Genomic DNA, 57,671 nt, shown 5'->3' on the forward strand with positions numbered 1-57,671 from the left:
CCTGCGCCCGAGTCCGACGAGTGCTTGCACGTGGCCCATACCGCCTGCGCGATCTGGTCCGGCGGGGTCTGGTCGGCGATGTTGTTGTAGTACGAAACGTAGCTGCCAAGGCCACTATTGTTGAGGTCCGCAATGTGCAGCGCGACGGTGCCGTCCATGCTCTGCGGACCGTAGTAGCCGTGGATGTTGGCCCAGTACTTCCAACTCCGGCGGAAGTCGACCGAGGCTGGCAGCGCGTTGTCCAGCGACTTCATCTTCAGCACTGCCTTCTTCAGGCTGGCCAGACGTGCCGCTCCGCCCGGCCCACTGATGAAAGTCTGCCATTTCATGCGGACCTGTGGGGAAGACTGCGCCTGCGTGGCGACGCCTTCGAACGACAGCGTCAGAAAGACCATGAAAATGCAGTGCAGCAGACGACGGAGAGTGGCGCTCTTCATGGGATTCTCCCGCGACCGCCATCAAATATAGTTTCCGGAATTTTGTCAAGAGCTATATTTGTAGTCGCCGGAATTTAAGTCTGAGCGGCACAGTCGCCTATTGAAAGTGCTTCCGAGCAGACCGCAAGGCAGACGCACTTTCGGCTTGCCCTCGCGTCGCGGTGCGGCCACAACAAACATGAATAAAACCTTTCAATGGATGTCTCTTGAGTAAGCCCAAAGGGTCATGCGCTGTCCCTCACTTAAGGCTCTCCTGAGGAATGCCTTAGCTGGCCAGCCTGACGAGATAGGTGCCCTTAGATCACATGGTAAGGTTTCACGATATGGCTCTCGAATCACATTGGAATAGATCTGGCTGTCGTTCAGGAAGCCACCAATGTTAATGATCTGCCGGCAAGAGCAGAGGCAATCCACTTCTACTAGAAACATGCACAATGCTTCTTTGTCGATCCGATGGATATATCTGCCGGTAGCCTCTTGTTGTTCAAATTGCTTGGGCACAACTCGAAAATCCTCAAAGTGCGCCGTCAAACATTGCTGGACATACTCGGAGTCGGTAGCGATAAATACCGGAACCCGCGATGGGATCATGTAAAGAGCCGCAAGTGTAGCGTCCAACTCGGACTTGATTCGATGGGGTTGACGATGGTCGTTTGCCGCTTCAGTAACTCTGACTCGAATGCCAAGTCGATCGTGAACTCCGATTTGCCTCCCATAGTCATCCGCTTGTGCTTGTAATAAAGGGCAAAGCTTTGCGATGAGTGGGGCGGCCGGTAATGGGATACGCTTACCCAGGGTCTCTGCTATCTCGCAGTCCCAGGCGAAGAAGCGATCGACCGGAGTTTCACGAGGGGCCAACGCGTGCAGCGTCTCCCACTTATGTAGAACCCTGCCGGCTCGTACCTGGCCCGATATGTTTCTTAGCTCTTCCTCAGATATATTCTCTATCTCAACTCCGGGAATGTCTTCGAATAAGTCTTCATGCCGGCAATAAGAGACTCCGGAAGTTACACCCCAAAGCATCCGCATAGAATAGCCTGACAGCTGTGCGAATCCTCTCACTTGCTGTAAAACGCGATAGCGGTGACGGACACCGCTGGTTTGAGAAGTCGCGCATACGATATGCTTTGCTCCGCCCGACATGAGTTCGGTTGCAATCGGCGGCGGATCGCCCTCGTCATATTGCGGATCTAGAGTTACGCGAGTACTTCTGGCAGAGATACTCGTTACCTCTATGTCACATTTCACCGATAACTCGGCACGAACTTTAGTGATCAGGTCGCGCAAATCATCGTCATACATCCTAACTGATCCGTTGGTCGCATAGAGCAGACCGCTCTTTGGCTCCGGCGTTCCACCATGAATCAGGAGCACATGGCGATCGTACTGGGTGGCAAGCATTGCCTGACCGGAAGCGGGTTCAAGCACGATCATGCCGGCACGACCATACTTGCCGGCGTCGAATACACTCCCAAATCCTGTATGGACAATGCCCCGAACTCTATACTCTCCAATGGGCGTGTCACCATAAGGCAATAGAGGCGACCGGAATGGATTCCCGTGTTCGCTTGCAGCGAAATCGTTTGCTCTTCCACATACCGAAAACGGTCCTAGCAGCAAGTTGCCGCTACTTGTTAGGAGCGATAATAGGCCGGTCCGATTGCGATCAGAAGAGAAGGAAATTTTGATTTCAAGCATGATCCTCCGTTATAGCCTCTGTCCTGTGGCTCCCGAAAAGTACAGAGCGCATTAAGAAGCCGACGACGTGCAACAGTGTCGATGCCAGTGAGCATACATGGACTTCACTGACGCCACAGCTGAGCATGTATAAAAGACAATCTTCAAAATCCGGCCACCCGCCCCGGTGCGAGGTGGAAGCATCTACGGCCTTCGACTGGACTTTCGAAGTCCTCTGATCGATAACGTAACCCGGCGAGCGCGAGGGTGTTATTAGCAGAAAAGCATGTAGATAGCAGTCGCGAATTGTCGATCGGGGAAGCTAAATAAGCCCATGGCGATGCGGAAATACAGTTTGTTGATCTTTTCACGGACAACCGGAAAGAAATCATGGCAAGGCTGAAGTGAAAGACCGTCTTTACTTCGCTCGGCGCATCCGGACAAAAGGATCGCCCCGTCAGCAGACTTTCAGTACGATGGCGCAGGCTCCCGCCATTGCAGGGGGTCCGGACCGTGTGGCGGAGAAGGGAATTGTCCCTGCCGTAAGTGTTGTCAAATGAATTGCATGGTCAAAGATGTCATTCCAATGGCCGTTTCGATTCTGCCTCCAGGGTCGCCGCCTACGCGGGTTATGCCGCTTCGACGGAGACCGGAGCTGCGGAGAGCAGCACGATTAACCCTTCCATGAGCGTTGGGTGGGCCAGGACTGCGTCGCGGATCGGGGTATAAGGGAGGTTGCCGATCATCGCGATCTGGATGGCCGACATGATCTCTCCACCGTCGACGCCAAAGACCGTGAAGCCGAGGATGCGATCGTCTGCACCAACCAACGCCTTCATGAATCCGCGTGTCTCTGAGAGCGTCCGTGTGCGTAAGACGGAAGCCATTGGAATCTTGAAGAGGCGGTAGGAGATGCCTTTGGCTTTGGCCTCCCCTTCGGTCAACCCAACGTGTGCCAGCTCGGGGTCTGTAAACATGGAAGACGGAACCAGGCGACCCGTGGTGACGCGGTTGCCGCCACTGAGACTGTCGCGCAGGATGCGGAAGTCGTCGAAGGCGATGTGCGTGAATTGCGGGCTGCCAGCCACTTCGCCGTTGGCCCATACTCCCTTGGCCGAAGTCTTCAGATGTTCATCGACCTTGATATATCCGCTTTCTGTAACGGCTACGCCGGCTAGCTCGAGACCAAGTCCCTGCGTCTTTGGCGTGCGTCCCAAGGCGACGAGCAAGTGGCTTGCCTGGACGGTCTCCTCTTTGCTCTGGTGAAGGTATGTGACCGCTACGGACTGACCCGAAGTACCCATCACGTTCTGTATTGTGGCGTCGAGAATCAGCTCAATGCCTTCATCATGGAAGAGGGTTTCCAATCCGGATGTAACTTCCGAGTCTTCGCGATGAAGCAGCGTTGCGTTGCGATCGAGAATGGAGACCTTACTGCCGAGACGGCGCATCGCTTGTGCGAACTCCAGGCCAATAGAGCCTCCGCCCAGAATCAGAAGATGGGAGGGAATCTCATCCCGTCCCTGTGCTTCGATATGCGTCATCGGTTTTGCGGCTTTAAAGCCTGGAATAGCGTTGCGCGTAGCGTACGTGCCGGTTCTGATGACCACGTTGGTTCCACGCAGGCGGCGTGTGCCGCCTGTTTGCAGATTGACCTCGATGGTCCGCGGGCCGACGAAGTGTCCGTGACCGAGGATGAAGTTCACGCCGCTGGTTTCGAAGTTGTGGACGTGTATGTCGACAAGGCCCTTGACCATGGTTCGCTTGCGGTCGGTCACCTTGCTCATGTTGACGGTGTATCCGGGGGTTGAAATGCTGAACTCTTCGACACGCGCGAAGTAGGAGGCTACCTTCGCGCTGTGAATGAAGTTGTTGCTGGGGAGGCAAGCGATGTTCGGGCAAGAGCCGCCGATCCAACGCTGCTCGATAACAGCGACCCGTTTGCCTTGCCTTGCGAACGTCCAGGCAAGAAACTTCGATCCTTCTCCACTGCCCAGAACGACGAGGTCATACTCTTCGGGTGGTTGATTCGCATCCGCTTCGATCATTGTCATTGGCGGCTCCTGCGGGATTACCATTCGTTCTTCGCTTTGGCTAGGTCCATGTAGAGCCGGGACCACAGTGCGATTTGCAATTGAAGGGAGCGGCACCATGCACGATGCATGGCATCGACTTCGTCCGCGGAAGCTGGACCGTACCCGAGGTAGGGCTTGATCGTGTCGTTCAGCACCGCAACAAATGCAGCGATATCACGGAAGGGAACGTAGGCGGTGGACTCAACGCCATCCGCCTGGTTCTTTTTTAGGCTTGTATGCCTGAGAGCGATCTCCTGCTGATAGTTCAGCCAGTCCTGATCGTAAGGACGCAGACAGGTATCCAAGATCCACTGCTCAAAACGTAGGTTGCTCTGCGCGAGATACTTCGGGATGGGTTCGCCAGCGGGAGTTCGCGAGTGACGTGCGAGGTTCGGGATGCTGGCTATGATGCCACTCCGCCAGTGTTCCACGATTTGCCGGGTCTGGCTTTCGAGCACAGCTCCGGCTTTGCGCAGGTATTGCACGTCCTCTGCGGTGAAGCCTACAGCGACCTTCAGATCCTCGAGCTCCTTAAGGGAGACTGGCGAGGTGCCAACCTCTGCCGAGCCGTATGTGTATGCAAGCGTTCCGGCTATAACCTTGGCCATCGAGGTGCTCCTTTATCTTTATGAAGGTAAAGTCCTTCGCTATTTATGAACTCCAGACGCGAGGTGCAATACGAGCCACCTCCGAAACCATGGAAGTTAGCCTGTACATTTCATCAGGTGAGACATTATGAATTCTTTCAGCCACTGCATTTTAGATCGCTTATGCCCTTGCGCAGGTTTTATTTTGAGGAGCTCTATCCTCCGTGGGTATAAGCGATCTTTAGACGAGCTAACTCAACAGACTAAGAAACAAGTGTTAACCGGTGTTCGTGTTCGTCTTGAAAAAACGGAGCGGCATCGCATTTATCTGCTATGGTACGGGCCAAGGGGCGAAGTGTCCTGCGCCGAGTGTCCGACCGACGCTACGTTCCATCCGGATCTGGCGAAACTTGCTCCCAGCCTTGAGATGAAGACGAAAGGAACGATCATGGAAACAGGGAATAACGGGATCTCGCATATCACCACTGCAAAGTCTGTAAAAGATGTGCTCGCGCATCTCTTATCGCTTCTGCAGATAAAAAGAATTACCGTGTTTGCGGTCGTTGACCACAGTGGAGAAGCGGCCAAGGTGGGCATGGAGATGCACGACACAAAGCTCGTCATCTTTGGCAATCCTCGAGCCGGAACGCCAGCCATGCTCGCTGCACCAGACTGCGCTCTCGATCTCCCGCTCAAGATTCTGATTGCGGAAGGCCCGGATGGCCGCACAAAGATCAGCTACAACTCTCCCGCCTTCTTACAGACGCGGTATGGATTGGAGCCAGACTTTGCGAAACCCCTCGCGGCAATTGAGCAGATAGCTGCGGCTCTCGACAACTGAGATTCGAGCGAGCCGATCGTCGCGCCGAGTCCGTTATTTGAGGGTCGACGTGCCGCGTGGGCCAGCGAAGTCGCGGATATCGAAGGTGTCGAGAATTCCTCCAGGATCTTTCACCTGCAGGACGAGACTTACATACGTTGGTCCCTGGAAATAAGGTAGACGGATCGTATGTCATCCTCCATTGAGCGTCACTGACCCGTTGACAATCCGCAGCGGAAGAGCTGGGTCACAACAAGGACATCGCGCTATACGAGCCAGTCCGTGAGCGTGTCTCGGTTCGAGTTGGTGTTTAGGCCTTTGGCTGGTGTACCGCTGACTGGCGCGTCGCGGTGTGGGCCCGCAGGTGGCCATTGCTGGCATATGTTGCCGCTAGATAGGGATAAGTACCGTCTTGGAGACCAACCCGAAGGGAAAACCGGACAGGTGATTTCATGTATCGCGCCCCTTTTAGGGCTGATACACCGATCACAGCGACTTTTCCGATTATGCCTTGCAAATTGGGTAGCAGAGTGCTAGTTAACCTATTAACCGTAACAAAATGAATCACTTACAAATCTATAGCGGAGAGTGGGATTCTCTTCTGCCATTACGATGAAGATCTTCAGAATGAGCTATATAAAGCGTTTCACCCGCTTCAGACAAGGGTTTCATAGCCGTTGCAGCATGTCAGATCATACGGTGCCATATGGACTTGGGTCGACGGAAAACCGGGAAAAGTGTCACAGGAGTGTCACAAACTTCAGCACGTATCGAGCATAAACCTGGAGCTGATTCGGGCATTCTGATTTGTGCCCTTCACACAATTGGTTGGTTATTATTAGCAACTTCTGAGATCATCCGATCACGCAACGGATGGTCATTCGCCCGCGAGCGCATGCCAATCCAGTCCGGACGGTGAAGAGTCCACGAACCATTTCCTGCCGCCGAACGTAAATAGATATGTGAAATTCCGGAGGATCAAAAACATGCCGGGCACACGACTCGCGGCTCTCATACTTGCCGCATTCTCCATCACCGCCCTGGGCGCGCAGGACACGACCGCAACCGCGAACCAGCCTTCAGGCCGCCCCGCTCATGTTTCCGCAGGGCCGCGGCCACCCCTCGTCTTTCAGACGGAAGAACCCGAGGTTCCCCCGGTGATGCATCTATGCATCGCCCGCTGCTTTCCGATCATGTGGGACAAGGACCACTACATCAATTTCGGGCCGGAAAACACGAGCATTTATACAGTCGAGAGGTTCACCCGCGAATCAATCGTCATGCACCGCACGGATAAGGGGCGCTTTCCACTGACCGCCGACATTACCGGTCAGATATCCGAAGACGGCAACAGCGTCGTGAAGGGGAAGATTGTCTGGACTTCGGGTAACTCCGGCTCAGGCCCCTTTACCGCCACATGGGGCAGCGCGATAGAGGACGACCAGGTACTAGGACAACGGCGCTTGCTCCACATCCCTTGCGATGCCTCCTCCCGCGTCTCCGTCGCGGAAGCCAGTGAACGCGCGGAACAACTGTTGGAAGCCAACGATCTCACCACCGCCATATGCTGGATGCGCATTGGGGCAACACAGGGCGATGCCGGAGCCCAGGGTGCCCTTGCGTCCATTTTCTATCGGGGCGTCGGAGTGCCCGTGAACATTCGCGAGGCCGCACTCTGGGCCGAGAAGGCCTCCGCTCAAGGTAACTATCTCGGCGAACACGTTTTGTCGAACATGTACGCCAAAGGAGACGCCAAGCCTAAAGATGCCGCCAAGGCCGAATACTGGAGAGCCAAGTACGAGAAAGACAAACTTGCGCACGACCGCGCGGAGGAAGAAGCAAAGGAAGCGCAACGCCAGCGCGCCCAGGCACAGGCGCAGCAAAATGAGGAGGCCGAGATCCTGCTACTGCGACTGCTGGTGGGCGCATTCTCCGCGGATTCCGATAGCGGCGGCGGTATGCCCAGAAACAATGGTTATGGGCAATCGGTCACTGCGTGTCACCAGGGATTTGCCCTCGCATGCGGCAGGGTCGGCGAGGCTCCTCCACCCGAATAAACGCGCTAATCATCTGGCTCTAAATCACATTTCAGACGGGGGCTCTCGCTCAGCCGTGCTTCGGATGCGGCCTTTCATCGGCGCTACAGCCGGATAGTCCCCCCCGAGGCCACTCCTCGCTCAAGCCCATCCTCCGCGCTCACCGGCAACCTTCCCTTCGCCGAGTGGACCGAGGTTCTCGGCTCCGAACGCCTCACCGGAGCCCAGCTCGACCGCCTCACCCACCACGTCTACATCCTCGAGATGAACGGCGACAGCTTCCGCCTCAAACAGAGCCGCCGAAAGCGGAACCCCAACGCCTAGCCCCACCCCACCAAACGCGCCTTGGGGGGAAGGCGAAGGCCTCTTCCGCTACGCTCCAGAGGCCCTCGCCCCCGCAATACCCAACACTCTTCTTAGACTCCCAAGTGGCTCCCTTCTTGCTCCGCCACACTGGTCTACTTTTACTCCGTCCTTGACACATGCTCGCAGGAGACATAAAAGTTGTTGCAGGCGATTATCCCGAAGATCGGAAAAGGTTGGCAATCGATCAGCGTGAGACGTTGAATCTCGATCTTCAAAGGAGCGACGATGACGCAGCCGACGCAGCCCATACCCCCGACGTCTGCGGAGCTACCCGTTACGTGAGGCTCAGGCTGTGATCCAGGCCGCGTGTCCATGAACCCCGCATCCTGTCCCAGAGCCATAGACGCGAGGGTGAGAAGAAACGTCAAGCTGATTGCACGTCGCATGTCGGTCGCTCCCATTCGCGAATTCATCTCCTATCCCTTCGCAGGGTGCATATCACAAACGACCGTTTGAGACACGTCTTACAGCAGCTCCGATTCCCGAAGCCAAGAGCGCAACAAACACGTCATGCCTCAACATCATAATCATTCGCCAAGACGAATCGTCTGTCAGATGACCACCTCAATTTACAGGTGTTACCCGTTTGTGACGTGCTGTTCTAGCGATTGTTGGCTCGAGCGTGCGGCTGAATCCACCGAGTCACCGAAGCCTAAATACCGGCCCCCATCACCATCCGGCGACATGCTCTATCAGTGAAAGCGCCGCGCTCAGATACTGTCTAGGCTTTCCCTGGGGTGCCGCATCCAAACGATGGGTGGAAAGCCTTGGTATGGTGCCCGCGACCAAAGGCGAAATCTATAATCCCTCCCATCATCGAAGCGGATACGCGTCTCCACCAACGCTGAAGGACCGGTGTCTGATTCCATGCAGAAAGCCGCCTTAGGAATCTCCTCATAGTAGCCAGCTGCGACCAGGACGATAAGGGTAGGTTGAAGCGTCCTTAGATCCTCACGAAGTCCGTCCTCCGCCTGCGCTCGTTGAAGCTCAGCTTCCTGCCTGCCCGGATTGCCTCGTATAACGCCCTGCTTGAAGATGTTGCACCATGCAAGATTGCAGTAATTTTCGACGTTCGGGTCCGCAAGTCTGCTTATCCTGCGCGCGAAATGCCAAAAAGACGTTTGAAGTCCTTCATGCACTTGCGAGTAAATCATGTCTTGGCAATCCCCGCGCGTGGCTTTTCCGATGTAGAGGATGCGGCGTTTCTGTGCGGAGAAGTTCGCGTGTGCGTACGTTTCAAACTTCTTCGCTAATTGCATGTTGACCCCTCGTTCTCATCCTTTTTCCAAAGGATAATATCGACGGAAAATGGTGTGCTGAAAACTCCGGTGGCGCATGCACCCTTCGGCGCGGACGCCGTCGCGTATCTTCGTCATTTTTTCGCTGACAATCATCGCATGTGCGAGATGAAGAGGGCGGCCGCGCGCGAGGAAGAGCAGCGTATCAAGGACCGGTTTGCTTCGACGATCGTCATCATTGCGGCTGTTCATCTGGCGCGTGACCAGAACATCAGCTGGTCATCGACCCGTCTCGTGTCGGTCCTAGCCGATTGCATCGGCTTGTCTAGGATGATTGTGGAGCGGGTTCTAAGATGATCTATGCGGAGATTTGGCCGGAGGCGAGAGGTGATCGGAGCACGGATCTTGTTCAAGGACCACGACATTTACCAGTTTGTGGAATATCAGAAAGCGCGTTTAGGGCAGGAGTACAACTCAGTCCCGGATGACAAAGCGCTCGACGAATCATTTATTCAGGAACTGAAGCATCGATACATGCTCGACATTCCCACGTTGAAGCCTGATCAGTGGTCCAAGGATGAACGCGAAAACGAGACCATCATCTATGTAGCTTTCGAAGGCGATCCTGCAGCTTTCAGGCTCAAGCCCTCTGCCTTCAATGGGACGATAGCTGTCGGAGACGTCCTCGGCAAGGATCTATTCATCACGGTGTCGAATGCGTCTGCTGGATATGATGTCCTCGGCCACATCAAGCGTGAGAGTGCTAAAGTCGAGTGACACTTCAACAGCCTTCGCGGAACGATGTTGCACATGGATCAACGCCTGGAAATTGGTCTTCGTGAGTCCATGATGGCACGGAGGCGTGCGATCGAGAACAAGAAGGTGCGCCAGGAGTTAGATATCCCGAAGCGCCAGCCGACATCCCCAGCGACTGTCACTACGCCGACTCCGAAGCCGGTCGCACGGATCGAGCAAGAGATCACAAGAAAGCCGCCAGCGTCAGAAATACGCGCACAACAAACCTGGGACATCTTCATGTCGCATGCTTCGCCGGATAAGCGGTGGGTGCGAGGGCTGGTGACGGCCCTGAGGGAAGCAGATGTCACGGTCTGGTTCGACGAAGATTGCCTGGAGTGGGGCGAGGATCTTCAGCGCGGAATAAATCAAGGTCTCAAGAACTGTCGCAAAGTGATCGCCGTCTTGTCAAAACCGTATCTGGCGGAGAGAAAGTGGACGGAAGCAGAGATCAGTGGACTGCTCGCACGTGAGAAGCTTGGCGAAACTCTAATTCTGCCGATCTGGCACCAGATCACCGAGTATGACTTTCAGAAATACAACCTGATTCTCGCTAGCCGAATCGGTAAAGTCAGCGACAGCGATAACTACGATGAGATTGTGCGTGCAGTTCTGAAAGTTTTGGGCCGCCAACCCGACGCTGGCAAGAATGCTGGTTCGAGTGCAGTAGTTCCCAAGGAAGGTACGACCGTTGCCAGTGTTTTTTACTACAGCCCTGATGGCCAGAGACCGCATATGACAGTCAAGAATGCAGCCGATCGTGAAGGTTGGTTCATTCTTCGTCACACGGACGGCAGCGTTGATGAAGGAACACTCTCAGATATAGCCATTACAGAGTTCGAAGTCGCTGACAAATCTGAGGCCCATACTTCCCTCTTCTTGAGGCCAAGGAAATAGATGGTCGCTAACAACCACAGTGTCGAAGAGTGACTCGGCTTTTATCGATAATCGATGCGCGGCGTGGAATCGCCATGTTTCAGAGTGCGAACGCCCGATTGAAGCGGTGACTTACTTGTGCATTTCGTTGGGATGACTCATAGAACCATCGACGCCGACGGGATGAAAACCGCGAAAACTGTACCCGAAGGCTGAGGCTTGGATTTGCTGCGAACTCGTATCGTGCCTCCGTGTTTACGCACGATCCCATGGGATACCCAAAGGCCAAGCCCGATCCCGGTAGCTTCTTTCGTAGAGACGAAAGGCTCGAAGAGGCGCTCCATGACTGCCGGAGAGATTCCGTGTCCGGAGTCGGCGACAACGATCTTTACACCGTCTGGACCTTCCTTCGCCCAGCTCCTGGATCTCTTCACCCTCACGCGAAGAGATCCGCCGTGCGGCATCGCGTCCATTGCGTTGCCGACGATGTTGGCAATGACCTGGCGGATCTCGCCTCCGAGACAGGTTGCAACTGCTCCCCGTTCGCAATCGGCGTTCACGCGGATGCTCTTACTCGCCAGCCGTTGCCCGAAGAGAGCAAGGACCGAGTCGACGATATCGCAGATGTCGGTCGGCGCCGGTGAGGTCGACTGTCTGTGAAATTGGAGAGTCTGTGTGGTGATGTGCGCGACCCGCCGCAGCTCCTCTTCGGCAGTCTGGAGATAGCTCTTTGTGTCCGTCTTGAGCGAGTCGTCCTGCAGCGCGAGATACAGGGAGTTAGTGACGCCTGCCAGAGGATTGTTGATCTCGTGCGCGATGCTGGCGGCGAGCCGGCCGGCCGTCGCCAGCTTTTCCGACTTGCGCAACGCATCCTCGGCCAGCCTCTGCTCATGAGTGTCCGTTAAGCTCCCGATCCACCGCTCTATCTGGCCCCCATCGTTCCTGAAGGGAACTGCCCTCGCGAGGAAGTACCGGAAGAGGCCATCCTTTCGCCGCAGCCGGAATTCGTTTAAATAAGGCTCTCCGGTTTCGACGGAGTGGTTCCAGAGCTTCAGTGTCGGGGCGAGATCCTCCGGGTGCACCAGCTCCAGCCACTGAATGTTTGGCCTCTCGGCCTCCGTCACGCCCAGGTAGTCCAGGTAGCGCTGATTACAGTAGGTGTTCTCGCCCGAATCATCGGTCATCCAGACAAGCTGGGGCAGGCTATCTGCGAGGATACGAAAGCGCTCCTCGCGCTCTCGCAGGCCGCGTTCCGCAAGCTTCTGTTCGTGAATATCCGTACAACTGCCGATCCAGCGCTCTACATCTCCGGCTTCGTTCCGCACGGGAACTGCTCGTGCAAGAAAGTGCCGATATTGGCCGTCATGCCGGCGCAGACGGTACTCGACCTGGTATGGCTCGGATCGTTCTATCGATTTGCGCCAGGCGGCAAAGGTGTCTTCCATGTCCTCGGGATGGAAGCGGTCCCGCCATAAGGGGATCTCCGTCTCGCTCGCTTCGACCCCGAAGTACTCAAAGACGCGTTGATTGCAGTACGTGGTTTCCCCGTTGGAGTTCGCCATCCAGACAAGTTGAGGCAGACTTTCCGCCAGGGCACGAAAACGCTCCTCCCGTTCTCGCAGCCCGCGCTCTGCCTGCTTTTGTTCGCTAAGATCTAGCACGAAACCGACGTACTCATCCTCGGTCTCCTCCAAGAGGGCATAGCCGCACAAGATCGGTACACGACTGCCATCCTTGCGGATGTACTCCTTCTCGTAAGGCGTACAACTTCCTCGCTTGGCGGCCTCCTGGATATGCGCACGGTCCAGATCGGCATACTCAGGAGGCGTCATCGTATCCCATCGCACCAGGCCCGCTTCCTGGTCCTCACGCGTGTAGCCGGTCATTCTAAGGAGTTCATCGTTGCTCTCACGGAAAGCGCCAAACCGGTCCGGGATGGCGACTCCCATCATGTCCGACTCGAAGAGTTTGCGGAAACGCGACTCACTGGCCCGGAGAGCTCGCTCCGTTTCTTTCTTCTCAGTTACATCCCGGAAGTAGATGGAAACGCCATGTTCCGATGGATAGCAGTGACATTCGAACCAGGCGTTCAGCGGCTCCGGATAAAAGTTGTCGAAGTGGCGAGGTCTCCCTGTTTCTATAGCCCGGCGGTATTGCCTGCCAAACTCCGACTCCGCTGCGTGCGGGAAGAGCTCCCACTGCGTCCTGCCAATCATCTCCTCAGGCCGCAAAGCAACGATCCGCGCCGCCTGCTCGTTCACATAGGTATACCGGCCCTGCTTGTCCAAAACCACAAGGCCATCGGTCGTGCTCTCCAGCACATTCTTCAGGTTTGCCGCGATGGTGTCGCGCTCGCGTTCTGCTTTCAGCTTCGCCGTAACATCGTGGGAGACGGCAAGGATGCCTGAAACCGCGCCCGTCGGGTCGCGAACGGGACTATAGCTGTAGGTCCAGTAGAGATCCGTCAGGGCTCCCTGCCGCAAGATCGGAATCAGTTCGTTCTCGAAGTAAAGTTTCGCGCCCTGCTCCAGAACGGACCTCAGCTTTGGTGCCAGAATATGCCACGCTTCTGGCCAACACTCTTGCCCGGTTCGTCCTAAGGCATCAGGATGCTTCTCCCCCTCAAGCGGCATGCACGCATCGTTGTAAAGCACGACCATCTCAGGCCCCCAGATCAGGAGCATGGGGAACTGGCTCTCCAGCATCATATTGACGGCGCAGAGCAGGGTCTCGGACCATTCGGATATCGCGCCGATCGCCGTGGTCTCCCATGGGTGACGGCGTATCCGCTCGGCCATCTCCCCGTCGGCAAAGATCCGTTCGCTGTTCGGTTTCAGCGGATCGTCAACCTGCAGTGTCGAGGCTTGCCCGATAAGCATGACGCCTCCAATCAAACCCATTGTGGATGCAACCAGTAGATTTTACAGAGGAGATGCGGCTGTGGGTCAAGCGATAGATCGACCTGCGGCCGTTAGAGATTCGATCGAACAATGAGAGTCTCAAACGAGTCGGACGCAGAGTAGCGGGAATGAGGTTCTCAGATTGCCCAATTTCCGCCCCTATTCTCCGAAACGCCGGATTCGCTACGACGAGAGTCCGAACCCCTATCTGAGTCGAACGATCGTAATTTCGCCAGCAGGTCAGCCGGGTGAACCGGCTTCGCAAGAATTTCAAAATTATGCCCCTTAGCCCGTGCAGTTTCCAGAAGATCAGAGGTAGCTGCTTGCCCTGAAAACAGCAAGATCTTGCACGTAGGCAAAATCTCGCGTGTGCGGATGGCAACTTCGATGCCGGTCATCCCAGGCATAATCACGTCACTAATGAGCATGTCTGGCTTGAAATAGCTCAGAGCTTCTAGGGCACTCTCACCGCTATAGACGGCCCGCGCGCTAAAACCGGCTTGATTAAGGATGATGGCCAACGTGTTTGCAATGACCTGTTCGTCGTCAGCAGTAATGATCCCCCCTCGCGCATTACACGACTCGTCGATTCGCTCATAGTCTTGTCCCCCGGTGGCAGATAGACAAACTGAAGAACACGCGCCTCAGACTCGCTAGTCCTGCCCATAGATTACCGGTCCATCAGTTCAACCGTCTTTTCAGACCTTCTCCCTATACCGGATATTGAAAATGATTCGAGCAGCACTCGTCGTCTAGTGCGTGATGTCAAAAGTTATATCAGTTAAGCGACAGATTGTTGATTGCGTTCGGACACTTTTTGCGTTCAGTCTTGATCGAGGATGCTGGGGCAGTGGGCCAGCTCCGTCAGTCACTTCTCGCGATGGCAGGGGGCAGGGCCAACGTTCGATAAGACTCTGAAACGATATGACGAAGGAAGACTGTTGCCCGCAGCGACAGCGACGATCTTCTTATCCTTGCCCGGCGCGTTGAGCCGCCCGCAAGGCCCATTTTTTTACGCTCGCGAAGGTGGCACCCGCAAAACGCCTGCCCCTTCAAGCAAACACGTGCGGAGTTCGAAAGGCCACGACGGAAGTCTTTGACTGTCGGGATGGATGTCCTAGCGAAAAGTGATTGCCATCGAACTTGACAAACACGAGAGCGAGGATCAGAACAGCGACAATGGTCACGCAGAATAGAACGAGAACCAGGCGGAAGTTCGGCTTATTTGGTTTTACCTGTTCGATCGGCATACGAAATAGATGCCGACGTGTGAAAAGTCGTTGGCCAAAGTGCCCGCGGATGAGGCACATTCAAAGGACTTCGATTTACCGGCGCTCTGCATTGCTGCCTCCACTCCCAGCTTCGCCGGACCACAAAGACCCGGCTCATGACCCCTCGTGGGTGGTATCGGAGCTCCGATTCTATTTGGCCTCCTCATCAATACCGGCTCTTGCTTCCCCGTAGCCGCGGGCTATGCACTTGGCGCGGCGCTCATGATTGCCGCAGCAATATGCGAGCATTTCATTGGTGTTGAAGCAGCCGGCAAGAGCCTCGAAGCGGTTTCAAAACCGCTTCAAAGCCAATGACGGTTTCAGTCGTGGTAGAGCACACAGGGATACGCTCTAATTCTCCGAGCGTGTGAAGGTCGCGTTCGGCATGAGATTGCCGAAGATAGAGATCAAGCTCCTGATAGCGCACGGTACCCGCTCCGATCATCACATGGGGCAAGTCCTTCTTTAGCTGCCTTATGACATCGATAGCACCGGACACGGTCATCATAATCTCCAGAACCGTTACTCCGCCGGCCGCAATCACCGACGCCAGACCTACTGCTTCCTCAACGCTCTCGGCTCGCAGAACCGGAACCAAACCAACCTCATGCAACTTATGCAGAACCTGCGCTTTCGTCATGGCTTCCTTTTGACTATCGTGACTGGTTGTTGGAGAGAAATATTGCCAGTTGTTCTCAGCTACTTCGGGAGCATCTTCAGTGCGGCCTCGGCATCGCGGTCATTCGGATCGAGTTCGAGGGCCTGCTGTAGCTCCTGCTTTCCTTCCCGCAGGTTGCCATGCTCGCAGAGCGCCAGGCCAAGATTCCGGTGTAGTCCCGCAACCACTGAACATTCGTTGCATTGGGCCAGTGCCTGATGTAGGAGCCGGATGGCCTCCTCCCAGTTTTGCTGCTTCGATGCGGTGTAGGCCTGGTTGCCCAAGGTCTCGATCGCGTCGAGATTTGCCGCGTCGTCGCGTACTTCGACAAAGCGCTTCATCAAGGTACGGGCTTCCGATGGGTCCTGACGCTTGACCTCCATCGCCAGCATGTAGAGAGCATCGCCCGCATGGGGGTTAAGCTCGATAGCGCGTCGAAGCGCGGTGATGGACTCTGCGTGCCTTGATTGCTCGGAGAGGCTGCGCCCCAGAAAGAAGAAGTCGCGGTCGCTGTTGGGCTGTAGCTTGACCAGTGTCTCCAACAGCTCGGTTTCCTTGGCAAGATGGGCCTGTTCGTGCTCGAGCAGCGACCAGTAGTAGAAGGTGTCCGGATTGCCGGGATCCAGCTTGCTCGATAAGGCAAACTCAGACCGTGCCTCCTCGTTGCGATGAAGATCCGCAAGGAGACGCGCGCGATTGAGATGGATGGGGCCGGAACGGGGCGCAAGGGAGATCGCGGCAGAGGTCTCCGCCAATGCCGCGTCGAGTTGCTTGGCATCGGCCAAAGCGATGGCGAGATTGAGATGGTTCTCTGCGACTTTTGGTTTCAGTTGAACGATCCGGCGAAAGAGCGCGGCAGCCTCTTCGGGCTGGCCTAGGCGGCCCTTTACTTTGGCTAGGAGGGTCAGGAGTTCGATGTCGTTCGGGATCACACGTTCGGCCTGAACCAGAGATGTCTCTGCTTCCGCGAGACGGCCCTGCGAGGCCAAATTCTGGCCCTCGCGCATCCATTGACGTGCTCGGGCGATCTCTGTCCGGGCTTGTTGCGGATACGTCTGAGACGAAGAAAAGGCGAGCGGCGAAGAAATTAAGAGAAAGGTGGCGAGAATGAGCCCGATGACTTGTGAGAATTGAGAGGACGAGTTGCATCGAAAGACGTTCATAGCCCGAGCTCAGTATAAACAGGTGGGTTAAATAAATGCCGTCCTGCGCGGAGGATTTGGCCTCCGCGCAGGACGGTTGGGAGCTAGAAGGTTATCTTCGCGCTTAGTTGTACGGCGCGTGTGCCGCTTGCCGTGTATCCGATCTTACCGAAGTTTTGGTCGTTGAGACCGGTATCCGGAATTCCGAAGATGGGATGGTTGAAGACGTTGAAGGCATCGACATCGAACCGCCCATGAAACCGGTCGTAGATCGGGAACTCCTTCAGCAGCGACATGTCCCAGCCCTTGTAGAACTCGGCGCGGAGGGCGTTGCGGCCCATCGTGCCGTAGGTGTACTGCGCTGGAGTTGCGAAGCTGCTCGCGTCTAGCCAGTGCGTATACGTTTGGTTCGAAGGTTTGAGGGGACCGACGACGTTGGGCCGCTCATAGCCGGAGTTGCCGATGTTGGCGATGTCGGAGGCGTAGGTAAGGGTGTAGTTCTGTCCGCTGTTGAGCCGGATGAAGCCGCTGTACTCCCAGCCTCCAACGAGTAGGTCGAGGAAGCGGTTGTCGACGTTCAATATCTTTCCGCGGCCTACGGGCAACTGGTAGTTGTAGGTGGCGGTCAGGTTCTGCGGCACATCGAATGCGGAGACACTGCGGTCCGCGCGGATGTTGTAGATCTGTTGAACGCCGCAGCCTTCCGTGCCGAAGAAGCCGGAGCAGCCTTCGTCGATGGACTTTGACCAGGTGTAGGCGACGGTGGCGGCGAGACCCTTGAAGAGCGAGCGGGTCAGCTGCACCTGAAGCGAGTTGTAGTTGCCGCTGCCGATGCTGCGCGAGTAGAAGGTCGGCTGAATGTAAGGATAGGGACTGCGCAGACGCGGGTCGCCGGGGCCGGGGGTCGTGGAGATGTTGTAGTTGCCGCCCACGCTGAGCCGACGGTTGAGGGAGCCGACGTACGATGCAGCGACGACCGTCGTCTTGTCGAGCTGCCTCTGGACACCAAAGTTGTACTGCAGCGAGTAAGAGTCCTTGGTCTTCGGGTCCACGAACCAGTTGAACTGGTTGAACGGAGTTGCCGAAGGCAGGGTCGTCAGTGCCGGCAAGTTCTGTGTCGTGTATCCGGGGAACGGAGTCGCAGCGGTGGGGGCATTGATGTTGGTCTGGGCCAGTTGCGCGACCGAGGGCCAGTTGCCGCTGACGCCGCGGATGTTCTGGACCAGAGCGGCGTAGTTGTCGAAAGCTAAGCCGATGCCGCCGCGAATGACTGTCGTGGGATCAACACGGTAGGCTGCGCCTAGCCGGGGCTGGAAGTTGTTGTACTGGTTCTGGAAGATCTTGCCGTCCGGGCTGGCGACCACATGGTCGGGCAGGGAGCCGTCAGCCGTTGGGATGCAGGGCGCGGTACCGAGTGAGGCGCAAGAGCCGGGCACCTTGTAGACAATGTAGGTGCCATTGTTGAAGTCGTAGTTGCCGACTGGCTGGTTGCCGTCCTGCGGCCTGCCGAACTTCGGAATAAAGGCGAGGTCGTAGCGGATGCCGGCGTTGAGAGTCAGCTTCTGACTGACCTGGAACTGGTCCTGGGCGTAGAAGCTGAGGACGCCGCCAAAGCTGAGCGACTCAACGACGTTTCGCTTTGTGAAGGCATAGGGAACGCCGATGACGAAGGATGCCGCGCCGTCCCCGGAGCTATCGCCGAGCAGGCTGCTGGTCTCCTTCGGATTCATCTCGAGAGTGGCGTACTGGATGTCCTGCGACTCGCCGATGCCGTTGAACTCAGAACCAACCTTGATGGTGTGCTTGCCGATGACGTGGGTGAAGTCGCCCTTGCCAGACCAGCTATTGGCGGTCGTCTGCGGTACGACCGTCTCGTTGTTCGATCCGAAGTAGCCGTCGACCTGGATGCCGGGGATGATCGAGCCCGCCGTCACATAACCGTCGGTAAGGCCGGACTGGAAGCCAATCTGAGAGTTCAGGTTCGAGGGAACTCCAACGAAACGGGTGCTTTGAAGCCGGTTTTCGTAGGTGCGGCCGCCCTGGACGTGCAGCACCGAGTTCGATCCAAAGGTGTGTACGTAACTGCCAACGTAGGAGTAGCCGTCCGTGGTCTGGTTGAAGGGCAGATTTGCGGGTCCGTTGGTCTGGTTGCCACGGATGGCCATGTAGCGAAAGTAGGCGGAGTTGTGTTCGTTCAGGGTCTCGTCGATGCGGACGTCGAAGGAGTTGTACGACTCCGTGTTGGGGGCATTCTCAAAGGCATTTGCCCCCGGAGAGGGGAGCGTATTGGTGGTGTAGGCGGGAAGTGCGTTTTTGAGGTACGCGAGGTCACCCTGGTTGATACGCGCCGGGTCGATTTTGTTCAGCACACCCTGGTACGAGAACTGACTGCGGCTGCAGTTGCCGGAGGCGTCGCAGACAGTGGTAGCCGGGTCGTAGATCTTGGGAAGTCCGGGGGCCGTGAAGTCACCCGCCAACTGGGCCGGCGTGGGAACCAGATAATAGGAAGTGCCGGGACTCTTGTTGCGGAAGCCCTCATACGCGCCGAAGAAGAAGGTCTTGTCTCTGCCGTGATAGAGGTGCGGGATCACGACCGGTCCGCCGATGGTTCCGCCGAACTGGTTCTGCCTGGTCTGTGAGGCGACTGCGGAAAAGTAAGGGATCGCCTGGAGCTGGGGCGTCTGGTTGTAGTCCCACGCCGAGCCGTGCAGCGTGTTGGTACCGGACTTGGTGGCTACGTTGATGGTGCCGCCGGTGCTGCCGCCAAACTCCGCGGAGTCGTTGTGCGACTGGAGCTTCTGGTCCTGGATGGCGTCGATGATGGGCTGCACAGCGTAAGCGTCGCCGAAGGTCTCGATGTCCAGGATGCCGTCGACCACGAAGAGGTCGCTGCGATTGCCCTGTCCATTGACCGAGGGGATGATGATGGGGCCGATGTTGGTGGTGTAGCTGGCCGACTGGCTGCCCGAGACCACCACCGGCGAGACGCCCGGAGCGGTGGTTAGCAGCGACGTAAAGTTGCGGCTGTTGATCGGGATGTCTTCGATCTGCTTGGATTCGAGCGTGAGTCCGAGTTCTGAAGTCGAAGCCTGTAGCGCCTGGCCGACCGCATCCACCTCGACGACGTCCTTGCTGCCGACCGCAAGCGCGAAGTCGAGTGTGCTGGTCTGGTTTACCTGCAACTGAAACGGCTTAACCTTCTCCGGGCTAAAGCCTGCAAAGGAGGCCTCCAAGGTATACGTCCCCGGGTTGATGTTCACGAAGAGATAGTCGCCGGTACTGTTCGTCACGGTCGTCGCGGCCACGTGTGTCTCGACGTTGACCAGGGTCATCGTTGCTCCGACCACGGACGCATTCGTCTTGTCATGGACATTGCCGTGGACGGATGCCTGGGTCGTCTGGGCAGAGGCCGGGCCAGTCACAAAGACCGACATGAGGAAGAAGATGGCCGCGAACCCTGTAACCGCTTGTTTGCGGAGGCGGGTAAGATCGCGATAGAGAATTGAGTTGAAGCGGTGTTGCATCATCATGGATGGCTCTCCTAAAAACTCTCAACTGCAGCCCTTAGTGGGCTTCTGCGTTGCTTCGCAATCTGTCCTTGGAACAGTCGGGCATCTTATAAACGACCTCTTGTCCTCTGTGAAATCGTTTACAGAGATCGCCCTCTTGCACCTCTCATGACCTGACGCGAAGCAGATATCGCAACAGTCACTCCATGTGGTCTACGACGGCAAACTCCAAGGATTGTTCAGCGGCGAGACTATAGAAATTCAAAAAGCGCCTGTCAAGAAAATTCTTTACTTTAGCGGTTTCGTAGCATTTCCTGCGAGAATCGACGCGTAGGTTGGAGGTACATGTCGAACTCAGTGCCCGGAGAGCGGCGTCCCCGATGCACTGAAAAAAGCTCGACCGTAAGGGGCAAATCGGTCTTACTCGAAGCCCGGCTCGAAGCTCGGGTGGCTGGATACCTATTCCCTGGCGCGACGCCCGCTGGACGGCACCGCTTCTGGGAACGCCCCGCCCCCGGCTGGATGTTCGGAAAATCTACGAAAGCGCTAAAGTATTTGACAAATGAAGCGGAGGCCTCCTATAGTTCCGGTCTAGTGTCGCGGATAGACCAGCGGCCGGAGACCCATCAAACAGGTCTCCCGGGAGGCATTTTGTCAGGGCAATTGACGGAAGATACAAGCGACGAGCGGCGCTTCGAGCTGATTCGGTCCACTCTTTACACGCCGGTCATCGGCGACATCCTGGACACGCTCGGTTTTTATCATCAGTTCCTGCCTCAAGCAGTACAGCCTCTACTGCCAGAGATGCGCATCGTGGGCAGGGCGCTCCCGATCCAGATCGCCGACGCCTGGGGAAAGCAGCAGACGCCGTTCGGCAGGATGACGGAAGCTCTCGATTCGATCAAGCCATTCGATATCTATGTTGCTACCGGCGGTTGCATGAACTGCGCCGCCTGGGGCGAGATCATGACAGCAACAGCCAAGGTGAGGGGCGGCGCGGGCGCGATCATCGACGGATTCCATCGCGATACCCCGCGCGTTCTCGAGCAAAATTGGCCGGTCTTCAGCCGCGGACGGTACGCGCAGGATGCAGGCGTCCGCGCTAAAGTGGCCGACTTCGGCTGCCCCATCGAGATTGGCGGCGTCTCGATCCAGCCCGGCGACCTGATCGTCGGCGACCTCGACGGAGTCATCGTCGTACCGCGCAAAGTCGAGGACGAGGTGATCCGGCTCGCCGTTGAGAAGGCCACGGGCGAGCAGGTGGTGCGCAAGGCCATCGAGGCCGGCATGACGAGCACGGAAGCCTTCCACAAGTTCGGGATTCTATGATGTCTGAAGAAGGTGCCGTCATGAAGCGCTGTTTCCAAGTCGACACTGCGGACAACGTCGCGACCTTGCTGGAGGACGCGGGACCAGAGCGTGTCACAGTGCTTGGCGCCGCACGAAACGCCACAGTGGATCTGCTGGAGCCCATCAGGCTGGGACACAAGGTGTGTACTCGGAAAGCCGCCGAGGGCGACCTAATTGTGAAGTACGGCGTTCCCATCGGCGTGGCGACTGCGGAGATTCCGGTGGGCGCGTGGGTGCATCTGCACAACTGCGCAAGCCGCGTGGACGAGCGCTCGAACCATCTCGATGTCGTCACCGGTGTCGCGAAGGATACGGCTTATGACTGAACGAAGCTGGAGCGGCTATCTCCGCGACGACGGACGCAAGGGCATCCGTAATTTGATCCTCGTGCTCTACACCGTGGAGTGCGCTAGCTTCGTGGCGCATGCTGTCGCCGAGGGCGAATCCGATGTGCACGTCGTCGGGTTTCCCGGCTGCTATGACAATGCCTATGCGATCCGGCTAATGCTTGCGCTGGCGACGCATCCCAATGTGGGTGCCTGCCTTGCCATCGGTCTAGGCTGCGAGTACACGCAGCCCGCACGGCTGGCTGAGGCCGCTTCGAAGTCGGGCCGACCAAGCGACTCGTTCTTTATCCAGGAGCACGGCGGAACGCGCAGCGGCATCGCCAAGGGCAAAGAGGCGCTGAAGTCGCTGCGAGCGCAGATGGATGCAAAGACCGTGCGTGTCCCGATGAGCTGGGCAGACCTGATCGTCGGCGCGGAGTGCGGCGGGTCGGACGGGACTTCAGGGCTTGCGGGCAATCCCGTCGTAGGCCGCTTCTACGATCTGCTGATCGACCGCGGTGGCAGCGCCGTCTTCGAAGAGATCGTCGAGATGATCGGTCTGCGCGATGTGCTGCATTCACGAGCGGCAACTCCGGAGGTCGCGTGGCAGCTAGACCATGCGTACGAGAAGGCAGAGCGGTATTGTAAGGCGGTGCGGCAGTATTCGGTCTCGCCCGGCAACTTCGCTGGCGGTCTTACGACGATCGAAGAGAAGAGCATGGGCGCCTTCGCGAAGTCGGGAAGCAGGCCAATCCAGGGCGTGATCGAGGTATCGCAGCAGGTCCCGCACTCCGGATTGTGGTTGCTGGATTCGGTGCCCGATGCACACTTCATGCAGTTCGGCTATACCAACCCCAACGACACCGAAGGCATCATGGATCTGATCTCGGTTGGCGCGCACATCGTGATGTTCGTGACCGGAAGAGGCAGCGTCATTGGCAGTCCCGTCGCGCCTCTGATCAAGGTAACGGGAAACTCGCGCACCTTCGAGCGCATGAATGAGGACATGGACTTCAACGCGGGAACGATTCTAAGCGGCGAACGGACGCTGGATGAGGCCGCAATGGACTTGATGCAGCTTGCGGGCGATGTCGCTTCCGGCGAGCTGAGCAAGCCGGAGGCCCTGGGCCATCGCGAATACTTTGTGATGTACAAACACCAGGACACGCCGCAGTTGGAAGCGGGTTGCCGTGCCTGATTCTGAGTTCAATGCAATCGAGGAAAAAGAGATCGTGAAGACGTCGCTGTTCGATCTGACGGGACACGTCGCCGTAGTCATCGGTGGAACGACGGGCATTGGCAGGGCGATGGCCCTTGGTTTAGCAGACTCGGGCGCGTCCGTCGTTGCGTCGTCTCGACGACAGGAGCAGGTGGACGAGGTCGCCGAGGAGCTTGAGGCGAAGGGCACGAAGACACTTCGCATCGCTTCGGATGTCTGCGATCGTGACTCGTTGCAGACGTTGTGCGATGGCACCTTAGAGAAGTTCGGCAAGGTCGACATACTGATCAACTGCGCGGGCATGACCAAGCGCGCGCCGACCTTGGACTTTCCCGAAGACACATGGGACACCATCCTCGAGACGAACCTGACAGGGACGCTTCGCGGCTGCCAGATATTCGGGAGGCCTATGCTGGAGCGCGGCTACGGCCGCATCATCAACATCGGCTCCATGACCACCTTTCGCGGCTTCTTTGAGGTTGCTGCGTATGGTGCAAGCAAGGCGGCGGTTGGCTCGCTCACAAAGTCGCTGGCGGTAGAGTGGTCTCGCCATGGTGTCACGGTCAATGCGGTTGCGCCGGGCGTCTTCCGGACCGACATCAACACCCATCTGCTCGATGGCACCGAGCGCGGCCGCGAGTTTCTGACGCGAACCCCGATGGGTCGGTTTGGCGATGTGCAGGAGCTTGTAAGCTCGGCTGTGTTTCTGGCTTCTCCTTCGGCATCGTTTATCACGGGTGAGATCCTCGCTGTAGACGGTGGCTTTCTCGCAAGCGGAGTCAATCACTAGATGCATGAGATGAGATCCATGACTTGGAGAGCTGATCGATGCTAGCCGCACCGCCGACGCAGCGTAGTGGAGAGGGTCAGGCGGGCCACACCTCCATGTTTGCTCACGGAAGCCTCGTACCGTTTGCGCTGGTAACAGCGCTGTTCTTTCTCTGGGGCATTCCGAATAACCTCAATGACATTTTGATCCGGCAGTTCATGAAGTCGTTTGCGATCACGCGCCTTCAGGCTGGCCTGGTGCAGTCAGCGTTCTACATGGGCTATGTACTGCTGGCGTTGCCGTCGGCTCTCTACATGCGGAAGGCGGGTTACAAGGCCGGGTTCATCCTCGGGCTGCTGCTCTTCGGGCTGGGAACGTTCCTCTTCTGGCCGGCAGCACTCGCTGGACGGTACTCGTTCTTTCTTGTAGCGCTCTTCGTCATGGCCAGTGGACTTGCCTTCCTGGAGACGGCGTCGAATACCTTCATCGCGCTTGCCGGGCCGGCAGAGAGCTCGGAACGCCGCCTCAACTTCTCGCAGGCCTTCAATCCCATCGGCTCCATCGTAGGAGCTCTGATCGGAACGCTGGCCATCCTCTCTGGCGTGGAGCTAAGTTCAAAGAAGGTCGCGGAGCTGCAAGGCTTGCATCAGTATGACGCGTACTTACGCTTCGAGACGCTGCGAGTTGTGCGGCCTTACATGATTTTGGGTGCTGTCGCCTTCGCGTTCGCCTTCTTCATATGGCGCACTGCCTTCCCCGTGTTGAAGGATGATGCCGCCGGTGAAGAGACCCACGCGGGCACGATGGGCAGGTTGTTGAGAAATCGCCATCTCCTGTTGAGTATCGGAGCGCAGTTCTTTTATGTCGGTGCGCAGGTCGGGACCTGGAGCTACTTCATTCAATATGTACAGGACTACACGGGCGCAACGGAAAAAGTAGCCGGCTACTTTCTTACCGGGACGCTCGTCATGTTCGGCATCGGCCGGTTTGCATCGGCGTACCTGATGAAGTTTCTCGCGCCAGCAAGGTTAATGGGCAGCTACTGTCTGATCAATATCGTGCTTGTCGCCATTGCCGTGCTGCATCCCGGATGGGCCGGGGTTTGGATGATCTTTCTCACCAGCTTCTTCATGTCGCTGATGTATCCGACGATCTTCGCCCTTGGCCTGCAGGGTCTGGGGCCGGACAGCAAACTCGGCGGCTCCTTGCTGGTTATGGCGATCGCCGGTGGGGCGGTGCTAACTCCGATGATGGGAGTTCTGGCCGACAGAACGAGCGTCGCGCTGGCGTATGGCATTCCGTTGGCCGGATATGTGCTGATCGGTTGTTATTCGTGGCTCGGGCAGACGAAGGTTGGGGCCGCGAGCCAACCAGAGTCATAAAGCCAGCGTTTGTGGCGCAGATGAGTGCCACGGCTAAGGCCTTGGCTTACCCAGAGGCAAAAGCACGTAGCAGCAAAGATAGACAAGCAAAGATCAGAAGGGGAGATGTGATCCATGAAATTAAATCGCAGGAAGTTCGTAGCCTTGGCCGGCGCAGCCAGCATGGCCACTCTCGGCCGCAAGTACGCCAACGCGGCAACGCCCATGTTCACGCCGGACTTCGACTCCCTGGCGAACTACAAAGCTCCGGAGTGGTTTCGCGATGCCAAGCTCGGGATATGGAACTGCTGGGGACCAGAGGCGGTGCCGGAGATGGGAGATTGGTACGCCCGCAATCTGTACGTCGAAGGCCATCCGCAGTACGAAGACCATCTGAAGCGCTACGGGCATCCGTCGAAGTTCGGATACAAAGATATCGTCCCCTTATGGAAGGGGGAGAACTGGGACCCGGACCGCCTGATGGGGATGTACAAGAAGGCGGGCGCGAAATACTTCTGCGCCATAGCCCAGCATCACGACAACATCGACTGCTGGAACTCTAAGTACAACGAGTGGAACTCGGTCAGGATGGGGCCCAAGAAGGACATCATCGGCACCTGGAGAGATGTGGTGCGGAAGCATGGGTTGCGCTTCGGAGTCACCGAACATCTTGGCGCCAGCTACAACTGGTACGGCATCACAAAGAGCGCCGACAAGAAGGGTCCGCTTGCGGGTGTGCCCTATGACGGCGCAAACCCCGCAAACGACTCGATCTATCACAGTGGTAATGCCGGTCGTGACTTCGGTCTGTGGTATCGCGATGTTCCAGAGTCCTTCCAGGTGGAGTGGTTCAACCGCGTGAAAGACCTCGTCGACAGCTACGATCCCGACCTGCTCTACAGCGATGGCAGCCTTCCCTTCGGCCAGCATGGGCGCGACCTGCTCGCGCATTTCTACAACTCCAATGCACAACGGCTCGGCAAACTCGAAGCCGTCTACAACTGCAAGAAGTCGGACGATGGCGGGCAGTTCCGGGACGGCATGTGCGTGCGCGATCTCGAACGCGGTGTGCAGGACGGCATCGCGGCCGACTCCTGGCAGACCGACACCTGCGTTGGCGACTGGTATTACAAGCGGGAGATCGAATACAAGACGCCGTCTAAGGTCGTTCGTATGCTTGTCGATATCGTGAGCAAGAACGGCAACCTGCTTCTGAACTTTCCGCTGCGCGCAGACGGCACGCTCGACTCCCGTGAGGAGAGCATCATCGCAAGCCTGGGGACTTGGATGGCCGCGAATGGCGATGCCATCTACGGATCGCGGCCATGGAAGAAGTTCGGCGAGGGGCCAAACGGCACGACAGGTGCCATGTTCAATGAGGACAAGCTGAACTATACGTCCGAGGACATCCGCTTCACCACGAAGGGTAACTCGCTGTACGCCTTTGCCATGGCGTGGCCGGCATCGGGGAAGCTGCGGATCACGTCACTCGCCTCGGGCACGCCGCATTCGGTGCGGATGGTGGATGGCGGCGATCTGTTGAAATGGACGCGGCAGCCGGACGCCCTCGTCATCGAGTTGCCTAAGACCCAGCGAGGCGACCATGCCTTTGGCGTTCGGATCGAAGGGGCGGTATAACATCGATCAACCAGATTGAATCCGTGGGCAATGGTATAAGGTGGGATGGCTGTTCGGTGGCTTACTCGAAAACTTTGCTTGGAAGTTCATGGGGGATAGATGGCTGTACGGATGAAGGACATCGCGGAAGACCTTGGGTTGTCCGTCGTCACCGTGTCCAAGGTGTTCAACAATCATCTCGATATCGGCGCGGCCACGCGAGAGCGAGTGCTGCGCCGGATGAAGGAGTTGAACTATCAGCCCAGCCTTCACGCGCAGGGCCTGGCCTCTGGCCGCACGATGATGGTCGGCCTCATCGTCCCCGACCTCGTACACGCGTTCTTTTCGGAGGTGGCGCAGAGCATCTCCGATGTGCTGCGGAAGAAGGGATACGGCCTGGTGATCGCTTCCTCGGACGAGGACCCGGAACTTGAGAGGAGCGAGATCGAACAGATGATCCGGCGCCGCGTGGATGTGCTGATTATAGCGTCCTGCCAAAGTGATCCGGCGAGTCTTAAGAAGGTTGTGGAGCAGAAGGTCCCGCTTGTTCTCATCGACCGTAGTTTCAAGGGCTTCGAAGCGAACTTCGTAGGTACCGATGACGTCCATGTTGGCGAGATGGCCACGGAACACCTCATTGGCCTGGGAAGGCGGATCATCGGCCACATCGGCGGTCAGACCGTCAGCACCTCGAATGATCGTTTGGCTGGCTACAAGAAGGCGCTGGCGCACCACAAGATCGCCCTCTCGGAAAAGTACATTGTCAGGCGCACGCTCGGAGATCAGGCGGCCGATACCACGGGCAGGGAGGCGATGGAGAGACTCCTTCTGGTGAGCCCGCGTCCGGACGCGGGCTTCTGTTACAACGATCCCGCGGCGATCGGTGCGATGAATGCTATTCTCGCCGCGGGACTGCGAATTCCTGAGGACATCGCGATCATCGGCGCCGGCAACATACGTTACGCGGAGTCGTTTCGCGTGGCGTTATCTTCCGTCGATATTCCCCGCAAGGCCCTCGGCGAATATGCCGGAGAGATTGCCTTGCAGATGACCGGCAAGAAGAAGCCTGTGAAGACCAGAAAGATTCTTGTCTCGCCGAAGTTAGTCATTCGCGAGTCGAGCCAGGTTTCCAAGGTATCTCTCACGGCTGCACCAAGGCCCAAGAAGCGTCCCTCGAAGGCGGTCGCGCGGCCTAAGACAGAGTGGTAGTTGGCAACGCTCGGCGAGATCACGCTGGCCGAATTAGAACGGCTCATGGCTGGAGTCTCCATGGGAGACTGTCCGGTAGCCCATCCGGTAGCCCATCAACGTTCGAGTCTCTAAGCTGCGCCCGCTAATCCATCTGGATCATGATCTTGGTATAAGCCGCAGGATTGGCCGACCAGTCGGAGAGAATCGAGGGTGCCTCTTCGAGCGATACGATCGCCGAGATGGCCTCCTCCACGGGAAACCTGCCCGCTTCCAGCATCGACATCACATCGAGAAAGTCTTCAGGCAGAGCGTTGCGGGAGCCCAGGATATCCAGCTCCTTCTGCACGAAGAGCCTGGTCTCATAGGCCACTGGCTCCTTCGCATAGCCGATGTAGACGACGCGCCCGGTAAAGGCCACCTCTTCCACAGCCATGCGAAAGGTCTCCGGCAGGCCGATTGCCTCGATCGCCACATCCGGGCCGTTGCCATTGGTCAACTCACTCAAGCGCGCACGGACGTCTTCGCGGCCAGAGTGAATCAGGTCGGTCGCCCCCGCCAGCCGAGCGGTTTCGAGCTTCGCGTCGTCCAGGTCGATTGCGATCGTCCGCGCGCCGCGAAAGGTCGAGCCTGCAATCGCGCCAAGACCAATGCCGCCGCAGCCGAAGACAGCCACGACATCGGTGTTCGTCACGCGACCGCGGGCGCACGCATGAAAGCCCACCGTGAGTGGTTCCACCAGGCATAAGTGCTTCAAGGGCAGCGTGGAAGGAAACACCTTGCTCGCAGGGACCGACAGCCGTTCGGTGATCGCGCCGTCGCGCTGGACGCCAAAGGTCTGGTTGTAGCGGCAGGCGTTCTCGCGTCCACGCAGGCAGGAGGAGCACTGGCCGCAGCTAGTGTACGGCGAGACCGTAACATGCGTGCCCGGTGTCAGTGCAGCGCTACCTCCGACGACGATCGCGGCAATCTCGTGTCCGAGAACGCGCGGATAGCTTACCAGGGGATTGCGTCCGCGGAAGGAGTTGAGGTCACTGCCGCACAGCCCCACCATCTCCACCTTCAGCAGGATGTCTGGTTCCGTGTGGCTGGGCTCAGGGATGTCTGTAATGCGAACGTCGCCTGCATCGAGCAGGGATAGGGCCTTCATGTGTATCTCCTCAGCTTTTGCAGCCGTGCGCAACCGCAATGAGTAGGTCAGCTTGCAATCTTCTGGTTCGCGGTGTCCTGACTTGTTGGTTGATTCTCCGGCAGCCCGGAACTCCACGAGATATTGTGGACTGGCCCGGAGATCTCGAAGATCTCACGCAGTAGTTTCGGCGGCGTCTGGTATTCAAGCGCGAAGAGCGCATCGTCGACCTCCGACATGCTGCGAAAGCCAACCAGCGTCGTCGCCACGAAGGGATGGGTCAGACAATGGCTCAAAGCCACCACTGCGGGCTGGACTTCGTTGGCACGGCATACCTCCACCATTGTAGCGGCGGCATCCTTCACGCGGCGCGGAGCAGGATGCCACTCTGCGATGGGGCCACCGGATAGCAGGCCCATGTGCAGCGGCGAAGCGTTCACCAGTCCGACACCGAGCCGCTCCGCTACGGGCGTAAGATGCATGTCCATATCGTCCGCGAGAAGATTGTTGTGGCAGTAGTTGAGGACGGTATCGACGGGTACCTGTTCCAAGATACGGGCGAGCAGATCGGGCCAATACCCGGTAATCCCAAGGAAGCGAACTTTCCCCTGTTGCTGCAGGCGACGCATCGCCGGCAGAGTCTCCTCAAGGATCTGCTTCATCGATCCAAATTCAACGTCATGCACCTGCAGCAGATCTACGGAGTCGGTCTTCAGCCTTCGCAGAGAGGCCTCAAACTCCCGGGTGATCGTGTCAGCGGAGAAGTCGAAGTGATTGCTGCCATAGCGACCGCACTTGGTTGCCAGCACCACGTCCTTTCGGCGTCCGGCCAGCGCGTCGCCGAGCCGCTGTTCTGCCAGGGTCTCGCCGTAGTACGGAGAGACATCGAAGAAGTTGATGCCGCGATCAATCGCGTACTGCACGGTGCGATGCACTCCGTCGGCCGTCATCGCACCGAAGACATCGCCCAGCGTCGCGGCGCCGAAGCCGATGATGGAGACGTCGATCTTTGTGCTTCCAAGCGGACGATAGAGCAAAAAATATTCCCGACGAAAATTGATTCTTCTTTACTTTAGCGCTTACGATACACGAGTTCGCTGAAGGTGGGCAACGCGTCTTCTGAGAATTGCAATCAGGATGCCGCATTGCGGCTGGCTGGCGGATTCAGGGACAAGTCACGGGATATTTCAAGAGAGAAGGTTCATTGTGAACAGGTTTGGTCGAATCGGTAAAGTCTTGCTTGTACTTGTACTGCTTCGCGTCGCTGGCGAGTTGCCAGCTCAGACGCCCGGAGCGGTCAAGGTGTATCAACCAACGGTTGCGTCGCTCGACAGCCATTCCGTGCCACAATGGTACGAAGACGACAAGCTCGGCGTGATGGTCGTGTGGGGACTCTACTCAGTCCCTGGCTGGGCGCCGCTCACTCATAAAGACCACGACTTCGCCAACTCCGACTTCCTGAAGTACGACCCCTACGCGGAGTGGTACTACAACGCCATGCGCGTTCCCGGCTCTCTGACCGAGGCCTACCATCGCGAGCATTACGGCGCGAACTTCGACTACTACAGCTTCGCCGCTGATTTCGAGCGCGAGAGCAAGAAGTGGAAGCCAGAGGTGATGGCCCAGCAACTCAAGGACGCTGGCGTCAAGTATGTCGTCATCACGACAAAGTTTCACGATGGCTACATGCTGTGGCCGACGAAAGTTCCCAACCCGAACCAGCAGAACATCGTGGCCAGCCGCGACATCATGGGCGAGTTCACCGACGCTGTCCGCAAGGACGGAATGCGCATGGGCATCTATTATTCGGGCGGCTTCGACTGGACCTTCAATCGCGGGCCGGTGCGCATCAACCCGGACTACGAGGCCATTAAGCCGCAGACGCTCGCCTACGGCGAATACGCCGACGCGCAGATGGAGGAATTGATCGCGAAGTATCATCCCGCGTTGCTGTGGAACGACATCGACTGGCCGAAGTCCGGCAACGCGCTCAAGATCATAGCGGACTACTACAACGCCGTTCCCGATGGTGTGGTGGATGATCGCTTCGGCGTCGCGCACTCGGACTTTCAGTCTCCCGAGTATGTGAACATCGGCGAGATTCGCAAGAAGAAGTGGGAGGAGACGCGCGGCCTGGGCGCATCCTTCGGCTACAACCGCAACGAGGGCGAGGCCGAGACGATCGCCCCCGAAGAGCTAGTCCACATGCTGGCGGACATCGTCAGCAAGAACGGCAATCTGATCCTGGGCATAGGCCCCGAGGCCGATGGGTCGATCCCGCCGGTACAGTTGGAGCGGCTACAGGCGCTGGGAACCTGGCTGAAGCAAAACGGCGAGTCAATCTACGGCACACGGCCCTGGACCCGCGCCGAAGGGGACACCGGCGAGGGGATCGGGGTGCGTTTCACACAGAAGCAGGGCAGCCTATATGCCATCCTGCTCGGTGCTCCAAAGTCTCGCGACATGCTTCTCCATACGGTCACGGCTAAGGCTGGCTCGGAGATCACTCTACTCGGGGATGCGAAGCCACTGCGCTGGAAGCAGGAAGGAGCCGACCTAAGGGTGCAGCTTCCTGCCACACTGCCCGGGTCTTATGCGTACGTCCTACGCATTGCTCTGCCGTAGAGCCCGCTGCATCGGTTTAAGTTACCCGTTTGTGGGACGTTGATTTTCCGTGATCGGACGATCAATCTGATGACGTTCGATGAAACGCCAGTCCGCTTCTGCGCGTGCTGGCATTTCCGCGTGACCCGCAGGCCTGCAGTCATTGGTAACCGCGACCTTTGTGCTATCCCAGGAAACATTACGTTAGCGGTAAAGTTTGTAAGATTCTGCTGTTGGGCCATTGGCTTTGGTTCGACCACTCCGGAGATAATCGGGGCGTGAGCGCATTTCGCAGTACGTGATCGAACGAAGCATCACGGAGAAAAGCAAGTGATAACGATATCATGCGGGGTCAATGACCTCGCACCCCTCAAGGCGAACGTAGTTGAAGTCAAGGGCGATCAGGGTTCTGATCTCGTGCGCCAAACTGGTTGCCTCGCATGACGCCCACGTTTGTTATGGCGACCTTTATCGGCATCCTGTTTTGCGGCATTACGCTTGACCTGGGTTTGATCGAATATACCCGTCTCGTCATGCAGCGAGCCGCGGACGCGGCAGCAGTAGGGGCGCAGGTGTCCCACGATCAGGAGGATGCCAACTGGATCACCAACGGTAAGCTCGATGCCGCGCAAAACGGCTTCACCGATGGCGCGACAGACACCACCGTGACCATTGACGAGCAGCCGAACAACGGCAGCTACGCCGGCAGATACGATGCAGTTCAGGCGACGATCACCAAAAAAGTAAAGACCTCATTCATGGGGATCTTCAATGGTGGAACGCAGTCTCTCACGGTGCAGGCGATCGCTCTCATGACACCTTGCGTTTACATCACGAATGCCCGTGGATGGCCGACTGTACCGTATCCTCTGACTCTCATGACCGGTTCTTCCCTTGGGAATTCGGGTGGCTCCACGATGGGCTGCCCTGTCCAGGTTGGAAAAGGAGTCTTTGTTGATCCCATATCGAGTCTGTGGACGAATGCAACCAACATCACCGGCGCGGCCTCATCGTCTGTGCTCGGTGGCGGCATCTTCCATGCACCACGTTTCGGGGCACCAACGCTCGCCGATCCTCTTTCCTATTCCGCTGCATGTACGACGCTCTCATCAAGCTGCATCCACGGGACGTCCAGCGGAGTACAGGCCCCGTCCTTCTCTTCCTGCACCTTTGCGAACAAGACCTGGGCAAGCGACAGTATGGTGCTGTCCCCCGGCACCTACTGCGACAGCTTCAGCTTTAGTAACTCGTTCGTAACCTTATCGCCGGGGCTCTACATCATCACGGACGGCGGTACCTGGACGAACTCTACAGTTACCGGAAGCGGAGTAACGCTTTACTTTACCCAGAAGGGCGATGGCAAGTACGGCACGTTCACTACCTCAAACACGACGATGCATCTCTCCGCGTCGAGCGTATCCAGTAACGAAAGCCTCCCGGCAATTCTGCTGATGAACGATCCCAACTGGGCACCTACGAGCGCCCGAGATTTTAGCTTTCAGAACGGATCGTCAAACGATGGTGATGGCGTTTTTTATACAGTAGCGACCGGCATCTCCATTCAGTCGAGTACCTTGAGTGCCACCCACTACCTTGCATTCGATGTTGACAATCTTCTTGTGAGTTCGAGTGCGATCGCACCGAAGAGCAACTTCACACCCCTCTCTACAGGCAATCCATTCACTCCAATGGGGAGCCTCGTCCAGTGATGCCTGCCGGGATGCACCCTCTCAAACGCTTTAGGAAGGAGGAAGGCGGACAAGCGCTGCTCGAGTTCGCTCTTTTCTCGTCTTTGTTCGTGATGATCCTGATTGGCGTCACCGACCTCTCCCTTTATTTGATCGCCGGAATGGCCGTGCAAGAGGCTGCTACCGAGGGAGCCGCCTACGGAGCCTCGCCAGGCAATCAGAATGACAACTCCGGCATGGTGACGTGGGCGAACCAGGCCGCCTTCGGCGTGGCGCTCGCCTCCACTCCCGTCTCCCAAACCTTCTATACCTGTTCTCCGGGTGGCGCCCAGGTATCTTCCATGACGGTCTGTGCAAATGGTGCAGCTCCCATGGAGTATGTAAAAGTGACGGCCACAGCGAATGTGAACCCCTTGTTCAAGGCCGCCTTTCTGAATAGCGGAACCATCACCAATACCGCCGTCTACAGGGTGGCGTGGAAGACGCAATGATTGCCTCTATCCACGGCACAGAGCACGGCCTGATTTCTCCGGAGGCCCTTCTTCGGAGGCGGCTACGCGGTCTGTCGGGCCAGCGGGGTCAGCATGGTGCCATGGTCCTCGAGACCGCTATCGTGCTTCCGGTCTTCATCATTCTGTTCATGGGGTTCTGCGAGTATTCCCTGGCGCTTGCCAGCTACATGAACGCGACCTATGCCGCTCGCGTAGGCGCCCGGTATGCCTCCTTGCACAGCCTGAGTAGCGATAGTCCAGCGACAGTCGCCCAAATACAGGCGGTGATTCAATCGAATCTCTTCCTTCCGGGTTCATCTAACTCTTCAATTCTGGTGATCTACGGAAACCGTTCCGGCACGACGGCGAACGTAGGGAACTACCAGGGAGACCTCGTAGGCGTAGGCATCGTCTGGAACCAGAGCATCAATGTCCCCTTTCTGCCGAAGAAGACCTACAGCATTGCCGCCGAGGCGTATCGTGTGATTCAGCGCTGAGAGTGGCCTGATACGGGTTCGTGCTGCAACCACTAAGGCGGGCCAGAAACAAAACGGCCTGCAACGCTTTGAGCGGTCGCAGGCCTTTTGTTGCGGTAGCTGTTTGCGCGGCTCTTCTCTCCTTGGAGAGTAGCAGCCGGTGCTTAGCTGACGCGTTTCGCGATGCAGGCTTCGATCACGCCCGTACCGTAGATGACGTTGTACTGGAGCTCGTTGCCATTGCTGCTGATGGAGCCAGTGAAGCCAAAGGGATAGGCTCCGGCAACGGTCAGGCTTCCGCCAAAGGTACCGTCGGAAAGAACGGCATACTGACCGGCAATGGGTTGAATGCCGAACTGCGCTTGATAGATATGATCGACGCCCGTGACGTTGCCGAAGGTTCCGTAGTTGCTTGTGGAGCCATCGATGGTGATGTAGTTCAGGTCAACCTGACCGGGAGATCCCGCTGTGCAGGCTGCTGCCCACGTCCCCTTCAAGGTGGCGTTGTTGTAGGTCGTGACGGGCGCGGAGCTGACGACCTTTGCTGTCTGCGGCTTAAGGTCGATGGTTGCATAGGCTGTGCCGTCGGTCTCGACGCCGATCGCCTCGCCGAAGATGGGGCTGAACCCAATGTCATAGGTCTCAGTACCATTTGGGAGCGCAAGGCTCAGGCTGATCGTGTTGTCGGCGTTCGTGTTGTAGCTGCCGGTTACGCTGATAAAGTTGTTGACCGTGCCGTTCTCGCCGACCGATACAAAGCCGTTGACGCCGCAGGCGCCATCGAAGGTCATCGTGCCGTCGACGTACTTGCCGGCACCGGCCTTGGTGCCGCCTGAGACGAGGACGCCGAAGCGGCCCTTAAGGGTTGATCCGCCGTTGCAGGCCGCGGAGGCGGAAGAGGTTGAGGCCAGACCAAAGGCAGCAATGGCAGCGAAGGTGAGCAGGCGCGTGGCGGACCGGAACTTCCTGGTCGAGCTTGTCTGTATTCCGTTGGCGAGGTTCGCGCGAAGAGTGTTGATCATTTTTTTTGTCCCTGTCTGTAGGTTGAGTGGTTGTGGAATGCGGGTCCTAGAAATGATGGTGGCACGCCAAAGGAGACTTGAGATGAACGGATATTCAAATCGAAAAGTAGTTGGTAACTCGATTGCGCCCCGAAGGAGTTCGGGGTTGGTTACCAGGCTTTGTGAAAGCCTTAACCGGTAAAGTAATCAATTTTTGCGACACCACTGTACCGTGCATTGATGTCATTTTCACCAAGGAATCGGGTTCGCTCTTGTACGCTGAGGTCATTCTCCAGTCGCCCTTCCGAGAGCCAACAATACAAACCAGCCCCTATGGAGTTCTTCCTTGAACGTGCGAGCCCTTGCTCTGTGGTCCTTCTTGCTCTCTTCGATGTTGCCTGGCACCACCTCGGGCGTAGCCCAGGTTCAGAGCTATCTGCGCAACAATAGTTTTGTTAACTTCGAGTCTCCACAGGTGCATCCGCTCGATCTCACTCCAGACGGAAGCAAGCTTCTTGCAGTGAACACAGCGAACAACAGCCTGGAGGTGTACAACACCTCGAACACCGCGTCAGCGCCGGTGTTTGTTCGCAGCATTCCGGTTGGTATCGATCCCGTAACGGTGCGTGCGCGGACGAACTCGGAGGCCTGGGTCGTCAACGTGATCTCCGACAGCGTCAGTATTGTCGACTTGCAGAATGGGATCGTGACGAAGACGCTTCAGACAGGCGATGAGCCCGCTGACGTTGTGTTCGCGGGAGTTTCACAAGGTTCTGCGTTTGTCTCCTGCGCGCAATCGAAGCAGCTCATGGTCTTCAACGCGCTTGGGCCCACGACTCCGATCCAGATCATACCCATCACGGGCGAGCAGCCGAGAGCGCTGGCGACGAGCAGCAATGGGCGCTACGTCTACTTGGCGATCTTTGAATCCGGAAACGGCACAACTCTGATTCCGGGCGGCGTGAACAATGGAAACGAGCACTCAGGCGTCGATGATCCCAGCGGACCCTACAGCGGGGTAAACCCGCCTCCGAACAGCGGCAAGAACTTTGTTCCTGCCGTGAACCCGTCCAATCCGGCCCCCATCCCGGTCGGCCTGATCGTAAAGAAGACCACCGTCAGCGGACTGGCCCGCTACTTCGATGACAACATGGGGGACTGGACCGCGTTTATTACGGGTGCCAGCGCCCGCACCGGTACCCCCGGCGATCGTGTTGCCGGATGGGACATGCCGGATCGCGACGTAGCGATCATCGACACGGGGAACAACTACGCCCTCTCTTATCAGTCGAGCTTGATGAATATGGTGATGTCCATCGGCGTCAATCCAGCCACTGGAAATGTAACGGTTGTCGGCACAGATTCAACCAACCAGATCCGCTATGAGCCAAACTTGCAGGGGACATTCGTTCACGTAGAAGGCGCGTCCTTCGCGCCTGGCGGCACGAACACGATCTTCGACCTCAACCCGCACATCACCTATCAGGCCCGCAATGTGCCCGTTGCGCAGCGACAAATTTCCATCGGCGATCCACGCGGCATCGCATGGAACGCCGCCGGTACGCTCGCCTTCGTCACCGGAATGGGGTCGAACAACGTCATCGTTATGGGACCCACCGGGGCTCGCCAGGGCCTCATCAATGTAGGCCAGGGACCGACGGGCATTGTGCTTGATCAGGCGAACAACCGAGCGTTCGTTTTGAACCGCTTCGACGCGACCATCTCCACGTTGAATACGAACTCTTTGACGCAGACCACAGTGACACCGCTGCACTACGATCCCACGCCCAATGCGATCAAGATTGGCCGGCCGTTCCTCTACGACACCCACCTCAACTCGGGCCTTGGGCAGCTCGCCTGCGCTTCATGCCACGTGGATGGACGCACCGACAGGCTGGCGTGGGACCTAGGCAATCCCGCCGGGAGCGTCGTCACCAATTCGCAAGGCGTCAGCTTCCATCCCATGAAGGGACCTTTGCTCACGATGACCTTTGTCGACATGATGCAGGCACCCTTTCTGCATTGGCGCGGTGACCGACAGTTGACCGACTTCGAGGACGCCTTCCAAACCCTGCAGGGAGCCGATGCGCCGCAGACCGATGCCAACATGGCTCTGTTGCGGGCGTTCCTGGGGACCATCACGCTGCCTCCGAATCCGTACCGCAATCTCGACAACTCCTACTCGACTTCCGTGAATATGCCCGGGCCGAACGGCACGGTTTATACCACGGGCAACGCCGTTCTCGGGGCCCAGGAGTTTGAGAGTAACTGCCGCAGTTGCCACGTAGGCGAGACCAACCGGGGCGCGGCCTTCATCAGCACCAACCTGCCCTTCGGAGTCGGTGTGCGCAATCCTCCCAACTGGGAGAACTTTTACAAGCGCATGGGCCTCTGGTTTGGCGATCCATCGGCAAGCACCGTAGGCTTTGGCTTTCAGCAGACGGGAGAGTTTGATTCGTCGCAGAACCAGTCCCGCGACGCCAACATGTATGCCTTCATGATGTCGATGAACGGCGGGTACCCCTACGAGCCCGCTGGCCTGAATGCGACTAACTGGAGCAACAACGCCCATGCAGCCGTCGGCAAACAAGTAACGCTGTCACCGTCGAATCCAACGGACAGCACAGGCCTACTGTCACAACTGCAAACATTGGCTGGACAGGGAGCGATCGGACTCATCGCCAAGGGCGGCCCTGTCGGCTCGCCGGTTCGCGGCTACATGTACCTCGGCAACAATATGTGGCAGTCGGATGCTTTGGCTGAGGTCGACTCCAGCGCCACTCTCAACTCGGCGATTGCCAGCAACTCTACGATCACCTTCACCGCGGTTCCCGCCGAGAGTGCCGTCCGTATCGGCATCGACATGGACAGCGATGGACTCCTTGACTCAGACGACGCGAATCCTGCCTCGCCTGACGATGTTGTCACCAATCTGGCGTTGGCCGGTACCGCTACCGCATCGCCGGCCTACGACAGCAATCACATGGCAGCCGCAGCCATCGATGGAAGCACGATGGGCTACTACGACCAGAACCAGATGTATGTCTCTCAGGACAATCTGGGGACCAACGACTGGTGGCAGGTCGATCTTGGCACCTCCGCGCAGATCAGCCTCATCCAGCTCTTCAATCGCTGGGACTGCTGTGGCAACCGTCTCACGAACGTCTCTGTCTTCGTCTCGCAGACGCCGTTCGCGAGCACCAGCCTTACAGCCACGAGAAGTCAGCCAGGCGTGCAGGAGTTCTTCATCTCCGGTGCTGCGGGCCTGATCCCGCAGATTCCCATGCAGGCCCAGGGCCGCTACGTTCGCGTTCAACTGAACGATAACGTGAACGCGCTACAGCTTGCGGAAGTACGCGTCCTTGGCTACGCGATCGGCTCGTTCACCAACCCTGGCCCCCAGACCAACGTTGCCGGAACGACGATCAATCTTCCGCTGACCTTTACCAGCACCACAAGCAACACCTATACATTCAGCGCCACGAACCTGCCGCCGGGCCTCAGCATCAACAGCACCACCGGTGTTATCAGTGGGACGTTGACGGCTTCCACGACCACCACCTACAACGTGACGGTGACCGCAAGCGGTCCCGGCAATCCTTCTACCTCCTTCACCTGGAACGTTCCTGCGGCTGCGACATTCGGTGTCACGGCAGGCTCTTCCACAGTAACGCTCGCACAGGGCAACGGAGTGGCTGTACCAGTCAACGTCGTTCCGGGCACTGGGTTTACGGGAACCGTCACTTTGTCGCAGACTGGAATACCCGCAAATGTAAGTGCGAGTTTCTATCCCAACAACCCGACTGCCGGAGCGACGAACCTGGTGGTTTACGTCAACAGCAGTGCAACCCCCGGCACCTATCCGGTCGTCATCACCGGCGTCGGAGGAGCCTCCACTGCCTCTACGAACGTCTCACTCGTGATCACCGGAACGCAGACCATCACGTTCCCGGCGGTGGCTTCGCAGACCACCGGCTCCACGGTCGCTCTGGGTGCCACTGCAAGCTCCGGCCTGCCGGTGAGCTACGCCTCTTCTACACCGACGGTCTGCACGGTCTCCGGCAGCAGCGCCTCCACGCTTGCGGCAGGGACCTGCACCATCGTGGCTTCGCAGGCTGGCAATTCGGTCTACTCTGCAGCGACATCCGTCAGCCAAAGCTTCACGGTGACGGCTACGCAGCAGTCGCAGACGATCACCTTTGGCGCGATCCCGTCCCAGACTGTGGGAAGCAAGATCAGCGTCAACGCAACCGCGAGCTCCGGCCTGCCTGTTGCCTTCACGGTGATCCAGAACGGCAACTGCAGTGTCTCCGGCAACGTGGTGACCATGCTCAACGCCGGTAACTGCGGTGTCGTGGCCAACCAGGCTGGAAACGCCTCGTACACCGCCGCTTCGCCAGTGGGTCAGATCGTAGTGGTTGGAAACGCGGCCTTCACACTCACCCCCGCGTCTCCCACGCTCGCCCTGGCCCGTAGCAACGGGACAACGATGGCAATCACGGTCACCCCGGTCGGCAACTTCAGCGGAACGCTGAACTACACCGTCTCCGGAGGCCCAGTGGGCGCGAGCTATGCGTTTGTTCAAACCTCGAGTGCCGGAACAACGTTCGTCATCTACCTGCAGTCATCCACCGCACCGGGAACCTATAACCTCACCATCACCGGTAGCTCGGGGAGTACCAACGCAAGCACCACCATTGCGTTGACTGTCTCCTAGCGCGCTTCAACAACGTTCACCCGGTCCGCAGACGCTTGCGGACCGGGTGAATCTCCTGCCCCACTGCTCCCTGATTCGCTGAACAATTCACTCCCCACGCACCGGTTCCAGGCCGGAAGAAGGAAACTACACGAAAATGCCGATAGAGCAGAATTATCTTCGTCTAAGAATCACTGAGTTCCTAAAGCCGCAGCGCCTGTTACTTGCCGTTGCCTTCACGGTCGCAATCCTTGCAGGCCGCCCGTCGCTTGCCGCCGCCCAGTCCTTTACCCTCGCACCCGCCTCTCCAACCTTGACGCTTGTGGCGGGGAATGGCGGCACGGACACGATTGCGATCACACCGAATAATGGATTCAGCGGTACGGTCACGCTCTCGGAGACAGGAATTCCCGCAGGAATCAACTACACCTTCCTGTCTTCCAGCTCCACGTCCTCGATTCTTGTCGTCTACGTCCCCTCAGGTGCGACCAGCGGTAGCTACCCGGTGACCATCACCGGCGTCTCCGGAAACCTCTCGGCAACGGCAACGATGACGCTCGTGATACCGCAACAATCGCAGACCATCAGCTTCGGTGCGATTCCCGCCCAGGCCGTTGGCACCACGCTTACCGTCAGCGCCACGGCAACCTCCGGTCTACCAGTAAAGTTCACAGTTGTGCCGAACGGCAACTGCAGCATCTCGGGCACCACAGTCACCTTCCTCAACGTGGGCAACTGTGGTGTCGTCGCGAACCAGGCCGGCAACGCATCCTACACTGCCGCTCCTGCAGTGGGCCAGATCGTCGTGGTGAACGCTGCACCGCCGCCGCCTGCCTCGACTGCTACAGCAGTACACTCCACCGTCTGCCAGGCGAACGGAAGCGCCAGCTATTGCTCCGACCAGACGCCAGCGCCAGCGGATGCGAACGGCTACCATGACCTCACATGGGTCAATTTGAACAAGAGTCTTGCCTCGATCGCTGTAAGCGACGATCAAGTCTGGGGTCTCGACGCCTCTGGCGTTCTCTGGTTCCTGCCCAACTTCAAGTCCGGAACGTCCTGGACGATGGTCGCTTCGGGAGTCACCCAGATCTCGGCAGGGCATAATCTGCTCTGCCAGATCAACAGCAATCAGCATGTCTATTGCAGCGCTTCGCCGAACCCGCTGCTCAGCCAGCCCGACGCAAACGGCTTTCAATCTATCTCGTGGGTTGACACGGGAGCGACCAATCTTCGCCAGATCTCGGTCTCGACAGGCACCCAGTTCTGGGCCATCGACACGAGCGCAAACCTGATCCAGGTCAAGGACTACCGCAACCTGTCGGCAACTTCCACGATGGTCGCCGCCGGCGTCCAGCAGGTCGCTGTCGATGGTCGCGGGGTTGTCTGCCAGGTCAACTCCGATAAGTACGTCTATTGCAGCAACTGGTCCGTACCATCCTCCTCCGCACAGGGAAGTTACTACGGCCTGCCCTGGGTCAAAACCACGGCTCAACTGGCGAACATCGCGGTCGCCGACGGGCAGGTAGTGGGCACAGACTCCAACGGCGACGTCTGGCAGCTTCCCGACTACACCAACTCTTCAACCTGGTATCGCATCGCATACGGCGGCGCAAGCGACAGATTATCGGCCGCATCTGTTCCCTCACAGTTCCTGCCTACGAACTTCGCCACCGGCGAGGTTGCGGTGCTGTTCTTCATGGGACAGAGCAACGCCGTCGGTTATAACACTCTGCCCTCCAGGTTCATCTCGCCGTCGTCTCCGAACGTTTGGGGAGTCACAAATGGGGGCTGGAACTTTCTGCCTGGGAACACCAACGGGACAACTCCCTTCACCGGAGCGATCTCGTCAATCAACTCGGTGCAGTGGTCCAACTACGCGATGACCGCATCCGGCCCCGACATGAATCTCGGCTTCAACAACAACGCCGGCCCGGGAGGTGATGCCGCCAACTTTGCTGCATATCAGTGGCAGGGCCTTATCAATGCGGGCTGGCAGTTGCCCGACCTCTACATCGTGCATATCGCATGGCCCAGCCAGGGTGTGGATGCTGCGGACACCACAACCGCATCAGCCGCGTGGACGACGCACGGCGTCAATCTCTGGCAGCCGGGACTTGCCGCGACCTCGACGCCTTCGTATGCCCTCGCTCCTTTTGCTCGCCAGATCACATGGCTCGCGCTCCAGAAGATCCTTGCAAGCGGCAAGACACCCCGTGTCCTTGGGCTCCAGTGGAACCAGTGGGAGGCAGAAGCAGGGAACTCAAACTCTGTCTCGATCTCGGACGCACCCACGAACTACAGCAATCTGATGGGCGGCTTCTACTCCGCCCTCGGCAGCCACTTCCCAATTCAATTTGCAAAGCCGCTCTCGACCGCCTACGGCTCTTCCGCCCTCACCCAGATGCAGAGCGTCTTCGCAAATCTGGCGTCAGGAGATCCATCGGACTACTCCGTCATCGACGTCTCGCAGACCAGCAGCACCATCTTCAGTGGCGGCGTGCTGGGCGGTGGCGATGGATTGGTCCACTATAACCTCGACACCCAGCAGTGGTTCGCGGCCCAGGCAATCGGTTCGTGTGTGCAACAAGCGAACTGCGGCACACGGATCGCAGCGCTCCCCACCGCCGCTCCGAACTGATGTTGGGCATAGAGCGTAAAGCGGGAAGAACCCGTTGATGTAATTCAGCTCTGCGGAGACCAGACTCTCCTGCGGCTGCACAACACATCGGTGCAGAATGCTACCGCTACATTTCACTTTGCCTTCGGTTCGACTTCCTTCACACTGAAGGCATGTTTCGATCGGCCTTGTCGTTCGCGTCGTCGCTCGTATTGTCTTTCTCTCTCGCGCTGCCCTTCTCTTCCGCCGTGTCTGTCGGTCAGATGGTCTCACCCGAGATAGACCGCGTGGCCCTTTCTCTTACTTCAGCAAGTCCACGGACGAACTAGGCGTGATGAACGCCATTTCGGGCAGCGAGGTGACACCTGAAGGCTTCCTCTATACCGGCTTCGGAGAGTTGATGTTCTTCGTCGGGCCGGACCAGACGCCCGTCGCCGCGCGTGTGCGTACGCTCGAAGAAGGCTGCCTTCCGGTCCTCTCTTACACCGTCTTGCACCTCGGCATCGATTACGCGGTAACGCTCTTCGCCGCCTCCGCTCCGAGTGGTCAGATCATCGACTATGTCCGCGTCACGCTGCGCAACCCTGGGCAGAAGCCCCATGCCGCCTTTCTCACGACCGCCTTCCGCTATTAGGGCGAGCAGACCACCGACCAGCCCACGGGAGACAACCGCTTCACGCTCCCCATTGCCTTCACGAGCGCGGGCCAGTTCCATCAACCCGGCGAGCTCTTCAGCAAAGACTGGACCCACGCCCTCAGCAACGGAAACGCATTGCGTGACGACCGGGTCGTCTATACATTTCCCACCACGCCTGCACCGCAGCTCGCACTCACCCTGCGGAACCATTACAACCGCATCAAGCCCGTCACGGCCACAAGGCTCAAGGTCGAACCTACTACACCTACCGACGCCTTCAGCTATACGCTGCTGCTCCAAGCCGGAGAGGCTCCGGTAATTCGGAACCTCTCACCGGCTTCGCGGCAACGGCGATCGGTGCCTTTGTACCCATGATTCCGTTCTTGTTTATATCTGGAATCTGGGCGATAGCTATCGCTGCCGTCGTTTCTCTTTCCGCTCACTTTGCCATCGGAGCAGCAAGATCGCTCATGACCATCCGCCCATGGTGGAGATCCGGACTCGAAATTGGCCACCTTCGGAGCCCTGGAAGGTATTGCTACGTTCTCGATCGGAATGGTGCTGGGATACATGATTGGCACGCGCTGATACCTCGCAGGAGGTCAGTTTCAAACCCGCGTCAGGGGCCGGCTTCAATCGCCGTCACGCTTTTCCCATGCCGCTCGAGAGCAGTGAATCGGCAGTAACCACCTTCACAAAATAGATATGGTGACGGTGGAAGACGAGGTGCAAAGATGACAGGCGATCATGTGCTGATGGCCGTTTGCCTATCGACTATTTTGGTAGCTCTCGTCTTCGTTGTGGTCCATAAGGCGAAGATGCGCTAGGAAACTCAACAGGCGAGCCGCGCGAGGGTGACCTATGTCGCTCCGGCGTCAGAATTTCGTCCAAAGCGGTGATTGCCGACGAGAACAAACACTACGGGATGCTCAGTGCACTTATCCGCGCCCGGCCACCTCTTCCTGTAATGGATGATTACGATGCGAGGGCTGCGCTCGCCGCTCTCCTGGCTGCCCGCAGAAAGCAGCAGCCACAAGTCGCAGGGTGGACGAACGAAGCCANCAGCGCTCTATCCGCAGGGACCGGAGCCTATCTCACGGCAAGAGCGAGCGGGAGATCTACGATGCTGTGATCGCGCGCGAGCGCAGGGCTGTGGACTTCGATGAATCGGAGTCGCGCGAAGTCCTTGCGCTCAGCCTGCAGCTACGCGGCCTGCCGGAAGACGTCGCGGGCAGGGATACCTGCTCTTTTAGCAGAAAGGAACTACCATGCATCCCAATCGCGGAGGCGTGTTTCTCGGGCCGAACCTCGTCGAAGTTCAATCTATCGATTACGCCAGGCTGGAAATTCAACACCTGCGCAGGGAGATCCCGCACTTCGCTCGTCCGCAGTTAGTTCATTCGTAACACTGAGGCCGAATAGGCCGCTTGAGAAGACTTTTCACTGTCGCCTTCGTTTCAGTCCAGTCAAAGCCGTGATTCCAACGCGGACTGTCTACGCTGGAATGTCGTAAAGACAGCCTGTCCGCTCGGATACAACTGGTTGAGCAAGTCAAAATTCCCGATTTTCCGGGAGAGCACCGTGCATCCATGCTTCGCAGCAGTGAGATAGATAAGGGCGTCGTTGAGTGTCTTCCGTTGTTCGCCTTTTCCGTAGCTCTGCAATCGGGCCAGAAGTCCAGCAAGTATCCCTGCTTCGCGCCAGATCTCGCCGTCTGGACCAATCTTTCATGAATGTAGTGTGCAAATACATCTTTTGTGCTACGCGATCCGGATCTCCATCGAGCAGAAGTCCGACCAGGATGAACTGAATTGGGATCGTGATCGGTTGTCGAGGAGTACATTGGCGATTTATCGCCAATGTAGATTCATTGCTAACGAGATTGGCCCTCTGCAGGCCCTTAAATATTTCTAGCTCTTCTTATCCGCCGGGACAAAGAATCGAGTAGATCACCTACTCAAAAGTGAAAACAATTGTTCGCCCCAGCATTGTCAATGCTTCATATTCGCTGCGTCGTAATCACGGTTGCCGAGGCTGATATTCAAGGGCCAAAGAGGTCGTATTTGCGTCGTAGGCTTAGGAAAGCTGGATCAGTGACTTTTCCGGCGGAGCGTTTCAGGCAGGCTCAGCCAGATTCCACCCGCAGCACAGAACGCGAGGCTGGACGAAAGCATACTAAACCGCAAGCCAAATGCTCCGGCCATCGCGCCTGTGATCAACGGCGCAAAGAAGCTGATTAATCGTCCCCAGTTGAAGATCGAAGCGGCGGTGGAGCGCAGGTGTTCGGGATAAAGCTCCGCTAGCCATGGTCCCCATACGACGCTCGCTGAAAGGCAAAACCCGTAAAGGGAGCCGACCGCAATGAGTACGGGAGGTTCGGCCGGCACGCCGAGGAAGACCATTACGGCTGCCGCTGCCACGAAGAAACCCACAGCACCTGCCCGCCGACCGAAACGGTCTCCTATCCAGCCCCAGAAGAAGCACCCCAGAAGGTTTCCAGCAAACTGCCCGGAGACAAGTTGGCCGATCGCCGGGGATGCCAAGTGGCGGTTGTCTTTTAAATACGTGGTGAGCCATCCGCTGAACGCCTGGTAGGCGAAGAAATTGAGTCCCGTCAACAACGCGAGTAAGAGCGTCTGCCGCCGCAGAGAAGGAGCAAACAACTCGCTCATTGGCAGACGCTGCTTGCCTGGTGCCGTAGTTTGCCGGACCCCGGACGGCACGACCGCATAGGCGACAAACGCCAGCAGGATAGGCGGAGCGCCGCCGAGCCAGAGCAGCAGTCGCCAATCGTGACCAGCGAGATGCCCGAAGGCGTAGCCCTGGGTGATGATCGATGCGCTGAAGACTGCGCTCACCATACTTGCGAGCCGGCCGCGCACTTCGGGTTCAAAGAGTCCAACGTAAATTCCCACTACGACCGGAAAGCTGCCTCCGAGGAATATCCCAAGGCAGAACCGCTGCAATAGAAGTTCCAGGTAACTGGAGACGAAGACACCAGCGAGCAGTAGACTGCCGTATCCAAGCATTACGGCCACCAGCATGTTCCTGCGTCCTAGCCGGTCTGCAAGCTGGCCGATGAGAATTGCGCCGGCGAGCGCGCCCGCTCCTTGGGCCGAGTAAGCAGACCCGGCCTGGGTGAGAGTCAGCCTGAGGCTTTCGCGCAGGTACGGTCGGAGAATATCGACCGTGTTCCATGCCCAGCTATAGAAGAACTCCGCACACAGCAAGAACCCGAAGGCACACACTCTCCGCGCCAGGCTGAGCTGCATCCCGGAAGGGACGCTCACGTCGTCGCCGTTTTGGATGGCCCGGGTTAGCAAATTAGGCTACCTGCTGCAGCGCGGCGAGCTTCACCTGAACCAACATGGAGAGCTCATCGTATAGCACCCATTCCTCGACGATCTTGCCATCGCGAAGGTGTAGATGCGTGATGCCCATGACAACGAGTTTGTGTCCGGTCGGAGCTCCAAGTGCGCCGGAGCTATAGCCCAGATGATGACCTTCCAGAATCCAGCGGATGGCGATCTTCTCGCCGCCTTCTTCGCTCACGTTGGAACAGATGTGCTGCGGGACGAAAGCGCAATCGGGCATCAGCGCGACCAAGCGCATCGTTTGCTGCATCACGGCGGCGATGCCGTTAAGATCGCGCATGAGTGGTCCATGCCAAACGCAGTTTGACGCATAGATCTCGTGAATCTTGCCGAACATTCGCTTGTTGTAGATGTGGTGCAGCCAGCGAAGCACCAGAGTCTCGCTCTCGTTATGCGCAAGCGTCAGGTCTGGTTCCGTTTCCGGCGGGTACTGCCCGAGAAGACGACGGTTTTCCGCAGTCTCGACAACAGCTTCACCACGTTCGAGCTTCTGTCGAGCCAGCGTCATCGCATACTCGTGCGGGTCGATACGAAGCTGCCGCAGAAACGCCATGTTGTCGCGGACGACCCACTCACGGTAGATCCTGTTGTTGAGGATCATGCAATCGACCAGCGTCCGCGTGACATAGGGGCGGCCGGTGGGTCTGCCCAGGGAACCATACTCCGTATGGCGTCCGGTTCCATGCGTCATGTGCGAGGTATAAAAGCCATTCACATCATCGCCACGCCAGATGACGCCAATGGCCATACCGCGCCGGTCAGGAAATTCAACGATGCGCTGCACGGTCTCACGGACGACCGACTCGCGATCGTACATGGTTCCGAGCACTCCATACAGCACACAGTTGTGCGTGTAATGCGTGTAGATCAGACCGACATCCCGCTCGTCCCAGATCTTATGGGTACAACGCACGATGTAATCGACTATGTCTGTATAGCAGTCGTCGAAACCACGCATGCTTTGTACGCGGGATCGATCGGTAGGCACTAACTCGGTGAAATCGCGACGTTCGACCTGCAACACCTCGGAGGCACCTGCCTGTGTGTTGTTCTGCGCGGGCTTCGGTGCTTCCGAACGGTTTACCTTGAGAAGCCTGCTCTGTTCTTCGCTCACACTCTCTCCTCGATGTCGTCGTTACTTGCCGGATTGACCCAGCGAATGCCTGCGATCAAAGCGGATCGCTGCCGCGCGCCGATGCCCTTCAAGACCCTCACTTGCACTTTGGCGCGTCGCTGCAGGCGCCACGAGATCGATCGCGCTATCCTCCAGCCACTGATGCGTGGCGATCTTTACATACGAGCCCACCCAAAGGCCGCCCGTGTAACGTCCGGCACCGAGCGTCGGCAGCGTGTGGTTGGTGCCGACACATTTGTCGGAGTACACGACGCTGGCGTTCTGACCGATGAAAAGCGAGCCGTAGTTGCGTAACTTTGCGGCAAACGCGTGTGGGTCGGAGGTATGCACCTCCAGGTGTTCCGCTGCCACATGGTCCGAGTAGCGGATCATCGCAGCTTCATCGGCACAGAGTACAACCTCGCCGTAGTTCGCCCAGCTTTCGCCCGCAGTTGCGGCAGTTGAGAGTGAGCCTAACTGCCGGGCCACTTCCTTCACAGTCTCCTCTGCCAGTCGCCGGTCGGTCGTAATCAGGCCTACGCGCGTGCGCACGTCATGCTCTGCCTGTGCAAGCAGGTCGGTCGCGATGAGTTCGGCGTCGCCGGTCGCGTCGGCTACGACGAAGATCTCGGATGGGCCCGCTAATTGATCGATCCCCACCGCGCCGAAGACCTGCCGTTTCGCTTCGTTGACGAATGCATTTCCGGGGCCCACGATCTTATGCACCCGAGGCACGCTCTCTGTCCCGAATGCCATGGCCGCGATAGCCTGTGCGCCGCCTATGCGAAAGATTCGGTCAGCGCCCGATAGATGGCAGCCGGCGATCATGGCTGGATGCGCATTTGGAGGAAGGCAAGCGACTACCTCATCACAACCTGCAACCTTGCCTGGAACGATGGTCATAATCGGCGCGGATAGCAGCGGATAGCGCCCGCCGGGAACATACGCGCCGACCCGCTCGATTGCAATGACGCGATGTCCCAGATGCAGCCCCGGCAAGGTTTCAACTTCGAGCGGAAGAATGGTCTCGTATTGCGCCTCGGCAAAGCGACGGACGTTATCGATCGCAAACTCGGTATCCGCTCTCGTCTGCGGGTCCATCTGCGCGACAGCGGACTCACGGTCGGCCTGCGAAACCTCGAACTGGTCGAGGCTGATCTTATCGAAGCGCTGCGAAAACTCGCGGACGGCCTCGTCCCCGCGTCTCCGCACCGAATCGAGAATTGTAGATACGAGATCCGCTACGTCGCCGGTGTCGCCGGACGCGCTTCGCTTCGGTGCCTTGATGTACTGAGCACTCCCGACAAAGCCTTCTGGAGCTGTCCCGAAGTTGTCTTCCATAACCAAAATTCCTTCCTTTTCGTGACTGCCGGCCTTTCATCGCTTTCCTACTCGATGCCCTTCGAGTCGAGAGATTTGTCGCATCGAAGCTTGATTCGCACCGCTGCGTAGGCTCGTGCCCCTACTCTCGCACCCTGAGTAGCGGCGGGAAAGCGAAAAGGTGCGAAATGAACTCCGATTTGACCGCGGTCGACGCGCTCCGCCCAAAGCAAGAAGGGTTCTTGACCTTGGAAGATGACGATGTTACACCCGTATCAAGCGCTTCCCGCGTCTCCACTGATCTTGCCCCGAGAACTTTCCAGTTTGCAGGCTAGGAATAGGTGGCATCAGTGTCTGCTTCCCTTGGAGTCTTCCCATGATGGACACATCACTCAACGACAAGACGCCGAGATCGATGTCTGAACGGAGCACGGAGCGACTCGACTCCTGGAAGGAGATCGCGGCTTTCTTTCGACGCGAAGTTCGCACGGTTCAGCTTTGGGAGAAGAGTGAAGGGCTACCCGTCAAGCGTCATCATCACATCAAATTAGGCAGCGTTTATGCCTATCGGCACGAGCTGGAAAGCTGGTGGGCCAGCCGTTGCTCGGGTCATGGTGCTCCGCAAGTCGATTCTGCTCTTACGCCAGGCAAGCCAAAGCTATCCACTTTTTCAGCAGAATACCCTCGCAGCGAGGATCCGGGACCGGCATACCACGCCAGCATGATGGGACTCTACTTTTGGAAGCAGCGCACTCGAGTGGACCTGCTCAAAGCGGTTGGTTACTACCAGGAAGCGCTCCTTCTTGACCCAACGTATGCCGATGCCTACGCCGGCCTTGCCGATACCTACGTCTCCCTCTCGTACAACCACCTGATGCCGGCTCGTCAAGCGATGGAATCCGCGAAGCGCGCGGTCGACTCGGCACTTGCGCTCGACCCTCACTCGATCAACGTGCGCAACGCGGAGATCAACTTTCGGGCGAACTGTGCGTGGGAGTGGGCGGCTGCCGAGCGGCTTTGTCAAAGTATCGTTGAAACCGGATTGGTTAATTCGCGAACGTTTCAGCTATATGCGAGCCTGATGATCAATCTAGGACGGCATGACGAGGCGATCCGCCTCTCGTTGCATGCGCATCGGCTCGATCCGCTCTCCGACATCGTCAACTCACAGGTTTCATTTTCCTACTTTTACGCGGGCGATTATGACAACTCGATCGCTTTCATCAATCGCGCCATCGAGCTTCGGCCGCAATTCTCTATGGGGCACGCTCTGCTCGGCAGAACGCACGCGGAACGCGGGAATTGGGAGCAAGCGATCCGGTCCTTCGAGCGAGGACTTGAAGTCTCCACTGACTCTGCATTGTTGAAAGCACTCATAGCCTACGGGCACGCCGGCTTAGGCGACTCGGATCGAGCCAGTGAAATTCTGCAGGAGATCGAAGCAGACGCAGGAAACGAGTGTTTCCCAGCGTATGACGTATCAGCGGTTTACGCCCTCTTGAAGCGGCAAGATCAGGCAGTGGAGCACATCTCCAGGGCTTATGAGATGCATGACATCAAGATGACATACATCCAATACGATCCACGCTTCAAAAGCCTCCGTTCGCTCCCACAGATCCAGCAGATTACAGCATCCATGTTTCCTGTTCCACGAACAAGGTCCGCGACCTTACAACAATCGCACTGAAGAGCCAAGCGCTTCCTCTATCTTCGTCCCCGGCTTTGGCCTTTCTGCGCTATTTCGGCAACTGAGTGTTCGAATACTGAGCGATGGGTTATGAGACCACATTGACCTTTTGGCAGCGTCAAGGAGGCGTCTGAACGAAGTCCCAGACCACACGATCTCGTACCTAGAGGCCTCAATCCGAGTTCTGGCTCAAGGTATGCACTTTATTGAATTGACCGAGCAAGCTTAGGCTTTTCCGTAGCTGGCTTTCAAAAGGTGACATCCCCGGTTCGGCCCCGTACAGAGCGGCCTAAGCAGAGCAGCCGATCTTATTTAGCGCCAACAGGCCTTATCGTGAATCGACACCTTCCGAGAACAGGCTGCCAAAGCGGCCGTTGACGGGCAACGCTCGGTTGTAAAAACGAAGGCGTGCCCGAGCAGAAACTGTATTTGCTCCAGTTCGCCGCCACTCACATGACAGAGCTTTGCGCAGGAGCGCCGAAGATCATGAGGCGCAAGGTGGTCGAGCTACAGGCGTCGGGCACAGCTCCGGACGACATACCAGACCACGTTCTCGGAAATGCCGGTTCCCAAGGCGGTTCCGTGACGGCTGACTGCTCTGAACACGTAACCCGACGCAACTGATGCAGCGCTAAGCCACCTGTCCACGGCTTCCTTCACCCACATTGGCATAGGTACGGTCTGAACGTGATTGCCCTTGCCGACCAGATCAACAATGGCCCAATGGCCTTGTCGAATCTGGATGTCTGCTCTCCGCAAGGTCGACAGCTCGGCTCGGCGCAGACCGCAGCCGAGCAGGATCCATATCATAGCGACGTCACGGAGATGGCTTAAGCTTTGCCCATTTGCTTTCTCAAGCAGCAACCGAGCTTGATCCTGGTTGAGCCACTTACCTGCTCGGCAGCCGAGTTGCTTCACTCCTTAACTCGCCTGATGCTAGCAGCAAGTTCCGGACTCAGCAGACCCGAATCTGCCGCTTCGTAGGCTAGCCCCCTGACCGCGGCGAGCCTCTGATTGATCGTGCCTGAGGCCAATCCGAGCGATTCGAGGTGTAGGCGGAAGCGGAGAAAGACTGTCCGGTTTAGGGCCAGTCTCGGCTCCGAACGGTACCAGTCGATGAACTGCTCCATCGCAAACTTGTAGTTGCGCCGCGAAAGCGGGGAACTCAAGCTGTTCAATACTGAGGTCTTCGCGTGATCGAGGTCTGGCAGGCGAAGAACCGTCTTCTGCACGACATGCTTTCTGGTCTTCTTGGGCATAGTGGCGGCCTCCTCTGCCGCAAACATGCCCAACACTCTATGCACCTGCTAAGAGCTCAGGGTTGGTCGGCTGGAAGAGCGCACAGGCCATTTGGCATCAATCCAGAAGCATCTCCTGACGGGAAGCGCGTTTACCCAAAAATACCTTGTTGAGCCTGCTGGAAACCGCTCGCCTTGGAAGCCCGCAACGCATAGTTCCTAGCGATCTCCTGGCCCATTGCACGAGTCGCTGCTGCTGTTGGTTCTCCATCTGTCCCAAATCGTTTGCTTCGCACCCTGATTTGGCCTTGTCACCTGAAGGGGCTGGTTACCGGTTACGATCTTGTCTTACGATAAGAAATTCCCGTCTTCGTCGAATTACAGACCATTCATCGAACAGAAGCGTCCTACGCCGTCCCCTCGAAACCGCTTTTTCTCATCCGCCTCGATACGCTTCATTTGCATCCTAACCTTGATGTTGTCCTATCGCACTTATGGCTCCTACGGCCCGACGATTGTCCTATTGCACTGGCTCGGGGGGAGCGCGCGAACCTGGACTGGACTTACCTCCATCCTTGCCGAACGTGGAATGCGCTCGCTCGCTATCGATCTCCCCGGCTTTGGAGACTCCGTCGACAATTCGAACTATAGCGTTCAGTCCATGGCAGACGATGTTCTCGCCACCCTCTGCGCACTCGACCCCACTCAGTTCTGCACTGGATGGCTTCTCGGCGGCCACTCGATGGGTGGCAAAGTCGCGACAGTCCTCACCCGATCGCTGCTCGACGACTCTTCAACAATTTCAATGCCAACCGGCCTCATCCTGGTTTCTCCGTCGCCCCCCGGCCCCGAACCAATGAAGGGCTCCAAGCGCAAAGAGATGCTGGACTCCCTAGGCCGAAGCACAGGCGACGCGGATGAAGATCGCAAGCGCGCCGCCTCGTACGTCGCCGGTAACGTGGGGAAGCTGCCAATCGAACCCGCAACCAATGTCCGTACCGAAGATGATGTCCTCCGCATGAGCCGCCAAGCCTTTGCTGCGTGGCTCATCGATATCAATGGCCATTCAGCCGGGAGCAAAGAAGATTGGTCTAAACGTGTGGGTATCCTGCCCATCCCCACGATCATCTTTGCCGGTACAGAGGACGCCGCACTCGGACCCGACGCTCAGCGCGAACACACCCTGACGCACTTCAGCCACGGCGAACTCATTGCCCTCGAAGCCTGCGGACATCTCGGGCCGATCGAACGTCCGACCGAACTGGCTGAGCATTTCCTGTCCTTCGCCCAATCCCTTGGTCTCGTCCCGAGACCTCCCGCGGAGCCCTTCAGCCAAAAATTTCAGCAAGTAATCGACTCCCAACGAACGTCGCCCCAAACGCGCGCCGTGCTTCTCGCGCGTCTCCCCGAGCCGTTCGTTGCTCCCCGTACATTCAGCGAAACCGAACTCCGCACCCTTCGGGCTCTCATTGACACCGTCATTCCCCATGCGTCCCCCAACATCGCCGCCCGCCTCGACCAAACTCTAGCCCAACCCCGGGCCGACGGCTGGCGTTTCAACAATCTACCCGACGATGTCGCCGCGTGGCGTCAGGGCTTCTCTTCACTCGATGCAGCCGCCCATCGTACTCACGGAGTAAGCTTCCTCGCCCTCAGCCCTAGTCTCCGCCGCGCTCTCCTAGTAGCTGCCCAGCAAGGCAACCTAGGTCGCGGACCTCTCGGCATCCTTCACCTCGGTGAATCAGCCGATGCATTCTCGGCTTCGCAGATGCAGAAGTGGTTCGAAGACGTCCGTGCCGAGTTAACTCGCCTCTATATCTCGGATCCACGCACCCTTGATCGCATCGGCTTCACCGGCTTTGCCGACGATCCCAGCGGCTTCACCCAAATCCGCCTCGAAGAACAGCACGAAACTTCTGAAGAACTAACTGGGTTTGCACAATGAACGAACTCGCCCGCCTTCGCCGAACCATGCGAACGTTTTCCGATGACGAAACCGTCGACGCTGTTGTCATTGGGACCGGAGCTGGCGGCGCACCGATCCTTGCCAAACTCGCCGCCGCCGGCCTCAAGGTCGTCGCATTGGAAGCTGGCCCATGGTGGCAGTCTCCCATGGACGAATTCGCCACCGACGAGCTCGCCGCTGCCAAGCTTTACTGGCTCGACGAACGACTCTCAGCAGGCGATACCCCAGAGGCCTTTGGTGCCAATAACTCCGGCACCGGCGTCGGCGGCAGCACTCTCCACTGGGGAGCATTCGTTCCCCGCGCTGACCCACGCGATTTCCACATTGAAACGGATTTTGCTGTTGGTGCTGACTGGCCCCTGAGCTACGATGACCTCCTTCCGCACTACGAAGCCGTTGAGCGCTTCCTCGGAGTAAGCGGCCCCGCCAACTACCCTTGGGACCCCGCACGGCATTTCCCGACTGGCCCCGTCCCGATAAATGCTCCCGGTCAGCTTATGCAGCGCGGCTTCAACGCACTTGGCCTCCGCACCAGTGCCGCTCCCATCGCGGCCCTCAGCGAGGACTACGCCCAGACCGAGTACGGCCACCGCCCCGCCTGCGTCAATCGAGGCTTCTGCCACCAGGGCTGCCGCAACGGTGCGAAGGCCAGCATGGACGTTACTTACTTGCCATGGGCCGTCCGCAGCGGCGCTGAGATCCGCCCTCAAAGTTTCGTCACTGGGTTCGAGCGCAATACTCAGGGCGACATCAAGGCCGTCATCTATCGCGACGAAGCTGTAGGCATCGATCGCCGCCAGTGCTGCAAAGCCGTATTCCTCTGCGCCGGAGCCATCGAGACCCCACGCCTCCTGCTCCACAACAACCTCGCCAACGCCAGCGGCCAGGTAGGCCGTAACTACATGGCGCACGTGGCCACACAGGTCTGGGGCACCTTCTCGCAACCTATTCGCATGAACAAAGGTTTCCCCGCCACAGTCATCTCCGAAGATACCCTGCGTCCATTGGGCGCGGACTTCGCCGGCGGCTACCTCGTCCAATCCCTCGGCGTCGTTCCCGTCACCTTTGCGACCCAGGTCGCCCGCGGTCGAGGTCTCTTCGGCACCGACCTCACCACGTATCTCGACCACTATAACCACCTCGCTGGAATCGGCATCAACGGCGACTGCCTCCCCTCCGCGCGGAATTTCCTCGAACTCTCCGGCGAGCTCGATATCCGGGGCATGCCCAAGCCTCGCATTCACTTCAGCTATGGCAAGCAAGAGCAAGCCATGACCGCCCACGCCTCGAAGCTGCTAACTGCCGCTTGGCAAGCTGCTGGCGCCAACGACATCTGGACCTACGAGCGCTCCGCCCACACGATCGGTACCTGCCGAATGGGTATCGATCCTGACCACTCGGTCGTCGACCCGTACGGCCGGGTCCATGACATCCCTAACCTTTGGATCTGCGACAACTCCATATTTCCAAGCGCGCTCGCAGCGAACCCAGCCCTGACGATCATGGCCATCGCTCACCGCGCTGCAGCCCACTTTCTCACGTCCGACCGCTAATCTCGCTACGAAGTCATGAGTGGCTTTTCCTTAGCTTCAATCTCAGCTTCTGAGAACAGACCAATGCGCGTTTCCAGCCAAGAAATGTTGAATCGTAATTCCGATAACTTCCGTGACAAGAGCGATTCACTGACGAAACATTTTGTAACTACTAATGCTCGTTTACTTGGCTCATTGCGAGTTGAGTGTGACGGAGTAGATTTCCTGTGTTCCCGTATCTCTCAACAGGATCGGAGCATCTTCTGGCGAGAGCGAGAACTGCACTCCCGCCAACCCTCCTGTGATGCGGATCTGTGACAAATCAGTTACTCTTTCGATCCGGTGGTCGCTGATGCGAACCTTCATGATCGCCGGTTCGTCGTCCCCTTGTAGATAGAAGAGCCAATTGCTGTCGCGAGACCATCGCGGGAGCCCCCCTGCTTCTGACAAGACTGCTCCACGACTGTGTGCTCCTATCGAAGACCTGGGTTTCACTTCCACCGGAGACCTTCGAGGCGGCGATATAGCGGCTGTCGGTAGTACGCAATCGACTTGAAGCTCCTCTTTATATAGGCGCCCTACTATCTTCCAAGACAAACCCAGTAAGCACATCGAGAACCTGGAATCCTCAAGAAGCGATCGGGCAACACCTGCAAGATACTCTCTCGGATACGGTGTTGCCGCAGCTATCTCCGGGATCAGTACGTTGCGACCTTCGATGACCGCTAGGAATCTTCAAGATCGCGGCGGCCGCTCGGGGGAGAGTTTGTTCGTCGCAGTGCGTTTGACGAGAGATTCTAACGCGTCTCGTTTCGCTTCCATTCGGATATGGCTGTAGTGCTTGAGCATGTTCTTCGAGGCGCGTCCGGCGATATCCATGATGCTCGGATCCCAGCGCCGCTCTCTGTAAGGTCATTAATCATCGTGTGGCGATGATCGTGCCAACGCCCCGTGACTTTGGCCTTCTTTCGCACATCATTTCAGGCCGTCTTCAGAGTCGTGACAGGCCTTGAAGGGTCGCTTGGTGGCGGCTTGTCAAATGGGAAGACGTACCACTGGGCTAGATCGAAGCGAAACGGTCGCGATACCAGTCTGCGCATTCGCTCATGGTCTCGGCAAGTGCGGAGTTGAGCGGAGTCGTACGCCCCTCGCCTGCCTCGGTCTTGCTCTTTCCAACTGGGAGGTAGCCACGCTTTAGATTGATCTGGTCCCAAGTGAGCTGCTTCGGTTCGGCGTCGCGAATTCCTGCATTCAGGGCGAGCATGATTGCAGGATGGATGTGAGGAGACTCAGCCATCTTCGCTTGTTCCAGCATCCGCAACTTCTCCTCTTCGGTGTACGCCTTGCCTATCGACTTGCCAAGCTTGTCGCAATGGTCGATCGAGCTCGGTGACTTGTGATCGGACCACGAACGTCGGCGTATGGAACGCCTGACTCCCGGCATAGCATCGGGATAGAGTGATTCGAGATGCAGCTTCCCGTGGATCTTCCGCGGCACCCGAAGAGGAACTGAAAGGCCTCTCCTGGCTCTTCATCACTGAACGGAAGCAACCACGAAGGTATCCGGCGATCCCTTAGGAACTTCCTGTTCAGGGCTCCTCTTTGCCTGGTCGCAGCTTGGTGTGAGCGCAATTGCTCAGCAATCTAGTTCTTGCGCGCAGATACTCGCACTTGATTCATCTAACCACGTCCTCGCATTTCGCTCGCATCACGCAAAGAGCATTCAACGCAACGCGCATTGAGCTTTTGTAACTTCCATTGGCGACTCCCATGAAGCGTGTTCTCCTGGTCCTCGCGTCGCTCGCATCAAGCTGCTGGATTTACTCGCAGCCGTGCACCGCCCAGACGGCCTCGCAGGCGATTACGAGCAGCAAGACCGAC

Annotated in this window: 47 protein-coding genes (2 of these 47 cut by a window edge); 26 read left to right on the forward strand and 21 right to left on the reverse strand. The window is 57.8% G+C overall.

The genetic code is table 11. The features are described from left to right. The 4 genes from OHL18_RS09085 to OHL18_RS09100 all read right to left on the reverse strand — a co-directional run. Positions 1-437: the start of a tyrosinase family protein gene (locus tag OHL18_RS09085; protein ID WP_263374487.1), read on the reverse strand. Its footprint begins 1,138 nt before the window's first position; only the first 437 of its 1,575 coding nucleotides appear in the window; the start codon lies at positions 435-437; its stop codon lies off the left edge, out of view. A gap of 192 nt (positions 438-629) precedes the next feature. Beyond that, the gene (locus tag OHL18_RS09090) at positions 630-2,135 is read right to left on the reverse strand and encodes a hypothetical protein (protein WP_263374488.1); all 1,506 of its coding nucleotides are present in this window, start codon (positions 2,133-2,135) and stop codon (positions 630-632) included. A gap of 608 nt (positions 2,136-2,743) precedes the next feature. Next, positions 2,744-4,168 (reverse strand): dihydrolipoyl dehydrogenase family protein, encoded by a 1,425-nt coding sequence (locus OHL18_RS09095; protein ID WP_263374489.1) that lies wholly within the window; start codon positions 4,166-4,168, stop codon positions 2,744-2,746. Between the two features lie 17 nt (positions 4,169-4,185). Then, on the reverse strand, positions 4,186-4,797 hold the full coding sequence (locus OHL18_RS09100) for a protoglobin domain-containing protein (RefSeq protein WP_263374490.1): 612 nt from the start codon (positions 4,795-4,797) through the stop codon (positions 4,186-4,188). A gap of 427 nt (positions 4,798-5,224) precedes the next feature. Here OHL18_RS09100 and OHL18_RS09105 point away from each other — a divergent pair, with 427 nt between their 5' ends. The 3 genes from OHL18_RS09105 (at position 5,225) to OHL18_RS09115 (ending at position 7,956) form a co-directional block, all read left to right on the forward strand. Further along, positions 5,225-5,617, forward strand: a complete 393-nt coding sequence (locus tag OHL18_RS09105; RefSeq protein WP_263374491.1) for a DUF302 domain-containing protein — start codon at positions 5,225-5,227, stop codon at positions 5,615-5,617. 965 nt (positions 5,618-6,582) lie between these two features. Beyond that, positions 6,583-7,653, forward strand: a complete 1,071-nt coding sequence (locus OHL18_RS09110; RefSeq protein ID WP_263374492.1) for a tetratricopeptide repeat protein — start codon at positions 6,583-6,585, stop codon at positions 7,651-7,653. A 93-nt stretch (positions 7,654-7,746) separates the two neighbouring features. Further along, a complete protein-coding gene (locus OHL18_RS09115) occupies positions 7,747-7,956 on the forward strand; it encodes an ATP-binding protein (RefSeq protein WP_317890482.1) in 210 nt (69 codons plus the stop codon). 140 nt (positions 7,957-8,096) lie between these two features. Here OHL18_RS09115 and OHL18_RS09120 read toward each other — a convergent pair whose 3' ends face one another. Continuing rightward, the gene (locus tag OHL18_RS09120) at positions 8,097-8,384 is read right to left on the reverse strand and encodes a hypothetical protein (RefSeq protein WP_263374493.1); all 288 of its coding nucleotides are present in this window, start codon (positions 8,382-8,384) and stop codon (positions 8,097-8,099) included. A 324-nt stretch (positions 8,385-8,708) separates the two neighbouring features. Further along, complete coding sequence (locus tag OHL18_RS09125) at positions 8,709-9,257, reverse strand: hypothetical protein (RefSeq protein WP_263374494.1); 549 nt, start codon at positions 9,255-9,257, stop codon at positions 8,709-8,711. 54 nt (positions 9,258-9,311) lie between these two features. Here OHL18_RS09125 and OHL18_RS09130 point away from each other — a divergent pair, with 54 nt between their 5' ends. From OHL18_RS09130 to OHL18_RS09140, 3 genes are read left to right on the forward strand one after another with little or no spacing between them, the layout of a single operon-like run. Then, positions 9,312-9,593, forward strand: a complete 282-nt coding sequence (locus tag OHL18_RS09130; protein ID WP_263374495.1) for a hypothetical protein — start codon at positions 9,312-9,314, stop codon at positions 9,591-9,593. 48 nt (positions 9,594-9,641) lie between these two features. Then, positions 9,642-10,013 carry a hypothetical protein gene (locus tag OHL18_RS09135; RefSeq protein WP_263374496.1) on the forward strand — a complete coding sequence of 124 codons (372 nt, stop codon included), beginning with the start codon at positions 9,642-9,644 and terminating at the stop codon, positions 10,011-10,013. 33 nt (positions 10,014-10,046) lie between these two features. Further along, complete coding sequence (locus OHL18_RS09140; protein ID WP_263374497.1) at positions 10,047-10,928, forward strand: toll/interleukin-1 receptor domain-containing protein; 882 nt, start codon at positions 10,047-10,049, stop codon at positions 10,926-10,928. Between the two features lie 137 nt (positions 10,929-11,065). Here the strand turns inward: OHL18_RS09140 and OHL18_RS09145 are convergent, their stop codons facing one another. From OHL18_RS09145 to OHL18_RS09165, 5 genes are all read right to left on the reverse strand, one after another. Beyond that, positions 11,066-13,786, reverse strand: a complete 2,721-nt coding sequence (locus tag OHL18_RS09145) for a PAS domain S-box protein (RefSeq protein ID WP_263374498.1) — start codon at positions 13,784-13,786, stop codon at positions 11,066-11,068. A 158-nt stretch (positions 13,787-13,944) separates the two neighbouring features. Then, a complete protein-coding gene (locus tag OHL18_RS09150) occupies positions 13,945-14,397 on the reverse strand; it encodes a response regulator (protein WP_263374622.1) in 453 nt (150 codons plus the stop codon). Between the two features lie 931 nt (positions 14,398-15,328). Continuing rightward, the gene (locus OHL18_RS09155; protein WP_263374499.1) at positions 15,329-15,718 is read right to left on the reverse strand and encodes a hypothetical protein; all 390 of its coding nucleotides are present in this window, start codon (positions 15,716-15,718) and stop codon (positions 15,329-15,331) included. Positions 15,719-15,777: 59 nt separating this feature from the next. Further along, positions 15,778-16,743, reverse strand: coding sequence for a tetratricopeptide repeat protein (locus tag OHL18_RS09160; RefSeq protein WP_263374500.1), 966 nt, complete (start codon positions 16,741-16,743; stop codon positions 15,778-15,780). A 239-nt stretch (positions 16,744-16,982) separates the two neighbouring features. Then, complete coding sequence (locus tag OHL18_RS09165; RefSeq protein WP_263374501.1) at positions 16,983-20,408, reverse strand: TonB-dependent receptor; 3,426 nt, start codon at positions 20,406-20,408, stop codon at positions 16,983-16,985. Positions 20,409-21,038: 630 nt separating this feature from the next. Here OHL18_RS09165 and OHL18_RS09170 point away from each other — a divergent pair. From OHL18_RS09170 to OHL18_RS09200, 7 genes are all read left to right on the forward strand, one after another. Continuing rightward, positions 21,039-21,716, forward strand: a complete 678-nt coding sequence (locus OHL18_RS09170) for an RraA family protein (RefSeq protein WP_263374502.1) — start codon at positions 21,039-21,041, stop codon at positions 21,714-21,716. 20 nt (positions 21,717-21,736) lie between these two features. Beyond that, positions 21,737-22,063, forward strand: coding sequence for a UxaA family hydrolase (locus OHL18_RS09175; RefSeq protein ID WP_263374503.1), 327 nt, complete (start codon positions 21,737-21,739; stop codon positions 22,061-22,063). After that, complete coding sequence (locus OHL18_RS09180; RefSeq protein WP_263374504.1) at positions 22,056-23,261, forward strand: UxaA family hydrolase; 1,206 nt, start codon at positions 22,056-22,058, stop codon at positions 23,259-23,261. Before OHL18_RS09175 ends, OHL18_RS09180 begins: the two co-directional genes overlap by 8 nt. Further along, positions 23,254-24,072 carry an SDR family NAD(P)-dependent oxidoreductase gene (locus tag OHL18_RS09185; RefSeq protein ID WP_396274190.1) on the forward strand — a complete coding sequence of 273 codons (819 nt, stop codon included), beginning with the start codon at positions 23,254-23,256 and terminating at the stop codon, positions 24,070-24,072. The genes OHL18_RS09180 and OHL18_RS09185 overlap by 8 nt, the downstream gene beginning before the upstream one ends. A 38-nt stretch (positions 24,073-24,110) precedes the next feature. Beyond that, a complete protein-coding gene (gene fucP, locus OHL18_RS09190; RefSeq protein ID WP_263374505.1) occupies positions 24,111-25,433 on the forward strand; it encodes an L-fucose:H+ symporter permease in 1,323 nt (440 codons plus the stop codon). A gap of 114 nt (positions 25,434-25,547) precedes the next feature. Next, positions 25,548-27,050, forward strand: coding sequence for an alpha-L-fucosidase (locus OHL18_RS09195; protein WP_263374506.1), 1,503 nt, complete (start codon positions 25,548-25,550; stop codon positions 27,048-27,050). A 99-nt stretch (positions 27,051-27,149) separates the two neighbouring features. Further along, positions 27,150-28,238: a LacI family DNA-binding transcriptional regulator gene (locus tag OHL18_RS09200; protein ID WP_263374507.1), complete on the forward strand. Its 1,089-nt coding sequence runs from the start codon at positions 27,150-27,152 to the stop codon at positions 28,236-28,238. Between the two features lie 124 nt (positions 28,239-28,362). Here the strand turns inward: OHL18_RS09200 and OHL18_RS09205 are convergent, their stop codons facing one another. Beyond that, positions 28,363-29,367: a zinc-binding alcohol dehydrogenase family protein gene (locus OHL18_RS09205; RefSeq protein ID WP_263374508.1), complete on the reverse strand. Its 1,005-nt coding sequence runs from the start codon at positions 29,365-29,367 to the stop codon at positions 28,363-28,365. A gap of 47 nt (positions 29,368-29,414) precedes the next feature. After that, positions 29,415-30,383 (reverse strand): aldo/keto reductase, encoded by a 969-nt coding sequence (locus OHL18_RS09210; RefSeq protein WP_263374509.1) that lies wholly within the window; start codon positions 30,381-30,383, stop codon positions 29,415-29,417. 199 nt (positions 30,384-30,582) lie between these two features. On the opposite strand from OHL18_RS09210, the gene OHL18_RS09215 reads away from it, so the two are divergent. The 4 genes from OHL18_RS09215 to OHL18_RS09230 all read left to right on the forward strand — a co-directional run bounded on the left by OHL18_RS09215 (position 30,583) and on the right by OHL18_RS09230 (position 34,626). Then, positions 30,583-31,971, forward strand: coding sequence for an alpha-L-fucosidase (locus OHL18_RS09215; protein WP_263374510.1), 1,389 nt, complete (start codon positions 30,583-30,585; stop codon positions 31,969-31,971). A 419-nt stretch (positions 31,972-32,390) separates the two neighbouring features. After that, the gene (locus OHL18_RS09220; protein WP_263374511.1) at positions 32,391-33,659 is read left to right on the forward strand and encodes a TadG family pilus assembly protein; all 1,269 of its coding nucleotides are present in this window, start codon (positions 32,391-32,393) and stop codon (positions 33,657-33,659) included. An 11-nt stretch (positions 33,660-33,670) separates the two neighbouring features. Next, a complete protein-coding gene (locus tag OHL18_RS09225) occupies positions 33,671-34,129 on the forward strand; it encodes a TadE/TadG family type IV pilus assembly protein (RefSeq protein WP_263374512.1) in 459 nt (152 codons plus the stop codon). After that, a complete protein-coding gene (locus OHL18_RS09230) occupies positions 34,126-34,626 on the forward strand; it encodes a TadE/TadG family type IV pilus assembly protein (protein ID WP_263374513.1) in 501 nt (166 codons plus the stop codon). Before OHL18_RS09225 ends, OHL18_RS09230 begins: the two co-directional genes overlap by 4 nt. A gap of 143 nt (positions 34,627-34,769) precedes the next feature. Here OHL18_RS09230 and OHL18_RS09235 read toward each other — a convergent pair whose 3' ends face one another. Then, positions 34,770-35,627, reverse strand: a complete 858-nt coding sequence (locus OHL18_RS09235; protein ID WP_263374514.1) for a hypothetical protein — start codon at positions 35,625-35,627, stop codon at positions 34,770-34,772. A 331-nt stretch (positions 35,628-35,958) separates the two neighbouring features. Between OHL18_RS09235 and OHL18_RS09240 the strand changes: the two genes are divergently transcribed. The 5 genes from OHL18_RS09240 (at position 35,959) to OHL18_RS09260 (ending at position 44,245) form a co-directional block, all read left to right on the forward strand. Continuing rightward, on the forward strand, positions 35,959-40,323 hold the full coding sequence (locus OHL18_RS09240; protein ID WP_263374624.1) for a galactose-binding domain-containing protein: 4,365 nt from the start codon (positions 35,959-35,961) through the stop codon (positions 40,321-40,323). A gap of 136 nt (positions 40,324-40,459) precedes the next feature. Beyond that, positions 40,460-42,943, forward strand: a complete 2,484-nt coding sequence (locus OHL18_RS09245) for a tectonin domain-containing protein (protein ID WP_263374515.1) — start codon at positions 40,460-40,462, stop codon at positions 42,941-42,943. Positions 42,944-43,256: 313 nt separating this feature from the next. Next, on the forward strand, positions 43,257-43,556 hold the full coding sequence (locus OHL18_RS09250) for a hypothetical protein (RefSeq protein WP_263374516.1): 300 nt from the start codon (positions 43,257-43,259) through the stop codon (positions 43,554-43,556). A 138-nt stretch (positions 43,557-43,694) separates the two neighbouring features. Further along, complete coding sequence (locus OHL18_RS09255; RefSeq protein ID WP_263374517.1) at positions 43,695-43,934, forward strand: hypothetical protein; 240 nt, start codon at positions 43,695-43,697, stop codon at positions 43,932-43,934. Continuing rightward, on the forward strand, positions 43,931-44,245 hold the full coding sequence (locus OHL18_RS09260) for a VIT1/CCC1 transporter family protein (RefSeq protein ID WP_263374518.1): 315 nt from the start codon (positions 43,931-43,933) through the stop codon (positions 44,243-44,245). Before OHL18_RS09255 ends, OHL18_RS09260 begins: the two co-directional genes overlap by 4 nt. A 1,404-nt stretch (positions 44,246-45,649) precedes the next feature. Here OHL18_RS09260 and OHL18_RS09265 read toward each other — a convergent pair. The 3 genes from OHL18_RS09265 to hisD are packed head-to-tail and all read right to left on the reverse strand — an operon-like array spanning position 45,650 to position 49,388. Then, complete coding sequence (locus tag OHL18_RS09265) at positions 45,650-46,849, reverse strand: MFS transporter (RefSeq protein ID WP_263374519.1); 1,200 nt, start codon at positions 46,847-46,849, stop codon at positions 45,650-45,652. A gap of 34 nt (positions 46,850-46,883) precedes the next feature. Then, positions 46,884-48,047 carry a nuclear transport factor 2 family protein gene (locus OHL18_RS09270; protein WP_263374520.1) on the reverse strand — a complete coding sequence of 388 codons (1,164 nt, stop codon included), beginning with the start codon at positions 48,045-48,047 and terminating at the stop codon, positions 46,884-46,886. A gap of 21 nt (positions 48,048-48,068) precedes the next feature. Next, a complete protein-coding gene (gene hisD, locus OHL18_RS09275) occupies positions 48,069-49,388 on the reverse strand; it encodes a histidinol dehydrogenase (RefSeq protein WP_263374521.1) in 1,320 nt (439 codons plus the stop codon). A gap of 355 nt (positions 49,389-49,743) precedes the next feature. On the opposite strand from hisD, the gene OHL18_RS09280 reads away from it, so the two are divergent. After that, entirely contained in the window at positions 49,744-51,054 is a 1,311-nt protein-coding gene (locus OHL18_RS09280) for a tetratricopeptide repeat protein (protein ID WP_263374522.1), read from the forward strand. Between the two features lie 507 nt (positions 51,055-51,561). Here the strand turns inward: OHL18_RS09280 and OHL18_RS09285 are convergent. Both OHL18_RS09285 and OHL18_RS09290 read right to left on the reverse strand, forming a co-directional pair. Beyond that, positions 51,562-51,972 carry a tyrosine-type recombinase/integrase gene (locus OHL18_RS09285; RefSeq protein ID WP_263374523.1) on the reverse strand — a complete coding sequence of 137 codons (411 nt, stop codon included), beginning with the start codon at positions 51,970-51,972 and terminating at the stop codon, positions 51,562-51,564. Next, entirely contained in the window at positions 51,969-52,313 is a 345-nt protein-coding gene (locus tag OHL18_RS09290) for a hypothetical protein (protein ID WP_263374524.1), read from the reverse strand. Before OHL18_RS09290 ends, OHL18_RS09285 begins: the two co-directional genes overlap by 4 nt. Before the next feature lie 454 nt (positions 52,314-52,767). Between OHL18_RS09290 and OHL18_RS09295 the strand changes: the two genes are divergently transcribed. After that, on the forward strand, positions 52,768-54,237 hold the full coding sequence (locus OHL18_RS09295; protein WP_263374525.1) for an alpha/beta hydrolase: 1,470 nt from the start codon (positions 52,768-52,770) through the stop codon (positions 54,235-54,237). A 26-nt stretch (positions 54,238-54,263) separates the two neighbouring features. Further along, a complete protein-coding gene (locus OHL18_RS09300) occupies positions 54,264-55,811 on the forward strand; it encodes a GMC family oxidoreductase (protein ID WP_263374526.1) in 1,548 nt (515 codons plus the stop codon). Positions 55,812-55,982: 171 nt separating this feature from the next. Here the strand turns inward: OHL18_RS09300 and OHL18_RS09305 are convergent, their stop codons facing one another. Continuing rightward, the gene (locus OHL18_RS09305) at positions 55,983-56,156 is read right to left on the reverse strand and encodes a hypothetical protein (protein WP_263374527.1); all 174 of its coding nucleotides are present in this window, start codon (positions 56,154-56,156) and stop codon (positions 55,983-55,985) included. 694 nt (positions 56,157-56,850) lie between these two features. Then, a complete protein-coding gene (locus OHL18_RS09310) occupies positions 56,851-57,234 on the reverse strand; it encodes a tyrosine-type recombinase/integrase (RefSeq protein WP_263374625.1) in 384 nt (127 codons plus the stop codon). Between the two features lie 326 nt (positions 57,235-57,560). On the opposite strand from OHL18_RS09310, the gene OHL18_RS09315 reads away from it, so the two are divergent. Next, a protein-coding gene (locus OHL18_RS09315; protein WP_263374528.1) for a DmsE family decaheme c-type cytochrome crosses the window boundary here: on the forward strand, positions 57,561-57,671 show its 5' portion. Its footprint extends 960 nt past the window's final position; only the first 111 of its 1,071 coding nucleotides appear in the window; its start codon is at positions 57,561-57,563; the stop codon falls past the right edge of the window.

Origin of the sequence: Granulicella aggregans (assembly GCF_025685565.1) — a bacterium.
GTDB classification, from domain to species: domain Bacteria; phylum Acidobacteriota; class Terriglobia; order Terriglobales; family Acidobacteriaceae; genus Edaphobacter; species Edaphobacter aggregans_B.

Bases quoted from the DNA above. Each gene is read 5' to 3' on its own strand.
- OHL18_RS09090 (WP_263374488.1), bottom strand. From the start codon at position 2,135: ATGCTTGAAATCAAAATTTCCTTCTCTTCTGATCGCAATCGGACCGGC.
- OHL18_RS09095 (WP_263374489.1), bottom strand. From the start codon at position 4,168: ATGACAATGATCGAAGCGGATGCGAATCAACCACCCGAAGAGTATGAC.
- OHL18_RS09100 (WP_263374490.1), bottom strand. From the start codon at position 4,797: ATGGCCAAGGTTATAGCCGGAACGCTTGCATACACATACGGCTCGGCA.
- OHL18_RS09105 (WP_263374491.1), top strand. From the start codon at position 5,225: ATGGAAACAGGGAATAACGGGATCTCGCATATCACCACTGCAAAGTCT.
- OHL18_RS09110 (WP_263374492.1), top strand. From the start codon at position 6,583: ATGCCGGGCACACGACTCGCGGCTCTCATACTTGCCGCATTCTCCATC.
- OHL18_RS09120 (WP_263374493.1), bottom strand. From the start codon at position 8,384: ATGCGACGTGCAATCAGCTTGACGTTTCTTCTCACCCTCGCGTCTATG.
- OHL18_RS09125 (WP_263374494.1), bottom strand. From the start codon at position 9,257: ATGCAATTAGCGAAGAAGTTTGAAACGTACGCACACGCGAACTTCTCC.
- OHL18_RS09140 (WP_263374497.1), top strand. From the start codon at position 10,047: ATGGATCAACGCCTGGAAATTGGTCTTCGTGAGTCCATGATGGCACGG.
- OHL18_RS09145 (WP_263374498.1), bottom strand. From the start codon at position 13,786: ATGCTTATCGGGCAAGCCTCGACACTGCAGGTTGACGATCCGCTGAAA.
- OHL18_RS09155 (WP_263374499.1), bottom strand. From the start codon at position 15,718: ATGACGAAAGCGCAGGTTCTGCATAAGTTGCATGAGGTTGGTTTGGTT.
- OHL18_RS09160 (WP_263374500.1), bottom strand. From the start codon at position 16,743: ATGCGCGAGGGCCAGAATTTGGCCTCGCAGGGCCGTCTCGCGGAAGCA.
- OHL18_RS09165 (WP_263374501.1), bottom strand. From the start codon at position 20,408: ATGATGATGCAACACCGCTTCAACTCAATTCTCTATCGCGATCTTACC.
- OHL18_RS09175 (WP_263374503.1), top strand. From the start codon at position 21,737: ATGAAGCGCTGTTTCCAAGTCGACACTGCGGACAACGTCGCGACCTTG.
- OHL18_RS09180 (WP_263374504.1), top strand. From the start codon at position 22,056: ATGACTGAACGAAGCTGGAGCGGCTATCTCCGCGACGACGGACGCAAG.
- fucP (WP_263374505.1), top strand. From the start codon at position 24,111: ATGCTAGCCGCACCGCCGACGCAGCGTAGTGGAGAGGGTCAGGCGGGC.
- OHL18_RS09195 (WP_263374506.1), top strand. From the start codon at position 25,548: ATGAAATTAAATCGCAGGAAGTTCGTAGCCTTGGCCGGCGCAGCCAGC.
- OHL18_RS09200 (WP_263374507.1), top strand. From the start codon at position 27,150: ATGGCTGTACGGATGAAGGACATCGCGGAAGACCTTGGGTTGTCCGTC.
- OHL18_RS09205 (WP_263374508.1), bottom strand. From the start codon at position 29,367: ATGAAGGCCCTATCCCTGCTCGATGCAGGCGACGTTCGCATTACAGAC.
- OHL18_RS09220 (WP_263374511.1), top strand. From the start codon at position 32,391: ATGACGCCCACGTTTGTTATGGCGACCTTTATCGGCATCCTGTTTTGC.
- OHL18_RS09225 (WP_263374512.1), top strand. From the start codon at position 33,671: ATGCACCCTCTCAAACGCTTTAGGAAGGAGGAAGGCGGACAAGCGCTG.
- OHL18_RS09230 (WP_263374513.1), top strand. From the start codon at position 34,126: ATGATTGCCTCTATCCACGGCACAGAGCACGGCCTGATTTCTCCGGAG.
- OHL18_RS09235 (WP_263374514.1), bottom strand. From the start codon at position 35,627: ATGATCAACACTCTTCGCGCGAACCTCGCCAACGGAATACAGACAAGC.
- OHL18_RS09245 (WP_263374515.1), top strand. From the start codon at position 40,460: ATGCCGATAGAGCAGAATTATCTTCGTCTAAGAATCACTGAGTTCCTA.
- OHL18_RS09250 (WP_263374516.1), top strand. From the start codon at position 43,257: ATGAACGCCATTTCGGGCAGCGAGGTGACACCTGAAGGCTTCCTCTAT.
- OHL18_RS09260 (WP_263374518.1), top strand. From the start codon at position 43,931: ATGATTCCGTTCTTGTTTATATCTGGAATCTGGGCGATAGCTATCGCT.
- hisD (WP_263374521.1), bottom strand. From the start codon at position 49,388: ATGGAAGACAACTTCGGGACAGCTCCAGAAGGCTTTGTCGGGAGTGCT.
- OHL18_RS09280 (WP_263374522.1), top strand. From the start codon at position 49,744: ATGATGGACACATCACTCAACGACAAGACGCCGAGATCGATGTCTGAA.
- OHL18_RS09290 (WP_263374524.1), bottom strand. From the start codon at position 52,313: ATGCCCAAGAAGACCAGAAAGCATGTCGTGCAGAAGACGGTTCTTCGC.
- OHL18_RS09295 (WP_263374525.1), top strand. From the start codon at position 52,768: ATGTTGTCCTATCGCACTTATGGCTCCTACGGCCCGACGATTGTCCTA.
- OHL18_RS09300 (WP_263374526.1), top strand. From the start codon at position 54,264: ATGCGAACGTTTTCCGATGACGAAACCGTCGACGCTGTTGTCATTGGG.
- OHL18_RS09305 (WP_263374527.1), bottom strand. From the start codon at position 56,156: ATGAAGGTTCGCATCAGCGACCACCGGATCGAAAGAGTAACTGATTTG.
- OHL18_RS09310 (WP_263374625.1), bottom strand. From the start codon at position 57,234: ATGCCGGGAGTCAGGCGTTCCATACGCCGACGTTCGTGGTCCGATCAC.